The 44,198-nt window shown below is 58.2% G+C and carries 37 protein-coding genes and 1 pseudogene (1 of these 38 running past the window's edge); 32 read left to right on the top strand and 6 right to left on the bottom strand.

The window, feature by feature from the left end; genetic code table 11:
- Nucleotides 1-415 precede the first annotated feature (415 nt).
- The 4 genes from GOV88_RS17330 (at nt 416) to GOV88_RS20520 (ending at nt 4,099) form a co-directional block, all read left to right on the top strand.
- Nucleotides 416-916, top strand: a complete 501-nt coding sequence (locus tag GOV88_RS17330; protein ID WP_254449258.1) for a hypothetical protein — start codon at nt 416-418, stop codon at nt 914-916.
- A gap of 21 nt (nt 917-937) precedes the next feature.
- Complete coding sequence (locus tag GOV88_RS17325; RefSeq protein WP_371808260.1) at nt 938-1,759, top strand: metallophosphoesterase family protein; 822 nt, start codon at nt 938-940, stop codon at nt 1,757-1,759.
- 232 nt (nt 1,760-1,991) lie between these two features.
- Nucleotides 1,992-3,440 (top strand): mannose-1-phosphate guanylyltransferase/mannose-6-phosphate isomerase, encoded by a 1,449-nt coding sequence (locus GOV88_RS17320; protein WP_171241191.1) that lies wholly within the window; start codon nt 1,992-1,994, stop codon nt 3,438-3,440.
- Between the two features lie 5 nt (nt 3,441-3,445).
- Nucleotides 3,446-4,099 (top strand): glycosyltransferase, encoded by a 654-nt coding sequence (locus tag GOV88_RS20520; RefSeq protein ID WP_371808259.1) that lies wholly within the window; start codon nt 3,446-3,448, stop codon nt 4,097-4,099.
- A gap of 60 nt (nt 4,100-4,159) precedes the next feature.
- Here GOV88_RS20520 and GOV88_RS17315 read toward each other — a convergent pair.
- Nucleotides 4,160-4,615 (bottom strand): annotated as a pseudogene (locus GOV88_RS17315) (sugar transferase); the annotation flags it as partial.
- Here GOV88_RS17315 and GOV88_RS20780 point away from each other — a divergent pair.
- From GOV88_RS20780 to GOV88_RS17220, 20 genes are all read left to right on the top strand, one after another.
- Nucleotides 4,559-4,783 carry a hypothetical protein gene (locus GOV88_RS20780; RefSeq protein ID WP_371808262.1) on the top strand — a complete coding sequence of 75 codons (225 nt, stop codon included), beginning with the start codon at nt 4,559-4,561 and terminating at the stop codon, nt 4,781-4,783. The pseudogene GOV88_RS17315 and the gene GOV88_RS20780 sit on opposite strands and share 57 nt — an antisense overlap.
- Before the next feature lie 483 nt (nt 4,784-5,266).
- Nucleotides 5,267-6,838, top strand: a complete 1,572-nt coding sequence (locus GOV88_RS17310) for an acyl CoA:acetate/3-ketoacid CoA transferase (protein ID WP_171241189.1) — start codon at nt 5,267-5,269, stop codon at nt 6,836-6,838.
- On the top strand, nt 6,835-7,602 hold the full coding sequence (locus GOV88_RS17305; protein WP_171241188.1) for an enoyl-CoA hydratase/isomerase family protein: 768 nt from the start codon (nt 6,835-6,837) through the stop codon (nt 7,600-7,602). The genes GOV88_RS17310 and GOV88_RS17305 overlap by 4 nt, the downstream gene beginning before the upstream one ends.
- A complete protein-coding gene (locus GOV88_RS17300) occupies nt 7,559-9,130 on the top strand; it encodes an aldehyde dehydrogenase family protein (protein WP_254449256.1) in 1,572 nt (523 codons plus the stop codon). The genes GOV88_RS17305 and GOV88_RS17300 overlap by 44 nt, the downstream gene beginning before the upstream one ends.
- A gap of 59 nt (nt 9,131-9,189) precedes the next feature.
- Nucleotides 9,190-10,440 carry an ABC transporter substrate-binding protein gene (locus tag GOV88_RS17295; RefSeq protein WP_171241187.1) on the top strand — a complete coding sequence of 417 codons (1,251 nt, stop codon included), beginning with the start codon at nt 9,190-9,192 and terminating at the stop codon, nt 10,438-10,440.
- Between the two features lie 91 nt (nt 10,441-10,531).
- Complete coding sequence (locus tag GOV88_RS17290; RefSeq protein ID WP_171125774.1) at nt 10,532-11,425, top strand: carbohydrate ABC transporter permease; 894 nt, start codon at nt 10,532-10,534, stop codon at nt 11,423-11,425.
- Nucleotides 11,425-12,306 carry a carbohydrate ABC transporter permease gene (locus tag GOV88_RS17285; RefSeq protein ID WP_171125776.1) on the top strand — a complete coding sequence of 294 codons (882 nt, stop codon included), beginning with the start codon at nt 11,425-11,427 and terminating at the stop codon, nt 12,304-12,306. Before GOV88_RS17290 ends, GOV88_RS17285 begins: the two co-directional genes overlap by 1 nt.
- A 6-nt stretch (nt 12,307-12,312) precedes the next feature.
- A complete protein-coding gene (locus GOV88_RS17280; RefSeq protein ID WP_171126616.1) occupies nt 12,313-13,425 on the top strand; it encodes an ABC transporter ATP-binding protein in 1,113 nt (370 codons plus the stop codon).
- Nucleotides 13,425-14,921 carry an FAD-dependent oxidoreductase gene (locus GOV88_RS17275; RefSeq protein ID WP_171241186.1) on the top strand — a complete coding sequence of 499 codons (1,497 nt, stop codon included), beginning with the start codon at nt 13,425-13,427 and terminating at the stop codon, nt 14,919-14,921. Before GOV88_RS17280 ends, GOV88_RS17275 begins: the two co-directional genes overlap by 1 nt.
- A complete protein-coding gene (locus GOV88_RS17270) occupies nt 14,909-16,510 on the top strand; it encodes a GMC family oxidoreductase (protein WP_254428851.1) in 1,602 nt (533 codons plus the stop codon). Before GOV88_RS17275 ends, GOV88_RS17270 begins: the two co-directional genes overlap by 13 nt.
- Complete coding sequence (locus GOV88_RS17265; protein WP_171241185.1) at nt 16,507-16,815, top strand: Dabb family protein; 309 nt, start codon at nt 16,507-16,509, stop codon at nt 16,813-16,815. Before GOV88_RS17270 ends, GOV88_RS17265 begins: the two co-directional genes overlap by 4 nt.
- A gap of 66 nt (nt 16,816-16,881) precedes the next feature.
- Complete coding sequence (locus GOV88_RS17260; RefSeq protein ID WP_371808258.1) at nt 16,882-17,859, top strand: LacI family DNA-binding transcriptional regulator; 978 nt, start codon at nt 16,882-16,884, stop codon at nt 17,857-17,859.
- A 35-nt stretch (nt 17,860-17,894) separates the two neighbouring features.
- Nucleotides 17,895-19,058 (top strand): Gfo/Idh/MocA family protein, encoded by a 1,164-nt coding sequence (locus tag GOV88_RS17255; protein WP_171241183.1) that lies wholly within the window; start codon nt 17,895-17,897, stop codon nt 19,056-19,058.
- 22 nt (nt 19,059-19,080) lie between these two features.
- Nucleotides 19,081-21,165: an FAD-binding protein gene (locus tag GOV88_RS17250; RefSeq protein WP_171241182.1), complete on the top strand. Its 2,085-nt coding sequence runs from the start codon at nt 19,081-19,083 to the stop codon at nt 21,163-21,165.
- Nucleotides 21,159-22,091 (top strand): sugar kinase, encoded by a 933-nt coding sequence (locus tag GOV88_RS17245; RefSeq protein WP_171241181.1) that lies wholly within the window; start codon nt 21,159-21,161, stop codon nt 22,089-22,091. The genes GOV88_RS17250 and GOV88_RS17245 overlap by 7 nt, the downstream gene beginning before the upstream one ends.
- 191 nt (nt 22,092-22,282) lie before the next feature.
- On the top strand, nt 22,283-23,272 hold the full coding sequence (locus GOV88_RS17240; protein WP_171241180.1) for a BMP family protein: 990 nt from the start codon (nt 22,283-22,285) through the stop codon (nt 23,270-23,272).
- Nucleotides 23,273-23,311: 39 nt separating this feature from the next.
- On the top strand, nt 23,312-24,829 hold the full coding sequence (locus GOV88_RS17235) for an ABC transporter ATP-binding protein (RefSeq protein WP_171241179.1): 1,518 nt from the start codon (nt 23,312-23,314) through the stop codon (nt 24,827-24,829).
- Nucleotides 24,829-25,899, top strand: coding sequence for an ABC transporter permease (locus tag GOV88_RS17230; protein ID WP_371808261.1), 1,071 nt, complete (start codon nt 24,829-24,831; stop codon nt 25,897-25,899). The genes GOV88_RS17235 and GOV88_RS17230 overlap by 1 nt, the downstream gene beginning before the upstream one ends.
- Nucleotides 25,899-26,840 carry an ABC transporter permease gene (locus GOV88_RS17225; RefSeq protein WP_171241195.1) on the top strand — a complete coding sequence of 314 codons (942 nt, stop codon included), beginning with the start codon at nt 25,899-25,901 and terminating at the stop codon, nt 26,838-26,840. The genes GOV88_RS17230 and GOV88_RS17225 overlap by 1 nt, the downstream gene beginning before the upstream one ends.
- Before the next feature lies 1 nt (nt 26,841).
- Nucleotides 26,842-28,128, top strand: a complete 1,287-nt coding sequence (locus GOV88_RS17220; RefSeq protein ID WP_171241177.1) for an amidohydrolase family protein — start codon at nt 26,842-26,844, stop codon at nt 28,126-28,128.
- A gap of 3 nt (nt 28,129-28,131) precedes the next feature.
- Here GOV88_RS17220 and GOV88_RS17215 read toward each other — a convergent pair whose 3' ends face one another.
- The 5 genes from GOV88_RS17215 to GOV88_RS17195 are packed head-to-tail and all read right to left on the bottom strand — an operon-like array spanning nt 28,132 to nt 32,338.
- The gene (locus GOV88_RS17215) at nt 28,132-28,422 is read right to left on the bottom strand and encodes a hypothetical protein (protein WP_171241176.1); all 291 of its coding nucleotides are present in this window, start codon (nt 28,420-28,422) and stop codon (nt 28,132-28,134) included.
- Nucleotides 28,412-29,458, bottom strand: coding sequence for a hypothetical protein (locus tag GOV88_RS17210; RefSeq protein ID WP_171241175.1), 1,047 nt, complete (start codon nt 29,456-29,458; stop codon nt 28,412-28,414). Before GOV88_RS17210 ends, GOV88_RS17215 begins: the two co-directional genes overlap by 11 nt.
- Nucleotides 29,455-29,865 (bottom strand): DUF4383 domain-containing protein, encoded by a 411-nt coding sequence (locus tag GOV88_RS17205; RefSeq protein WP_170567454.1) that lies wholly within the window; start codon nt 29,863-29,865, stop codon nt 29,455-29,457. Before GOV88_RS17205 ends, GOV88_RS17210 begins: the two co-directional genes overlap by 4 nt.
- Nucleotides 29,862-31,349, bottom strand: a complete 1,488-nt coding sequence (locus tag GOV88_RS17200) for an FAD-binding oxidoreductase (protein ID WP_171241174.1) — start codon at nt 31,347-31,349, stop codon at nt 29,862-29,864. Before GOV88_RS17200 ends, GOV88_RS17205 begins: the two co-directional genes overlap by 4 nt.
- On the bottom strand, nt 31,346-32,338 hold the full coding sequence (locus tag GOV88_RS17195) for an alpha/beta fold hydrolase (protein ID WP_171241173.1): 993 nt from the start codon (nt 32,336-32,338) through the stop codon (nt 31,346-31,348). The genes GOV88_RS17200 and GOV88_RS17195 overlap by 4 nt, the downstream gene beginning before the upstream one ends.
- Before the next feature lie 353 nt (nt 32,339-32,691).
- Between GOV88_RS17195 and GOV88_RS17190 the strand changes: the two genes are divergently transcribed.
- The 8 genes from GOV88_RS17190 to GOV88_RS17155 all read left to right on the top strand — a co-directional run.
- Nucleotides 32,692-34,272: an ABC transporter substrate-binding protein gene (locus GOV88_RS17190; RefSeq protein ID WP_171126629.1), complete on the top strand. Its 1,581-nt coding sequence runs from the start codon at nt 32,692-32,694 to the stop codon at nt 34,270-34,272.
- A gap of 128 nt (nt 34,273-34,400) precedes the next feature.
- Nucleotides 34,401-35,966 carry an ABC transporter substrate-binding protein gene (locus GOV88_RS17185; RefSeq protein ID WP_171241172.1) on the top strand — a complete coding sequence of 522 codons (1,566 nt, stop codon included), beginning with the start codon at nt 34,401-34,403 and terminating at the stop codon, nt 35,964-35,966.
- A gap of 4 nt (nt 35,967-35,970) precedes the next feature.
- Nucleotides 35,971-36,918 (top strand): glutathione S-transferase family protein, encoded by a 948-nt coding sequence (locus GOV88_RS17180; RefSeq protein WP_171241171.1) that lies wholly within the window; start codon nt 35,971-35,973, stop codon nt 36,916-36,918.
- Between the two features lie 48 nt (nt 36,919-36,966).
- Nucleotides 36,967-37,947 (top strand): ABC transporter permease, encoded by a 981-nt coding sequence (locus tag GOV88_RS17175; protein WP_171125816.1) that lies wholly within the window; start codon nt 36,967-36,969, stop codon nt 37,945-37,947.
- Nucleotides 37,944-38,894 (top strand): ABC transporter permease, encoded by a 951-nt coding sequence (locus GOV88_RS17170; protein WP_171125819.1) that lies wholly within the window; start codon nt 37,944-37,946, stop codon nt 38,892-38,894. Before GOV88_RS17175 ends, GOV88_RS17170 begins: the two co-directional genes overlap by 4 nt.
- Nucleotides 38,895-38,898: 4 nt before the next feature.
- On the top strand, nt 38,899-40,608 hold the full coding sequence (locus GOV88_RS17165; protein ID WP_171126632.1) for an ABC transporter ATP-binding protein: 1,710 nt from the start codon (nt 38,899-38,901) through the stop codon (nt 40,606-40,608).
- Nucleotides 40,609-40,731: 123 nt separating this feature from the next.
- On the top strand, nt 40,732-44,001 hold the full coding sequence (locus GOV88_RS17160; protein ID WP_171241170.1) for an adenylate/guanylate cyclase domain-containing protein: 3,270 nt from the start codon (nt 40,732-40,734) through the stop codon (nt 43,999-44,001).
- Nucleotides 44,002-44,011: 10 nt separating this feature from the next.
- On the top strand, nt 44,012-44,198 hold the start of the coding sequence (locus GOV88_RS17155) for a hypothetical protein (protein WP_171241169.1). 977 nt of this gene lie beyond the right edge of the window; only the first 187 of its 1,164 coding nucleotides appear in the window; it begins with the start codon at nt 44,012-44,014; its stop codon lies off the right edge, out of view.

Below are 44,198 nucleotides of genomic sequence, written 5' to 3'. Positions count from 1 at the left end.
TGGGTCCAACAGAGTCTCGAACAAGCCGCCGCAAGGTGGCTTTTGTCGTTCTGGAACTATCCCGCTGTAAGCACTTTGGAATCACCCCGCGTGGGAAATCCTGCACTGACCGCCACAATTGCAAAGTATTTCACCAGAACCAATACCCGATCAAATCGCCAAAACGAATATCTATCCAACGGATTGTCTCAAAGCCGATCGTAAAAGCGATTTCTGATGTTCTTGCTATACGCCGTCGCGCTCGTGGCAACGGTTTATGACGCATTTGTCGTTGCCGAAAAATTTACCCAATGTTTAGGTAAAAACGAATTAACTTTTTGATTTAAAGCACAAAAAAGACACGCCGAGCCCACGTACTCCGCAACCCTTCTTTCTAGTTTCAACCCAGACCGCAACTGGAATTGGAGATGTCGTTATGTCGGGATTGGGTATTTCGCCGCGCTTAAGTCTACGAGGGTTTCGTGCAAGGATATTGGTGGTTTTTCTGGTCTTTGGTGCCTTGTTTTCTGGCACGGCTTTTCAGGCCGCTGCCAATACCCAAAATTTGTATATCGTCGGCAACGATCGGGGTGGATACTTGCACGACCGGTTGATCGAATTGAAGAACTTACAGCGGAACCGGGTCTTGGTTGAAATACGTGGCCGGGTCTGTTTTTCAACATGTACGATGTTTCTTGGGTTGCCGGGCGCCTGTGTCGATCCCGATACTATGTTTGGCTTTCACGGACCATCGCGAAGTGGTCGCAAACTTCCAAAGGAAGATTTCGAATATTTTAGCCGCGTCATGGCGGGCTATTATCCCGAACCGTTGAAGTCATGGTTCATGAACAAGGCCCGAAACCGCATCAGTGGTGTGTATAAAGTCAAAGGGGCTGAGCTTATTCGAATGGGGATATCCCCTTGTAGAGAGGCTTGAACGGTCCTTGCTTGCCCATTGGTGTGCGGGCGGCTATCACTCACAAGCCGGAGCGACTATCGGCCAAGCTCGCAAGTCTGTGCACTAAAGGTTAAAGGGAATGCTGCAATAGTGCTGTCTTCGTTGCTCAAACGATTTAATCAACCAGCGGCCTTTTCGACGCCTGATCCGGATGCCCCGATTTGCATAATCGGGGACGTCCACGGGTGCATTGCCCAGTTGGAAAAAATGCTCTCCCAAGTTCCGCAGGACCACCGCGTCATACTTGTAGGGGACTATGTAGACAGGGGAGAGCACAGCGCCGAGGTGCTGCGTCTAGTCAGTGAGCGTTCGGAATTTACCTGTCTCATGGGAAATCACGAGCAGATGTTGCTGAAATTTCTGAGCGATCCCACCTGTCATGGACCACGGTGGTTGCGGTATGGAGGATTACAAACACTGTCCTCTTTCGGCGTTCGCGGCGTGAGATCAGAAATGAACGATGCCGAGTTACAGGACTGCCGCGATAGGTTGGAAGACGTCATGTGCCAAGACATGCGCCGCTGGCTTGAACAACTCCCGACATCGGACTTTTCGGGCAACGTTTTTGTGACTCATGCCGGTGCGGACCCGAATGTTCCGGTCGATCAGCAAAAAGAGGAAATTCTGATCTGGGGGCACCCGTCTTTTCAGAAGTCGGATCGCAGCGATGGGGTCTGGGTCGTGCATGGCCATACAATAGTTGATGAGCCGAGCGCCGAACGTGGTCGCATTGCTGTTGATACCGGAGCATTTGCAACTGGCTCCCTGAGCGCCGTATGCCTTGACGGAAGCGAACCCAGGTTTGTTTCCGTAGGTCATTGATGACAGGAGCAATTGGCGCGATTAACCGATAGTTTCCTGACTAACTTCAGCGATAGATAGACCTACCGCATTGTAAAACTGCACTGAAGACGCAGCGCAGGCTCAAAGATTGGGCGGTGCTTATTGTTTCATCCTGATTGCGCGTGAATTTAACCTCCTTCAATTGATACACTTGTCAGCGCCAGCGTCATTTATTAGGACCACCCCAAGTAAATCAAATTTCGAGCTTTTTATGTTGATAACACCTGTCCTTCTCTGCGGTGGTTCCGGTACTCGGTTGTGGCCTCTGTCCCGGAAAAGCTATCCAAAACAATTTGTTCCGCTTGTTGGCGAGGAAACTTTGTTTCAAGCGTCGGCGCGACGTCTGTCCGGGAAAAACGCAGATTTGCAATTTGGGGCACCAGTCGTTCTTACCAATTCGGACTTTCGATTCATCGTTGCCGAGCAACTGCAATCAATTGGTATTGATCCAGGCAAAATTCTGATCGAGCCGGAAGGGCGCAATACTGCACCAGCAGTTTTGGCCGCTGCGATTCAGACATTCAACGAAGACGAGAATGCGGTTCTTTTGGTCGCCCCGTCCGATCATGTGGTGCCAGACTCCGATGCATTTCAGGCCGCAGTCGCCCGTGGATTGGATGCGGTTGCAAGGGGTCAGCTGGTGACGTTTGGCATTACTCCGACGCACGCGGAAACAGCCTATGGGTATCTGGAACTTGCCTCGGCGCCGGACAGTGATGGATCACCGGTCCCGCTGAAACAGTTTGTCGAAAAACCGGATTTGGCCCGCGCGACCGAGATGCTGGCCGCTGGGAATTTCAAATGGAACGCTGGTATTTTCTTGTTCCGCTCTGCTGACATTATAGCGGCATTCCGGCAGTACGCCCTAGAGCTGATAGAACCCGTTCAGGCATCTGTTGAAACCGCAACGCCCGATCTGGGCTTTTTGCGTTTGAACCCGGAGCATTGGCAAAAGGCCAAAGATATTTCCATCGACTATGCCGTGATGGAAAAAGCTGACAACCTATCCGTGGTCCCTTTTGACTCGGCGTGGTCTGATTTGGGTGGCTGGGACGCGGTCTGGCGCGAAAGTGGCCCCGACGAACAGGGTGTTGTCACAAGTGACGGCGCCACAGCGATTGACTGTCACAACACGCTGTTGCGGTCGGATAGTGAACAGCTTGAAGTCGTTGGTATTGGCCTGGAAAATATCATCGCGGTTGCGATGAATGATGCGGTTTTGGTGGCGGATTCTTCGCGGGCTCAGGACGTAAAACAGGCGGTGTCTGCGCTGAAGAAGAAAAACGTTCCTCAGGCCACCGCATTTCCAAAAGACCACCGTCCCTGGGGATGGTTCGAAAGCCTTGTTGTTGGCGATCGTTTTCAGGTGAAACGCATTTGTGTGCATCCGGGCGCGTCCCTTAGCCTGCAAAGCCATTTTCATCGGTCCGAACACTGGATCGTGGTTGAGGGCACGGCTCGTGTCATCATCGACGACACTGATCAATTGGTGACTGAAAATCAGTCAGTCTATATTCCGCTGGGTGCTGTCCACCGTATGGAAAACCCGGGCAAGGTACCGATGGTCCTGATCGAGGTGCAAACGGGCGTGTATGTCGGCGAGGACGACATCGTCCGGTACGAGGACAAATACGCGCGCGGCCAGGGCGCTAAGGGCTGACCCTCGTGAAAGTCGCGATTGTTCATTATTGGCTTGTCGGTATGCGCGGCGGCGAAAAGGTGCTTGAGGCGTTCTTGGACATGTATCCGGACGCCGTCATCATCACCCATGTCTACGACCCCGAAAAAGTCAGTGCAAAGGTACGGCAGCACGAAGTTCGCGAGACATTCATCGGCCGATTGCCGGGGGCGAAGAAGCACTATCAAAAGTACCTTCCGTTCATGCCTATGGCGCTGGAACTGATGGACATGCAGGAGTTTGATCTGATCCTGTCCAGTGAGTCTGGGCCTGCGAAGGGGATTATCCCGCGCCCGGATGCGACGCATATTAGCTACTGCCATTCACCGATGCGATATATCTGGGATCATTACCATGTGTACCGCGCGCAGGCTGGCCGTGTCGCGCGGTTGGCAATGCCTATCATGGCCCATAAGCTGCGTGTCTGGGACGTGTCGACTGCCGCGCGGGTCGATCAGTTCATCGCCAACTCGTCCTTTATCCGTCAGCGTATCGGCAAATACTACAGGCGGGATGCGGACGTTATCTTCCCCCCGGTCGATACTGAAGAATTCCAGATCTCGAATGAGGTCGGTGAGCATTATTTGCTGGCCGGGGAAATGGTGTCGTACAAACGGGCTGATCTTGCGGCCTGTTCTTAGAAAAACCGCAGAAGCCGTAAGCGAGATGATTATAATGTCCTTCAGAAAGCTTCTTGCGGCCAAATATGTTACGTCCATTTCAACCCGCTCGCGATAGCTGATGTCGTTCCGACCCGAAACCTGCCACAACCCAGTGATGCCGGGTTTTTGCGCAAGATAGGCTGATGCCGAGCTGCCGTATTTGATCAGTTCGACAGCAACTACGGGGCGTGGGCCGACAAAGCTCATCTCACCCTTCAGGACGTTCCAGATCTGAGGAAGCTCATCCAAACTGGTCTTGCGCAGAATGTCACCCAACCGGTTAATTCGGGGATCGTTAATCAGTTTGTGATCCTGCTCCCACTCGGCCGCCGCATCGGGATTTGCCTCCAGATAGGTCTGAAGCTTGTCTTCTGCGTTCACGACCATGCTGCGGATTTTCCAGCATTTAAAGGGTTTACCCCCTTTTCCGATACGCGTATGACCAAAAAAACCCGGCCCACCGTCGCGGCGGACCAGACACCAAAGAATAAAGATTACGGGTGCAAGGGCCGGCAGAAGCAGAAGGGCAAGGGAAACGTCAAAAACACGTTTGCCAATGTCCGCGTAAAACCCGTTTGGGGGTGTTTGCGTCGAGGGTTCTTGGGTTTTGCTGCCTTGGAAACGGGACGGGTGAGAAAAATCAAGCATAAAAACAAACCCTGAAACTTAGTCAGCGCTAGTGAATGCAGCGCTAAGAGGAGTGACTGGGTCTTCTGTTAAACTTAGAAGGTCAAAACTTTAAGATTAAAAATGATATTTTTGTGAATTTTTTAACCCCCTGTTTATTTGTTGAGCGAGGGATATGAAATAGTCGCAAAATGAGAAGGTTACCCGACGTTATTTTACACGTATAAGGAGAGCATTGCCGTTCCCCTTCATACCACGCCGTCAGGGGAGAGCCAACACGCTTCATTGCGTTCAGTGTGTCGACCTGACGTAAAGCGACTGGGTGACTTGAGGCGCCCACGTAGGCAACCTCGTGGTTTCGCGCTGCGCGAAATTGCAGTGCAGTTCCCCTTGTTGAAGATGGTGTTGGACTTGGTGCAAGCGTTGGGTTGGTTTTTCCTGTTGCAAGTTTTGGATCGTTCCAGTAACGATTGGATCGTTCCAGTAAATCCGTGAATCGCTGGAATCGGGGAGGTCGTCATGAAGAAACTGGTATCAGCCCGGCAAGCTGCCGAAGTGGTCCCTGATGGGGCTGTTGTCTCGGTTTCGTCGTCGTCGGCCTTGGGTTGTCCTGATGCTGTTCTAAAAGCCATCGGCGACCGGTTTCAGCAGGACGGCCATCCGCGCGACATCACTTCGCTTCACCCTATCGCGGCTGGCGATATGTATGGTGTTAAGGGGATGGAGTATCTGGCGCAGGACGGGTTGCTGACGCGGGTATTGGCGGGGTCTTATCCTTCGGGGCCATCCAGCCTTGAGATGCCGGAAATCTGGAAAATGATCGTCGAAGATCGCGTCGCGGCTTATAACGTGCCGTCCGGTATCATGTTCGACATGCAGCGTGAGGCGGCGGCGCATCGACCCGGCGTGCTGACGCAGGTGGGTCTGGATACTTTTGTCGACCCGATCCGAGAAGGTTGCGCGATGAACGCACGCGGGGCTACGGACCCGATTGTCGAGCGCGTCGAGTTTGGTGGCCAGACATGGCTGCACTTTCCAAACATCATACCCAATGTCTGTATTCTGCGAGCCACCACAGCAGATGAATTCGGCAACCTGACCTATGAGCATGAGGGCGCTTATCTGGGTGGGTTGGAGCAGGCGATTTGCGTGCGAAATCACGGAGGGATCGTGATTGCTCAGGTTCAGCGGGTAACAGCGGAAGGCAGCCTGCGTCCCCACGATGTCCGCGTACCGGGGCATCTGGTGGACCTGATCGTCGAAGATCCGGACCAGAAGCAGACCACCGAAACACCCTATGATCCCGCGATTTCGGGTCAGGTCATGCGGCCCTGGGACAGCTTCTCGCTTGCCGAGCACGGTGTGGAAAAGGTCATCGCACGCCGCGCGGCCATGGAGTTGCGCTCGGGCATGAGCGCAAATCTTGGGTTCGGTATCAGCGCCATGGTCCCCCGGATATTGTTGGAGGAAGGACACCCCAAAGCCGTGACCTGGGCGATTGAGCAGGGCGCGGTTGGCGGCGTTCCCTTGACCGGGTTCGCCTTTGGCTGTGCCTCGAACGCTCATGCCTTTGTGCCGTCGCCGCAGCAGTTCATCTATTTTCAAGGGGGTGGGTTCGACATGTCATTCCTCTCGTTCCTTGAGGTCGATGTGGACGGCAATGTGAACGTGTCGAAACTTGGGAAAAAGCCCTATCTGACCGCAGGGTGCGGCGGTTTTGTGGATATTACAGCGCGGGCCAAACGGATCGTGTTCTCGGGCTGGTTTGAGGCTGGGGCGAAGATTGATCTGGGAAGCGACGGCATCCGGGTTACCGCGCCGGGCAAGTTCACCAAGATGGTGGACAAGGTTGAACATGTCACCTTCTCGGGTCGTCGTGCACGGGAAACCGGGCAAGAGGTGATCTATGTGACGGAACGCTGCGTGATTCGCTTGACGGATGAGGGGTTGGTTGCGACTGAAATCATGCCGGGGATCGACGCGCAGCGCGATATTATTGTCGCCTCGGGCGGGCGCGTGACAGTGGCAGAAAACGCAACGCTGATGCCGGCCTCTCTGTTCCTTGAAGGACCGATGGGACTGCAGTTGTGAGCAATATCGCCTTTGATATCCGGGGCCACGCGGCGATTGTCACTTTGGACAATGTCGCCAAGTTGAACGCCCTGACGATCCCAATGCTTGACGCGTTGGAGGCCCGCGTGCGCGAGGTTGAACGGGATGCAGCAATCCGCTGTCTGATCTTGACCGGAGCTGGCGAAAAGGCGTTCTGTTGCGGGGCCGATATCGGCGCGTGGGGTGGACTCAGCCCCGCCGAGTTCGCGCGTCATTGGGTGCGGGATGGACATCGTATCTTTGACCGGTTGGCGCGGTTGGGCAAACCCACCATCGCTGCCATGAACGGGCATGCCTTTGGCGGTGGGCTGGAACTGGCAAGCTGCTGTGATCTGCGCCTGCTGGCCCCACGTGCAACCCTCGCCCTTCCCGAAGCGCGGGTCGGTATTGTTCCCGGCTGGTCCGGCACGCAACGCCTGACCCGGCTCATCCCTGAAGGGGCCGTCAAGGAAATGGCCCTGTTTGGACGCAGGATCGGGGCAGACCGCGCGGTGTCGCTGGGTTTTGCGGCTGAAGTGGCCGAAGACGTATTGGGCCGCGCGCTGGAACTGGCTGCTGATCTGGCGGACCTGTCCCCCCGCGCCACTGAAATCGCCAAGAACATGATCCACGCGGCCGTAGGCGAAGACCGGGACGCGGCCGTCGAAGCGCTTGGAAGCGCGGCCATAGCCGCCTCCGCCGACCGTGACGAAGGTGTGAATGCCTTTTTGGAAAAACGTAACCCTCAATATTCGGGCCTGTGACGTAATGAAAGATATGACGATCAACCCAGCCATCCCGTTCGACCTGCCGCCGCTGTTCGAGGGTCGGCATATGATCAACGGGATCTGGCAGGACAGCGCATCGGGCGAGACGTTCGAGCGTCGCTCGCCCTCGCACGGGCATATCGTCAGCCGGTCCGCCTTGGGGGGCGAGGCCGAAGCTGAGGCGGCCATTCAAGCCGCCCGCACAGCGTTCGACAGTGGGGCTTGGAGCCGCGCGTCGGGCAAAGAGCGTGCCACGGTTCTTTTGAAGGTCGCTGACCTGATTGAACAGAACGTAGATCGGATCGCCGTCATCGAAACGCTGGAAAGCGGCAAGCCGATCAGTCAGTCCAGAGGTGAGGTCGGTGGAGCGGCCGACCTCTGGCGATATGCCGCGTCCTTGGCGCGCAGCACCCATGGCGACAGCCACAACACGCTGGGCGCCGACATGATGGGTGTGGTTCTGAAAGAGCCTATTGGTGTGGTGTCGATCATCACCCCTTGGAACTTCCCGTTCTGGATTCTAAGCCAGAAACTGCCCTTTGCATTGGCGGCGGGATGCACGGTTGTCGTGAAACCCTCGGAAATGACCCCCTCCACCACCCTGATGCTGGGCGAGTTGCTGATCGAGGCCGGGCTGCCGGCAGGCGTGTGCAACATTGTTCTGGGCCATGGCGTACCGGTCGGCAGCGTATTGTCCACGCATCAGGCGGTAGACATGGTGAGCTTCACCGGCTCGACCGCAGTCGGCAAGACAATCAGTGCGGTGGCCTCGGATACGCTCAAGAAAGTGGCGCTGGAACTGGGCGGCAAGAACCCGCAGGTGATCTTCCCGGACGCAGATCTGGAATCATCGGCGGATGCGGTCGTGTTTGGGGTCTATTTCAATGTCGGCCAATGCTGTAACTCGAGCAGTCGCATAATCGTGCATGAGGACATTGCCGAAGCCTTCACCAAGCGGGTGGTTGATTTGTCCCGTAAGGTGAAATTCGGTGATCCGATGGATCCGACTACACAGGTCGGTGCCATCGTCACGCCGGAACACAACGCCAATATCGACGCCTACGTCAAAGACGCGCAGACCGCCGGTGCCGAGATTGCCATGGGCGGTGACCGTCTGCAGGTCGAGGGGCTTGGCGATCAGTTCTACCAGCCTACCATCGTCACCAATGTCCAACCGGACATGCCGATTGCGCGGGATGAGGTGTTTGGCCCGGTTCTGACGGTCCTGACATTCAAAACACTGGACGAAGCCGTCGCGCTGACCAATGATAGCGTTTACGGTCTGTCGGCTGGGGTCTGGAGTACCAATGTCCACACCTGCCTTGAATTCGCCCGCCGCGCAGAAGCGGGAACGGTCTGGACCAATACCTGGATGGACGGATTCCCCGAGGTTGCGTTCGGTGGGGTCAAGCAATCCGGGCAGGGGCGGGAAATCGGACAATATGGGTTCGAGGAATTCTTCGAAGTGAAATCTGTGGTTATGCGCATCGGCGACAGCCGTGCGCCATGGGTGTCGCAAGACTGAACGGCGCATCAAACATCAATAGGCGCCAGAAAAAGATCGCATTTAGGGAGGAAACAACAATGCGTAAACTTTTGAAAACAAAATCGGTAATTGTGGCAGGGCTGCTGTGTACCACCAGCCTGGCGCACGCCGAAGAGGTTGAGGTTCTGCACTGGTGGACCTCGGGCGGTGAAGCCGCGGCGCTGAATGTTTTGAAAGACGACCTTTCGGGTCAGGGCGTTGGCTGGACGGACATGCCAGTTGCCGGCGGCGGCGGTGAGCAGGCAATGACTGTTCTGCGCGCGCGTGTCACTGCAGGCAACGCACCCACAGCCGTTCAGGGTCTGGGGTTCGATATTCAGGACTGGGCCGCGCAGGGTGCGCTGGCTGATCTGAACGACGTGGCGGCCAAGGAAGGCTGGGACGATGTGGTTCCGGACGCGCTCAAGGCATTTGCAAAGTTTGACGGCAAGTGGGTTTCGGCTCCGGTCAACGTGCATTCGACCAACTGGGTTTGGGCGAACAAGTCGGTGCTGGACGCAAACGGTATCGCCCAGCCGACCAACTGGGACGAGTTCGTGGCCGCTGTTGAGGCGCTGAAAGCGGCGGGTGTGACACCCATCGCGCATGGTGGTCAGGCATGGCAGGACGCGACCGTTTTCGACGCCGTGGCAATGTCCACGCTTGGCCCGGACGGGTACAAAGCCGCCTTTATTGATCTGGACGAAGGCACTTTGGGTGGGGACGCCATGAAAGAGGCGTTCGATCGCATGGCCTTTATCCGCGACAATGTTGACGAGAACTTCTCGGGTCGCGACTGGAACCTGGCGACGGCGATGGTCATCAATGGCGAAGCTGGTTTCCAGATGATGGGTGATTGGGCCAAGGGCGAGTTCCTGAACGCAGGTAAAGTGCCGGGTCAGGATTTCTTGTGCTTCCGCTTCCCCGGTACCGCAGATCAGGTGACCTTCAACGCCGACCAGTTCATGATGTTCGATCAGGGTGGATCGGTTTCGGCAGAGCAGGCGGCGCTTGCCAGCGCGATCCTGTCACCCTCGTTCCAGTCGGCGTTCAACGTGGTCAAAGGTTCGGTTCCGGCGCGGACCGATGTCAGCGACGCGGATTTCGACGACTGCGGCAAGCAGGGCATGAATGATCTGGCTGCGGCTGCGGCTTCGGGCAACCTGTTCGGCTCGATGGCGCATGGCCACGCGGCGCCCGCATCGGTCAAGAACGCCGTTTATGACGTCGTAACGGCGCATTTCAACGGCGAATATGACAGCGAAACCGCAGTGGCCGAACTGGTCGACGCGGTGTCGATTGCCAAGTGATCAGTGATCCTCGTGACGGGGCGGCGGTTTAGCCGCCCTGTCCAAAGAGGGCGCTCAACGCCTTAAAACACAACTCGCAGGAGGGCGCGCCATGGCTGCTTCAGCCGACGCGGATTTCAAGACTCGCCTTCAGAATTGGATACCCAAGCTGGTCCTGTCACCGTCGCTGGCGATGATGCTGGTCTTTGTGTACGGGTTCATCCTGTTCTCGGTCTACCTGTCGTTTACCGACAGCCGCATCCTGCCGACCTTTGGCTGGGTCGGATGGGAAAACTACGACAAGCTGTGGCGTTTGAGCCATTGGGAAACCTCGCTGATCAACATGGGGATTTTCGCAGGGCTCTATATCGTGATCTGCACCTGTATCGGGCTGGGACTGGCGATCTTCCTTGATCAGAAAATCCGCGGCGAAGGGCTGTTGCGCCCGATCTACCTGTACCCGATGGCGCTGAGTTTCATCGTTACCGGCACGGCATGGAAATGGTTTCTGGACCCGGGCATCGGGCTGGAAAACGTCATGCACACATGGGGGTGGACCAGTTTCGAATTCGACTGGATCAAGAACCGCGATTACGCGATCTACACGGTCGTCCTGGCTGCTGTCTGGCAAACCAGCGGGTTTGTCATGGCGATGTTTCTGGCGGGATTGCGCGGCATCGACAATGAAATCCTGCGCGCGGCGCAAATGGATGGGGCGTCGAACTGGAACCTCTATCGCCGGATCATCATCCCGCAACTGCGTCCGGCATTTCTGTCAGCCTTCGTTATCCTCAGCCACCTTGCGATCAAGACCTTTGACCTTGTGATCGCGCTGACTGGCGGCGGACCTGGACGGGCCACCGAACTGCCCGCAACCTTCATGTATTCCTATACGTTTACGCGGAACCAGATGGGGATCGGCGCGGCCTCGGCCACGATCATGCTGATGACCATCGCGGCGATCATGATCCCCTACCTATACGCTGAATTGCGGGAGAAACGCTGATGTCTCAGGCCTCGCAAGATACCGCGATCCGCACGGGCCGCGTTGCCCGCACGCTGATCTATCTGGTGCTGCTGCTGTTTGCGCTGTTCTACCTGCTGCCGCTTTACGTGATGCTGGTGAACTCGGTCAAACCGCTAGAGGAAATCACCGGTGGCGGCATGATGAACCTGCCGCAGGTGTTCACGCTTGAGCCGTGGTTCAAGGCGTGGTCCTCGGCCCAGATCGGGGTCGATCCTACGGGATTGAAGCCTTACTTTTGGAACTCGATCAAGATGGTGGTTCCGGCTGTTATCGTGTCGACCGTCCTTGGCGCGCTGAACGGTTATGTGCTGACCAAGTGGCGGTTTAAATACGACACCATCCTGTTCGGGCTGATGCTGTTTGCCTGTTTCATCCCGTTCCAGATCGTGCTGATCCCGATGGCGCGGATGCTGGGCATCATCGGACTGGCGGGCACGACTTGGGGTCTGGCGCTGGTGCATGTGGTCTATGGGATCGGGTTCACCACGCTGTATTTCCGCAACTACTATGCCGTGTTCCCGACCGAGCTGATCCGCGCGGCGCAGATCGACGGGGCGGGGTTCTTTCAGATTTTCTGGCGCATCCTGCTGCCCAGCTCGGGCCCGATTGCGGTGGTGTCGATCATCTGGCAGTTCACCAACATCTGGAATGACTTCCTGTTCGGCGCGTCTTTTGCCGATGCCAATAGCCAGCCGATGACTGTCGCACTCAACAATCTGGTGCAGTCATCGACGGGTGTTAAGGAATACAACGTACATTTTGCTGGCGCCATTCTGGCCGCCATGCCAACTCTGCTCGTCTATATCGTGGCCGGTCGTTACTTCGTCCGCGGCCTGATGGCGGGTTCCGTGAAAGGATAAGGCGTCATGGGCTTTCTCGATATCGACAACGCGACCAAGTCTTACGGCTCGGTTGAAGTGCTGCACAAGGTCGACATCTCGGTGCAGGAAGGAGAGTTTCTCGTTCTGGTCGGGCCCTCGGGCTGTGGCAAGTCCACCTTGCTGAACATGATTGCAGGGTTGGAAGAGATCACCAGCGGCGAGATCCGCATCAAGGATCAGGTGATGAACGGGGTGCACCCGTCGAACCGCAACATCGCCATGGTGTTCCAAAGCTACGCGCTGTACCCCAACATGACCGTGGGCCAGAACATCACCTTTGGACTTGAGATGCACGGTGTCCCCAAGCCCGAGCGTGAAAAGGCCATGGCCGAGGTCGCCAAGCTGTTGCAGATCGAACAGTTGCTGGACCGCAAGCCGGGGCAGCTTTCGGGCGGTCAGCGGCAGCGCGTGGCCATGGGGCGGGCCCTGGTGCGCGAGCCGGATGTGTTTCTGTTCGACGAACCCTTGTCCAACCTTGACGCCAAGCTGCGTGTCGACATGCGGACCGAGATCAAGAAGCTGCACCAGAACCTCGGCACCACCATCGTCTACGTGACCCACGACCAGATTGAGGCTATGACGCTGTCCAGCCGCATCGCCGTGATGAATGGCGGCTACGTGCAGCAACTGGGCACCCCGCAAGAGATCTATGACACCCCCGCCAATATCTTTGTGGCGACCTTCATGGGCTCGCCCGCGATGAACGTGCTGCCTGCAAAGGTGGTGATGTTGAACGGGCGGCCCCACGCCGAAGTCGCCTTGTTTGACGGGTCGATGGCACAACTGCCCTTCAGTCAGGACAACCTGTCCCATTGGGACGGGCGTGACATCCTGTTGGGCATTCGGCCCGAGACCATCACGGATATGGATGGCGCGGATCGAAAATCCTCGAACATTGCGACGATGACCAACCGGATCGTGGTGACCGAGCCCGCCGGGTCAGACACGTTTGTCTCAATGCAATTGGGCGGGCGCGATGTGATTGCGCGGATGCGCTCGGATGCCGAGGTCTCGCCGGGGCAGGATTTCACCTTTGCCGTGAACATGGAAAAGGCTGTGGCCTTCGATCCTGAGACCGAGAACCGCATTCAGGGGTAATGCAACCCGACATCCTCATAATCGGGTCGGGCATGGGCGGCGCTACCCTTGCGGCAGCGTTGGCCCCGTCCGGTCGTCGTATCCTGATCCTTGAGCGCGGCGTCAGGTTGGAACCGTCTGCGCAGGACCGGGATGCTAAAGCGATCTTTGGCGATGGTGTGTTTCGTCCTGATGAAACGTGGTTGGACGGACATGATCAGCCGTTCAATCCCGGAAACTATTACTTTGTCGGCGGCAATTCGAAATTCTACGGCGCGGCTCTGATCCGGTATCGGGCCGAAGATTTTGCCCCAATGCTGCACCGTGACGGCACAACACCGGGCTGGCCGGTCACGTATGATGATCTGGAACCCGATTATCAGGCCGCCGAAGACCTGTATTGCGTACGCGGCGATCCCAGCCAAGACCCGACCGAGCCACCGCATTCCGGTGCTTACCCGTTTGGTCCGGTGACGCATGAGCCGGACATGCAGGATCTGTTTGCACGGCTCCGGTCCGTTGGCATGTCGCCGTCAACCATCCCGCTTGGGCTGGATCTGGAAAGGTGGCTGGCCGCTGGCGATACCACGTGGGACGCTTTTCCCAACACCTGCGGCGGCAAGATGGATGCCGAAACCTGTGGACTGGCCGAGGCGCTGAAACATGAAAACGTGACACTCAAGACCAACGCGCGTGCGCAGCGGCTTGTTGCAGACGCGAATGGTCGGGTGAGCGGTGTTGAAGTTGAAGTGGACGGCCGTCAGGAGACACTGACCGCGCCGATTGTGGTGCTGGCAGCGGGCGCGGTTCAATCTGCGGCTTTGCTTCTGACTTCTGCGGATGCGGCGCGCCCTTCGGGTCTGGCCAATCGGTCGGATCAGGTGGGACGGAACTTCATGAACCACAACTGCTCGGCTGTGCTGGCGCTGCACCCACTACGCCGCAACAGGTCGGTCTATCAGAAAACCCTGATGGTGAACGATTTCTACCTGACAGACGGTCAGGGTGGGGCTCCGCTGGGTAATATCCAGATGTTGGGCAAGATCACCGGTCCGATCCTCGCGGCAACGACGCCAATGCCTAGTTGGGTTGCTTCGTTGATTGCAGACCGCAGTTTCGATTTCTACGCCATGTCCGAGGATCTGCCTAACCCCGACAGCCGCGTGACGCTGAAGGACGGGCAGATTAGGCTGGACTGGCAGCGTTCGAACTGGGACGCGCATTTGGAGCTGGTGCGCGTGCTGAAGCGCAAGCTTCGCAAGGCAGGTTTTCCCGTTGTTTTGTCCAGGTCCTTTGACCGCCGCACCCCGTCGCATCAATGCGGCACCGCACGGATGGGCGCGGACCCGACCGCAAGTGTGGTGGACACGTTCTGCCGCAGCCACGACCACCCGAACCTGTTCATTGTCGACGCCTCGGTCCTGCCGACCTCGGCGGCTGTAAACCCCGCATTGACCATCGCGGCGCTGGCCTTTCGCGCCGGACGCCACATCCAGGAAAGAGAATGGGCCGCATGACCGCTGGTTACGACTTTATTGTTATCGGAGGCGGTTCCGCCGGATCAGCCATCGCCGCCCGCCTGTCGGAAAACCCCGACGCGCGCGTTTTGCTGCTCGAGGCCGGTGGTGGCGACCGCAACCCCCTGTTCCACCTTCCCGCAGGGTTTGCCAAGATGACCAAAGGCATCGGGTCGTGGGGATGGAGCACGGTTCCGCAACGGTCGATGCAGGACAAGGTTTTCACCTACACGCAGGCCAAGGTGATCGGCGGCGGCTCGGCCATCAATGCGCAGATCTATACGCGGGGCGCGGTGCAGGATTATGATGAATGGCGTCAAATGGGTTGCGAAGGATGGGGGTATGACGACGTTCTGCCCTATTTCAAGAAGTCCGAAGACAACGATACCTATAGCGGGGAATTCCACGGTCAGGGCGGTCCGTTGGGCGTTTCCATGCCCGCCGCGCCGCTGCCGATCTGTGACGCGTTTATCGAGGCCGCGGGGCAGGTGGGCATTCCGAAAACCACCGATGTAAACGGGGAAAAGCAGGACGGTGCAGGCTATTATCAGCTCACCCAGCGCAACGCGCGGCGATCATCCTCGGCCATGGCGTTTCTTGCGCCCGCGCGGTCGCGGTCCAACCTGACGATCCAGACCAATGCACAGGTGCGCCGGATCACCGTCGAAGGTGGTCGGGCCACAGGGGTCGAGATGGCCGATGGCAGCAAGATTACCGCGGACCAAGAGGTGATCCTGTCCTCCGGCGCGATCGGTTCGCCGCGCCTGCTGCAACTGTCGGGGATTGGCCCGGCAGACGGGTTAAGGGCGCTGGGGATCGACGTCGTGTTCGACCAGCCCAATGTAGGCGCGAACCTTCAGGATCATCTGGACCTGTATGCGATTTGCGAAGTCACGGGCCCGCACACCTATGACCGTTATGCCAAGCTGCACCTATCGGCGCTTGCGGGTCTGCAATATCTGCTTACACGTAAAGGGCCTGTCGCCTCGAGCTTATTTGAGACTGGGGGGTTCTGGTACGCGGACGAAAATGCCCGTTCGCCCGATATTCAGATGCATCTGGGTCTCGGCACGGGGATCGAGGCCGGGGTCGAGGCGATGCCCAATGGAGGGGTGACGCTGAACGCGTGCCACCTGCGGCCACGGTCCCGAGGTTCGGTCCGGCTGCGCAGCGACAACCCGGCAGATATGCCCTTGATCGACCCCAATTACCTGTCGGACCCCTATGATCGTGAGATGTCCATTCGTGGCTTGAAACTGGTGCAGCAGATTTTGGCGCAGGACGCGCTGAAACCCTATGTTCTGGCCGAGCGTTTGCCGGGGCCGGATGTGCGCACCGACGAAGATTATTTCAACTTCATCTGCGTCCACTCCAAAACCTCGCATCACTGCGCCGGAACCTGCCGTATGGGGAGCGACGATCAGGCGGTCCTGGACCCGCGCCTGCGGTTCAACGGGATCGATCGGTTACGGGTCGCCGATGCCTCGGTGATGCCGACGGTGAACTCGTCCAACACAAACGCGCCGTCGATCATGATCGGCGAAAAAGCGGCAGACATGATCAAACAGGACAACGGATACGCGACATGATCCGACATATCGTACTGACCAAATTCAAACCCGACGTACCGGAAGACACTATCCAGAGAATTTATGCCGGGCTGGCCGCCGTGACCGAAAAATTGCCCGGTGCGCGGAGTTTCACAGGTGGCCGCTCGGAAAGCCCCGAGCAGATTGAGCGCGGCTATATGCACGGCTTTGTCATCGACTTTGACAACTGGGATGCGCTGCAAAATTACACCGACAATTCCGAGCATAAGGCATTGGGCCGTCAGCTTGTTAAAAATGCGGTCGGAGGGATTGACGGCATTCTGGTGCTGGATTTGAACGTGTAGGCAAATATTCGGGGTAAACAGAACAGGGCGACATAGAATATGGGCCAGAGACCAACGATCTTAGACGTGGCAAAGCACGCAGGCGTTTCAAAATCGACTGTCAGCCTTGTTTTGCAGGGAAGCGACTCGGTCAAGGCTGAAACGCGCGACGCGGTCCGCAAGGCGATGGCTGAGATCGGCTATGTGTACAACCGTTCTGCCGCAACGCTTCGGTCATCCTCATCCGGTTTGATCGGATTGGTGATCAATGATCTGCGCAACCCCTTTTTCACCGAGTTTGCGGCCCTGTTTCAGATGGAATTGGCGCGAAACGGCTTTGCCACGGTCATGGCCAACACGGATGAAGATCCAGAACTGCAAAAAAGCATGATCTCGACCCTGACCGAGCATGGGGTTTCAGGGTTCGTGATCTCTCCGGCGTATGGCGATGTCGAGGACACGCTGGCCCTGTTCGCCGCGTCCGGTACACCGACATTGCAAGTGTTCAGAACCCTTGATGCGCAGGCGCAAAGCCTGCCGTTTTTTGCGCCGGATTATCATCTTGGCAGTCGTATGGCGACCGAACATCTGTTGGAGAAAGGGTGCAAACGCGTCGCCTTTCTGGGTGGTTTGGAAGGGCGCCCTGTCACGCAGGAGCGCATGAGCGGCTATCTGGAAATTCTGAACGAAAAGGGTTTGCCGCCACTGGTTTTGACCGGCGAGGCCACACGCTCTTTCGGGAAGTCCATTGTGGGACAGTTGCGGCGCGACCATCCGGATGTGGATGCCGCGATCTGTTTCAACGATCTGGTGGCTTTGGGTGTTATGTCAGCGTCGCATCAGTTGGGGGTCGAGATTGGCACCGACCTGCGTGTGGTGGGGTTTGACGATATCGAAGACAGCAAGGACAGCCACCCGCCCTTGTCTTCGGTTTGCTGTGACATTCCCGACTTTGCCAAGTCTACGGCGGAACAGATCCTGAATTGGGTCAAGACCGGAACGAAACCCAGCAGCCTGAATCGCAGCCCGGTGCGCCTGATCGCGCGCGCCTCAAGCGATCTTTAGTCAGGCGAGACTTGCTGAAGAAAAAGGAGAAGATCATGTCTGAGGTAAGAGTTGCTGTTCTGGGTGCATCGGGCTGGATGGGCCGCGTTCACACGATGGCGTTCCAGACCTTTCCGCATTTTTTTGGCAACAGCTTTGGTACTGCGCGGGTCACGGCGCTGGTTTCCTCGAATCCCAACGCCGAGCAAGAGCTTGCGTTTCGCGCCCCTGGCGCCAAGATTCTGAAGACTTGGCAAGAGGCTGTGGCCGACCCTGAGATCGACCTGATCGACATCTGCCTGCCTGACAATCTACATTACGAGGTGGCCAAGGCTGCGCTTTTGGCGGGCAAGCACGTGTTTTGTGAAAAGCCCCTTGCCGACACCGCGGCCGAAGCGCTGGAGCTGGCCCAGATCGCGCGGGAAAAGGGCGTGATCACCCGCGTTGGCCACGCCTTTCCCCGCAACCCGGTGCATGACCGCGCGAAAGAGATTATCGAGGCGGGTGAGATTGGTGAGATTACCTTGTTCAAGGGCTGTCAGCATGTCGACATGTACGGGAATCCGCAGACGCCCTATATGTGGCGCGCCGACGGGGATCTTGCCCCCACCGGCATTGTTGGGGACACGGGATCACATGTCTTCAGCTTCATGGATTTTCTGGTCGGGCCGGTAACATCCTTGATCGCGGACACTTATGTCGTGACCGACAAACGCCCGGTGGTGGAAGGTCTCGGCCTTGGTGAGGTTCCCGAACTGACCGGGAATGAAGAATGGAAGCCCATCACCAACCCGGACGGCGCGAATGTCCTGTGCCATTTCGCCAACGGAGCCCGCGGGATGGTCGATTTTAGCCGCACCGCAACGGGCCGAAAATTCATGCAAAGCTATGAGGTTTACGGCACCAAGGGCAGTCTGGCGTACAATTACGACGAGTTGAGCCGTCTGAGATTTTACACCAATGATGATCCGACCGGTCGGCGCGGCTATCGTGAGATTGATGTTGGTCCCGAGCACGACACCTATGGCGCGTTTCTGCCGCTGCCCAATTTTGGGCTGGGCTATAACGAAAGCAAAATCATCGAAGCCGCCGAAGTCATTAAATCCATCACCACAGGCGAACCGATGTGGCCCACTTTCGATGCGGGCCATCGCATTTGCCAGATCGTCGACGCCTGCATGTCATCATCGCGCCTGAAGCGCTGGGTCGATATCGACTGATACGCCATAAGGACCGATCTTCATGAGCACCACTGTCCCTCAGGATATTCTCGATGCACTGACCGATGTGGCCATGCCGCGCCTGCGACCGGAACCGGAATTGTCGAGAACCGTCCGGATCGGCGGGTATGACATTCCGGTCCATGCCTGCGGAGGTCTTGTGATCGGCAGCGGAGCCGCCGGGTTGCGCGCAGCCGTCGAGATGAAAAGGCGCGACGTGGACGTGACCATCATCAGCCAGAGCGCGTGGGGCGGGACCTCGGCCTGTTCCGGTTCGGACAAACAGACTCTGCACACGGCAAATACGAAAGATCATGGCGATGACTTTCAGGACATGGCAGCGGCAATTGGGGCAGGCGGCGCAATGGACGAGGACACGGCATATATCGAGGCGGTCGGCTCGATCCGCGCGATGGCATCCCTGCAATATCTGGGGCTGCCCTTGCCGCAGGATGCGCTGGGCGGCACATTGCGTTACCAGACGGATCATGACGAGGTCGGGCGTGCTACAAGCTGCGGTCCCCGCACCTCGCGATTGATGGTGCAGGTGCTGGCGCAAGAGGCGATCCGGCTGGACATCCCCTTCTTTAACCATACGACGGCTGTAAACGTTCTGACCGAAGATGACCGCGTGGTTGGCCTGTTGGCAATCCGCCCCAAGGCCAGTTCGGATGCAAACCCCTATGGGCTGACGCTGTTCACCTGCAATGCACTGGTCTTCGCGGCCGGAGGGCCCGGAGAGCTGTACCGCGACAGCGTGTTCCCCAATGGCTGTTTCGGCACGTTGGGGCTTGCGCTTGAGGCCGGTCTAGAATTGGTCAATATCACCGAAAGTCAGTTTGGCATCGGCACGCGGCGCGAGGGGTTTCCGTGGAACCTGTCGGGCACTTATGTGCAAGTGATCCCGCATATTTATTCGGTGGATGACAGCGGGGCCGAGCATCACTTTCTGGCTGACTATTATCGCAGCACGCAAGAGATGGCCTCGAACATCTTTCGCAAGGGCTATCAATGGCCGTTCCATGCCACACGGATGCTGGACTTTCAGTCCAGCCTTGTCGATCTGGCAATCGTGCGGGAAAACCAAAAAGGTCGGCGGGTGTTCATGGATTTCAACCGCAACCTTCTGCCTGTGCCGGGTGATCAGCCGTTCAGTCTGGACCGTTTGGATGACGATGTGCGCAGCTATCTGCGACATGCCGGGGCCGTTCACGATCTGCCAATCGACCGGCTGCGCCATATGAACCCGCTCTCGATTGAGCTGTATAAGCGCTACAAGGTGGACATCACTATCGACCCGTTGGAATTCGCGGTGAATAACCAGCATATGAATGGCGGTATTGCCGTGGATATCTGGGGCCGCACCAACGTCGCCGGGATCTATGCAGTTGGAGAAGCCGCGGGCACCCATGGCGTCACGCGACCCGGTGGATCGGCTTTGAACGCCGGACAGGTTTTTGGCACCCGCGTCGCGGAACATATCGCGGCAAGCCGGATGGCGCATGAGGCGTCGAAACTGGAAATCACCTCCTTGGCAGAACACGCGTTGACCCGGATTGAGGCAACTCTGAATACCAACAGCTCCCGCGACGCTGCCGATATTCGTTCCGAAGTCCAGGCCCGCATGAGCGATCACGCCGGCATCCTGTGCACGCCCAAGGACGTATCGGCCGCGCATAAGGCGGCCAGCGACCTGAACGCGCAAATCCGGCGCAACGGGATCTCGTTTAAGCGCAGCGGCGAGGTCGGGCGCGTATTGCAATGGCAGCAGATGTCGCTGGCCTCCGAAGCTGTATTGGCGGCGTTGGATCATTATATCGCCAAGGGCGGCGGCAGCCGCGGGGCCCGCGCAATTTGCGATCCCAACGGGGATGCTCTGCCCCAAGCGGCGCATGGACCGATACCGGAGGTTAGGTTTCGATCCGAACGAGAAGCAGACATGCGCGAACAACTTCTCGTTCATATGGACGGCGAGGATATGGTTGTGTCGCACCGAAAAATCCGCAGGTTTGATCAAGATGCCCGTACCTTTTTCGAACGTGACTGGCCCGCGTGGTTAACCGGGGCCATCTACGATCAAAACGATGGGGATACGGTGCCTTGCTGAGTTTCACGTCAAACAAGGCCGTCGCGATTGGTGAAGCCATGATCGAAATGGCCGATTTGGGCGACGGTTCGTACAAGCGCGGCTTTGCCGGGGATACGTTCAACACCGCCTGGCATATGGCGCAGATCCTTGGCGAAAAGGCGTCGATTGGTTTTGTCACGAAGGTCGGGACCGACAAGGTCTCGTCCGCGTTTCTTAAGCAGTTGGACGAGGACGGTCTGGTAACGGATGGGATAGGCCGGGTCACCGGTCGTACCATGGGCTTGTACATGATCGAACTGGATGGCGTCGAACGCAGTTTTCAATACTGGCGCGAGGCTTCGGCGGCGCGTCTGCTTGCGGAGGATCGCGATTGGTTGCAGCAGGTGGTCGAAGGTGCGGGTCTGATCCACCTGTCCGGGATTACGCTGGCCATTCTGTCGGCCCAAGCCCGCGCGGTTTTGTGGGATGTGCTGGCCGAAGCGCGCTCGGCCAACGCCTTGGTTTCTTTCGATCCGAATATACGCCCCCGGCTTTGGTCGTCTGCCGAAGAAACGCGTGAGACGATCGCCAGATTCAACCAGATCACCGACATCGCATTCCCCAGCTTTGATGATGAACAAGGTCTATGGGGCGATGCGTCCCCGGCGCATACGGTTGAACGGCTTGGGGCAGCGGGCATTTCGGAAGTTGTCGTCAAGAACGGTCCAGCCCCTATGACAGCGTTGGCGGAAGGTCAGACAACGACGACTGAGACCCCCAAGGTCGAAGGAATTCGTGACACTTCCGGGGCTGGCGATGCGTTCAATGCGGGTTATCTGTCGGCACGCTTGAGCGGGCAGCCTCAGGCGGCGGCAATCGCGTGGGGTCAAAAGCTGTCGGGTGAAGTTATTCGGCACTATGGCGCGCGCATTCCCAAACCCGCCGTGCCTCGTTTTGAGAACTGACCAATGTATTGGATCGGGCCACCCGAACAGCCTCGATCAGGTCCGGGACGCGCTGGTTTTGCGCGGAACAAACGCCCCGATTTCAGTGCCTAAAAATTGCTCATCCTGCTGTTTCATACACCGCTGTTGACCGGAAAAAATTTGACTGAACAGTAAAAAAATGCTGCCATCCCTGAAAACAGGAGAGTGTAATGGCAAAAAATAACATGACAAGAAGACTGTTGCTTGCCGCTGTTGCGGCGGCGTCAACGATATACTCTGTCGGTGTGGCTGCGGCCGAAACGGTCAAGGTTGCAGCGATCTATACGCTGCCCGTGGAACAGCAATGGATCAGCCGTATCCACAAGGCGCTTAACGCGGCGGCTGAGAGGGGCGACATCGAATACGTCTTTTCCGAGAATGTGGCCAACACCGACTATGAGCGCGTGATGCGTGAATATGCCGAACAGGGCTCGCAACTGATCGTGGGCGAGGTGTTCGGGCTGGAGCGCGCCGCGCGCAAGGTGGCCAAGGATTACCCGGACACGGCCTTCCTGATGGGATCGTCCTTTGGGCCTGTCGGTCCGAACTTCTCGGTCTTTGACAACTGGATTCACGAGCCGTCCTACCTGACCGGCATGGTTGCTGGTGCGGCCACGGAATCGAATGTCATTGGTATGGTCGGTGGATATGCCATCCCCGAGGTGAACCGCCTGATGAACGCCTTCATGGATGGCGCGCGCGAGGTGAACCCGGATGTCAAATTCCTCGTGACCTTCATCGACAGCTGGTATGACCCGCCCAAGGCCAAGGAAAGTGCGATTGCGATGATGGATGCTGGCGCGGACATCATGTATGCCGAGCGTTTTGGTGTGTCGGATGCGGCGGTAGAGCGTGGCGTCAAAGCCGTTGGAAACGTGATCGACACGTCGGGTGACTATCCCGGTACGATCATGGCGTCGGCCCTATGGCACATGGAGCCCACCATCGACAAGGCTATTGCCAATGTAGCCAGCGGCTCGTTTGAGGCTGCGGATTACGGCCAGTACAGCTTTATGGGATATGGCGGCGGTTCCATGGTTCTGGATGAGGAACTGGTGCCCTCCGATGTGGTCGAAGCGGTCAACGCGCGACAGGCCGAGATTATGGACGGGCTGTTCCGCGTCAACGTCAACGACGACCGACCCGTTTCCGACAACTGATCTTGTTCGGGCCGGTCCACAAACCGGCCCGTTTTTCCAATGACAGATTCCACAGTTCTGAAACTCAACGGGTTGAGCAAGCATTTCGGCCCGGTCATCGCCAATGACAATGTCAGCCTGACCCTGAACAAAGGCGAGGTTCTGGCGCTGCTGGGCGAAAACGGCGCGGGCAAGACCACGCTGATGAATATGCTGTTCGGGCATTACCTGCCCGATGCCGGCTCAATCGAGGTTGCGGATGAAGACGGGGTGTTGCGCCCTCTGCCGCTGGGCCACCCGCAGGTGGCGCTGGCCTCGGGCGTAGGGATGGTGCACCAGCATTTCACATTGGCCGAGAACATTTCGGCCCTCGACAATATAACCTTGGGATCGGAACCCCTGATTTCCCTGCGCCGCAACCGACGTGCAGCGCGGCGCAGGATCGAAGGCATCATGGCGCAAAGCGGTCTGTCCGCGCCTCTTGATACGCCGGTTGGCCGACTGTCGGTAGGCGAGAGGCAAAGGGTGGAAATCCTCAAGGCCCTGTACCGCAATGCCCGCATACTAGTGCTAGACGAACCAACCGCCGTTCTGACCCCGCAAGAAGCGGATACATTGTTCGAAAACATCCGTCTGATGACCGATGAAGGTCTGTCGGTGATCTTCATCAGTCACAAGCTGCGCGAAGTCCTGGCCTTTTCGGATCGCATTGCCGTTCTTAGGCATGGTCGGAAAGTTGGAGAGATGGCCACATCCGACGCGGACGAAAAGTCGATCGCGCAGATGATGGTTGGCGCTGAGACACCCGAGCTTGCCGGCTCTTACCTGACGCCCGGTGATCCGGTCCTGACCATATCGGGCGTATCGGTCGCAGGGCGGTCCAAACGCGACACGCTGACGGCGGTCGACCTGACGGTACACGCGCATGAAATTCTGGGGATCGCCGGGGTTTCTGGTAACGGTCAGAGTGGGTTGGCCAATGTCATCGCAGGTCTTGTGCGCCCAGAACAGGGTCTAATCAAGGTTGATGGAGTCGAGGTTACCTCACCCACCCCGGCCAAGATGGTGCGTGCGGGGGTTGGACGCATCCCTGAAGATCGCCACCATGAAGGCATCGTCGGTGCCATGACCGTGGCGGAAAACATGGTTATCGAACGGTTGAACGATCCCGAGGTTCAATCATACGGGTTGTTGCGCCGCGAAGACATCCAGGACAATGCCGAGCGTTTGTCCAAAGCCTATGACGTGCGCGGGCCGGGCGTGGATGCGCCTGCGCGTCTGTTGTCCGGGGGCAATATCCAGAAACTTATTCTGGCACGTGTCTTCGATCTTTCGCCCCGCCTCATCCTTGCGAACCAGCCGACACGCGGTCTGGACATGGGTGCCGCGGCCGAGGTGAGCAAGCGCCTGCTGAATGCAAGGGCGCGTGGGGCGTGTGTGGTACTGATTTCCGAGGACCTCGACGAATTGCTGAGCCTCGCCGACCGCATCGTGGTGATCCGCGACGGAGAACTGCACGAGGCACCGGGGCGCGACCGTGAACAGATCGGGTTGATGATGGCAGGAGAACCGGCATGATCCGTATTGAACCACGTCAGACCCAATCGCGGGCTTTCACGTTGGGCGTTCCCATCCTATCGGCCGTGATCGCACTGGGCTTTGCCGCGATCCCGCTGTTGGCGGCCGGTGCAAACCCGATCGTCGCCTATGCCGAGATGTTTCGCGGCGTCTTCGGTTCGGTCTTTGCGTTCTCCGAGGTGTTGACACGCGCCACGCCACTAATATTCACCGGGCTGGCCGCCGCTTTGGCCTTTCGCGCAAAGCTTTGGAATATCGGGGCCGAGGGACAGTTGTATCTGGGCGCGATGGCTGCGGTGGCCATCGGGTCGGGGGTGCTGAATATCTCAGGCATCTTGCTGTTGCCGCTGATTGTCCTGATGGGTGCTGCTGCAGGGGCGGCGGGGATGGTCGCCCCAACCTATCTGAAAACCCGCTTTGGCGCGGATGAGGTGGTGACGACGCTACTGTTGAACTTCATCATCCTGATCTTTGTGCAGATGATGTTGGAAGGGCCGCTGCAGGACCCGATGGGGCTGGGCTGGCCACAATCAGCACCGGTTCTGGATCAAGGAATGCTGCCGCCACTGATGGAACGGATGCGGGTGCATTCGGGACTTGTTTTGGCTCTAATACTGGCGGGATTGGCCCAATTCATGCTGGCGCGTTCCGTCTGGGGCTTCAAGCTACGCGCTGTGGGTGAGAACCCCGCCGCCGCGCGCCATGCGGGGATCAACGTCAACCGCTCGCTGTTCGGCGTGGCCATCCTGTCGGGTGGTCTGGCCGGGCTTGCGGGCGTGAGCGAGGTCGCGGGCCTGAAGGGATACCTGACCGCCGACTTGTCGCCCGGCTTTGGCTATACCGGCATTGTCGTGGCGATGCTGGCGGGGTTGTCGCCGGTGGGCGTGGTGATCGCCGCGCTGTTCATCGCCTCGGTCTTTGTGGGGGCTGACAGCATGAGCCGCGCGATGGGCGTGTCGTCTTTCCTGGCGGATCTGGTGGTCTCGGTTTCGCTGCTTTGCGTTCTGGTCGGCGGGTTTGTCGCCCGATATCGCATTGTCCGAGCCAGCACCGCGAGGGCTGCATCATGATGGATATTCTTAATATTCTGCTCTCTGAAAGCTTCTGGGCGGCCTCTCTGCGCATCGCGACACCGTTGATCTTTGGCGTGCTGGGCGCGCTGATCTGCGAACGTGCAGGCGTGCTGAATCTTGGGATCGAGGGCATCTTTGTCGTCGGCGCCATGTGCGGCTGGATGGCCGTCTGGCTGGGCGCGGGTCTGTGGGGTGGCGTGCTGGTCGCGGCAACGGCAGGGGCGTTCTTTGGCTTGCTTCATGCGTTCCTCACAGTGCCTTTGGGATTGTCACAACACGTTTCGGGGTTGGGGATCACGTTGTTTGCAACCTCGGTCAGTTATTACACCTATCGCACGGCGCTGCCGAATGTGTCGTCACCGCCTCGGATCGAGCCATTTCAGCCGCTGGACCTGCCGGTTCTGTCAGATTTTCCCTTTTTAGGATCTGTTTTGTTTCAGCAAACGGCGCTGACTTGGCTGGCGCTGCTGCTGGTGGCGGTGGTCTGGTACGTGCTGAACCGCACAGCGCTGGGCGTGGCGATCAAGGCTGTTGGGGACAACCCTGACAGCGTTGATGCGCAGGGTCTGTCGGTTTACGGCCTGCGGATCGGGGCTATCGTGGTCGGGTCGGCGCTTATGGCGCTGGGGGGCGCTTTCCTGACCATGAGCGCCTTTGACGCTTTTTTCTTCGGTATGGTCAATGGGCGCGGCTGGGTCTGTATCGCGTTGGTCATTTTCGCCAGTTGGCGTCCGGGCAAGGCGTTGCTGGGCGCGCTGTTGTTTGGCGCGTTCGATGCGCTTCAGGTACGATTACAGACCGAGGTCGGCGCGCTGGTCCCCGGTCAGGTCTTCTTGATGGTGCCCTATGTTCTGTCGATCATCGCCCTTGTGATCGCAGCGCGCTCGGCCGATTATCCGCGTGCATTGCTTACCCCTTGGTTCAAAGGTCAACGCTGAAATGGTCGATCTGCTTATCAAAAACGCCACCCTGACGGACGGTCAGACCGGAGTGGACATCGCCTGCGCCGACGGCAGGATCACAGCGGTCGAGGCCGGGATCACCGCAGACGCCGCCGAGGTCATAGATGCCGAAGGTCAGTTAGTTTCACCCCCCTTCGTCGACCCGCATTTCCACATGGATGCGACCCTATCACTGGGCAATCCGCGCATGAATGTCTCAGGCACTTTGCTTGAGGGCATCGCGCTGTGGGGCGAGTTGAAGCCGTTGCAATCCGTTGATGACATCGTCGCCCGCGCGTTGCGCTATTGCGAGTTGGCGGTGGCCAAGGGGATCGGTGCGATCCGCAGCCATGTGGATACCTGCGATGATGAACTGAAAGGCGTGCAGGCGCTGTTGCAGGTGCGTGAACAGGTGAAGGATTACCTTGACCTGCAACTGGTGGCCTTCCCGCAGGACGGTGTGCTGCGTGACCCGACCGCGATGCAAAACACTATCCGTGCGCTGGATATGGGCGTGGACGTGGTGGGCGGCATCCCGCATTTCGAACGGACCATGGCGGACGGGGCGGAATCCGTGCGTCTGCTGTGCGAAATCGCGGCCGAGCGCGGCTTGATGGTCGATATGCATTGCGACGAAAGCGACGATCCCCACAGCCGTCATATCGAAACGCTGGCCTTTGAAACCCAGCGTTTGGGTCTAAATGGGCGGGTTGCGGGATCACATCTGACCTCGATGCATTCGATGGACAATTACTATGTCTCGAAACTGATTCCGCTGATGGTCGAGGCAGGGGTTCATGCGATCCCGAACCCATTGATCAACATCATGCTGCAAGGCCGCCACGACACCTATCCAAAGCGCCGGGGTCAAACCCGTGTGCGCGAGCTGCGCGATGCGGGCATCACGGTGGGCTTTGGGTCCGATTGTGTGATGGACCCGTGGTATTCGTTGGGCAAGGCCGACATGCTGGATGTGGCCTTCATGGGGTTGCATGTGGGGCAATTGTCCAGCCGTGCCGATATGACATGGTGCTTTGACGCGGTGACGCAGAATTCTGCCCGGATCATGGGGCTTGAGGGCTATGGCGTCGCCAAGGGATGTGAAGCGAATTTCGTGCTGTTGCAGGCCGCCGGCCCGATCGAGGCGATCCGCCTGCGTGCCCATCGTCTGGCCGTGGTGCGCAAGGGGCGGGTGATCTCGCGGTCAGCCCCGGTGACACATGCGCTGAACCTGCCATCTGCCCAGCGAACTTTGGACGAGGCGCGCGTGCCGTTCGAAGGGTAAGCCTCATACCTTTGGCAAGGGCAGGCATCCCGGCAGGCCCGCAGGCAGAACCAACCGCGCACCGCTGGAATAGAGTGCCTTGGCAAAGCCCGGCGCGTCTGACGCCACCGTCACGCTAAACCGCGACGCGGCCAGAACTGCCGTGCCACCCGGCAACCTATCCAGCAACCGGTCTTGCGGCAGCACGACCACATAGGCTGGCGCTTCGTCCGTTAGCAAAGCCACGACCACCAATGTCGATAGCCAGCCCAGCACCAAAAGGGGCAGGGCGATCAGAACGGACCTAATAGTCATGGATGTGTTCCAGCGTCAGGCCAGAGCCCTCCAACTGACGCAGCCGTTCGGCAAGCTGCGGGACCTTGACCACGATCAGGTGCCGATAATCACCAAACCCCTGGCGCGGCGCACTGAAAACCGCACCCTCTTCGGTTGGCTGATCGGACAGGGCCGTAAACATGATGTCATCATTCCCCGCGATTTCGACCAGATCAACGCCATCACGCGCCATTTCGACCAGAAGGTTTGTCAATACGCGATACCGGGGCGTTTCAATCTCAATCCCTTCGGGTCTGGAGCCGATGACCTGCACATCCGGGTAAGTCGGAAGCGTTTCGGGCCCTGTGACGATCATACGTAGGGTAAGCTCATCCGCGCCCACCCGAGCGACTGCCTGTTCGATAAGGCCGGCGTAACCGTCTTTGACCGTGTTTTCGAACCCCAAGGCGATTGCGCGTTCGCTGTCACGCAATGACCCGCTGGATTGGCTCAACAGGTCATGCGCATTCTCTGCGAAGGGCCATTTGTACCAAGGCACCTGTTGCAGAAACTGGGCGTATTCTGCGGCCTGCTGCGCCGACAGGTCATCCAGCGGCGCACGTTGCGGCCCACGCAGAGCTGTGAACAAGCGCCCCAGTGTCTCTTCATAGGCGGCCTTCAGAGCAAGCTCGGCCGTGAAGCTGGTGCCGATGACATAGACCATCTGCTTGGTCGCAGCATCGACCTCGCCATGGGCCGATGCGCTTTGCGACAGGGCGCAGAGCGAGCTCCAGAACCCGGTGATTCCCTGCCAGAAACCATAGTCATGCGGATCGCCCTGCCGCAGAACCTCGGCGTAATCCTCATAGGCGTGCACGATGTGCCATTCCGGATAGGTCATCAGCGTCCGGGTCTCAGGCCGGTGGTGTTCGGGAGGCAGCAGGGCGTCATAGGGTTGAAACTGCGCCGTTCCCTTGCAGCTTGTCTCGACATAGACGATCGGGGCAACAAGGCAGATCGCGCCGACCACAATCAGCAGAACCAGTCGGCGCATCCAGCGCAGTAGAAATCTCATGCCGTTCTCCTGATATCACGCAGACCCGCCCAAGCCGCGATACCGCCCAAGGCCAGATGTGGAAGGTTTGCAAAAATACGTCCCATCGACAGGTCAATTCCTGCGGACGCGTTGGTGAAGATGCCAAGATCCAGATAGCCATAGCCTGTGAAGAACCCGAAAACGCCATCCCCCAGATAGGCAAGACCGAATAAGATCAGAAAAGTGCGAGCGGCCCTGTGTGACCACAGCCCGGCCACCAGCGCCCAGACTGCCGAGGCGACGTGTAGCGCGTCGTCGTAGATATCGAGTGCAAAGATCCCGAACGCCAGCCCGTTTTCATCCGTCAGGCCGGGGACATAGTTCAGCGATGCCGCGATCATCAGCGCGACGAAATATACAAGGCAGAGTTTTTGCAGATTGGTCATAGTTGCCCCAGATAGCTGTCCCAAAGGTTGTTCCGAAGCACAAGCCGGGGGTCCAGTTGGCGTTTGGCCTGCGCAAATTCCGGTGCCCGCGCATAGGCCGAGGTCAATTGGTCCAGCCGCGCATGCGGGCGATAAGGCAGGTAATATGCCCCCCCAATCTCGACGATCCGGTCTATCAGAGCCTGCGTCATCCGAGCCATGTCCGCCTCGGCGCGTTGGGTCATTTCCTGGCTGAATGACATTACGGCGGCGATCCGGGGCTCGGACGCGAAGGACAAAACCGCCTGATCATCCTGCGCGACATAGCGCAGGGTGACGTTTAGAAACTCCTGATACGAGGCGGGGATCACCTCGCGGCAGGCGGTCAGGAAATCGTCGAACGCATCGAAACCCACGAAGTATTCGTGCAGGATATCGGTGCGGTCCGGGTTGCGGTCGTCCAGTGTGACGGCCGGTTCGTTGATCAGGGAATTGCGGGTTGCGTCGCCGCCGCCCAGAGCCGGCCCAAGCGTTGTTTCGTTCCACCAGCGGAAGCTTTTGAATGCTTCGCTTCCCAGTTGCGCCCGATACAGGCGGCTGGCCGCGTGCGATATCCACCCTGATCCTGCGGCTCGCGGTAATTCGGTCTGGTCATCTGTCTCGCGATAGGTGATCAGCAGCGCTTTTTCGAAAAACGTGTCGCGTTCCACGTTGAGCCGCCCATAAGCCATCGTGACCGCAGGGTCGTCGATCGCGGATTGAAAGGCCGCCGCAAAGCCCTGTGCCTCCATCACCTCGAAAGATGGAGACAGGCGGGTGTTTGGGACCATTTCCACGTCCATATCGACGATGATCCCAATCAGGCCGTACCCACCCATGCCAAGATTGAACAGGTCGGTGTTCTCGGTGGGTGAGCATGTCAACAGCTCTCCGGTTGGTAGAAGCATCCGCAGCGACCGAACCGTCGAGCCCATCGGTCCAAACGGCACGGGCCAACCATGGGCGTTGACCGAATAAGTGGCCGCAACGCCGAAATCATGGTTCGATTGCATTACCTTGGGCGACCACCCCGCCGGGTCCAGCGCGGCAATCACCTGTGACCAGCGCGCACCCGCATGCGCGCGATAGGTTTGGGCTGCGCTGTCGATCTGCAATGCGCCATTGTCAAAGGTTATTGCCGCCCCGTTGCGCGGAATGGCCTGCCCGCCCATTGAATGACGCGCTGCGCCCACATTGACAGGGCGGCCTTCAGTGCTGGCTTCGGCTAGTTCGTTGCGAAGCGCTGTGATCAGCCTGTCCCCTGCGTCTTCGGTCAGAACCAGATGCTTGTTGATCGGTGTCGGGGACAGCCCGCTGGCGTCATTCATGATGGTATCGGACGTCGGGGCAAAGGTTCGGTCGGTCCCGTCATAGACCGGCAGATCCGAGCCTAACCAACGCGAAAGCCCCCATCCTGCAACGCCCCCTGCGGCAAACAGGGCGGCCCGTCTGGTGAAATTCGTCATGACTCGGCCTCATGTCCCTGCGAGTTGGCAATATTTGTCAGCATTTTGATCAATGTATCCTGAAATTCCAAAGGGCTTTCGATTTGCGGAATGTGCCCGACCCTCACGAGGGCATCATATTGGGCGTCTGGAATCAAAGCACGTAAGTCTGCGGCTTGATCCAGCGGTGTTACTGTATCCTCGACACCCCAAATGATCCCAACAGGCAGATCGAGCGCCCGCCGGTTATCTGGCCGGGTGCTGAGTGCATCCTGAGGCGGAACCAAAAGATGTGGCAACCACTGCGCCACGGCTGCGGTATAGCCTTCACGCTGCATTGGGGCTTGCAACAGGGCCACGCGTTCGGGCGTTGCCGCGGACTTGTTGTGGATAAACCCGCGGAGGAATGTCCGGGTCAGCATAGGGTTGGATATGGTTGCGGCGACAATGTGCCTATTTAGGGTCTGATTCATCAGAAACACGGGTGTTTCCGTTGCGGATTCATGAGTGCCCAGACCAATGGCCGCGTTCACGATGATCATTCCCGAAGCAAGGTCGGGCCGGCGCATGACGGCCTCGGACACCGGACCTGCGCCGATCGAGTGGGCAACGACAATAGGCGGCTGATCCAACGCCTTAAACAGGGCGACGACGCGCTCTGACTGTTTTACACGGCCATATTCGGGGGGGTGCGGATATTCCGACCAACCGAACGGCGGCATGTCAAAGGCGATTGCGCGAAACCCGGCCTCAGATACCGCGTCGAGAGTTGGCTGCCACAAGCCTGACCAGGCGGCTGTACCATGCGCAAAAACAACAGGAATATTCTGGGGCTGTCCGCGTTCCAGCACGAAAATAGCGCCCTCGGACGTATCAATCAGCCGCCCACCATCTGGTAAGTCGTGACCGGCTGCGATGGTTTCGCGAACGTCCGCTGCCAGACGGAAACAGATCAGAACCACGGCAACAAGCAATAAGCCTGAAACAAAAAACCTGGTAAATTTCTTCATTGGGACGATAGTTGTGCGCCTGCGGAAATAAAACAACCGCTGGAAAACCCTACTGCGCAATAGTGCGGCGCTTGGGCCATACTGGGTGAGCCTGCTGGTGTTCTTAGCTGTTTCACCTTGATTAGAGCCTATGTTAGTATCAAATCTTTCCTCGACCGTACCTGTAGCAACACCCTAGACGTCGGGGTGAGGACTTGTTCTTTGGGAAAACGGAGGTTCAAACGACTTCAATTCGGTTTGGTCACAATCAGGTGTTGCAACTGTCAAAATGATCTGGATGATCATGGCCACCAGGACCGAAAAAACGGTCGGCCGTTGAAAGGCGGCATTAACGAAAACCCGGGGAGACTAAAATGATCCTAAGAAACCTGATGATTGCTGCCAGTGCGACTGCATTGATGGCGGCAGGCGCATCGGCTGAAACCTTGCGCTGGGCACGTGCTGGCGATGCGCTGACGCTTGACCCGCACTCGCAAAACGAAGGTCCGTCACACACCATTCGCCACCAGATGTACGAGCCGCTGATCATCCGGGATGTGACCGGTGCGTTTGAACCCGCGCTTGCGACCGAGTGGGGGCCCAAGGCAGATGACCCGAATGTCTGGGTCTTCAAGCTGCGCGAGGGTGTGAAATTCCATGACGGCGCTGACTTCAACGCCGAAGACGTGGTGTTCAGCTTTGAGCGCGCCAAGCAGCCGAACTCGGACATGAAAGAGCTGATCGGCTCGATCACCGAAGTGCGCGCGGTTGATGACTATACCGTCGAGATTGTCACCGATGGCCCGAACCCGATCCTGCCGTCGAACCTGACCAACCTGTTCATTTTGGACAAGGGTTGGGCCGAAGCGAACAACACCGTCAATGTGCAGGATTTCGAAGGTGGCGAGATCACTTATGCGACCACCAACGCCAACGGCACGGGACCTTATAAACTGCAAAGCCGCGAGCCTGACGTCAAAACCGTGATGGTGCGCAACGACGACTATTGGGGCATCGACCAGTTCCCGATGGAAGTGACCGAGATCGTTTATACCCCCATCCAGAACGCTGCGACCCGTGTGGCGGCGATGCTGTCGGGCGAGGTGAACTTCCTGCAGGACATGCCGGTGCAGGATATTGAGCGCGTAAACGGCGCCGATGGCCTGATGGTCAAGCAAGCCCCGCAGAACCGCGTCATTTTCTTTGGTATGAACCAGGGTTCGGACGACATCGAAGCGGATAACGTCGATGGCAAGAATCCTCTGGCCGATGTGCGGGTGCGTCAGGCGATGTCGATGGCGATCAACCGCGATGCGATCAAGCAGGTCGTGATGCGCGGTCAGTCGCAGCCTGCGGGTATGATCGCACCGCCATTCGTCAACGGCTGGACCGCCGAAATGGACGGTGAATCCTCAACCGATCTGGAAAAAGCCAAGGCACTTATGGCCGAGGCGGGCTATCCTGACGGTTTCTCGCTGCGGCTGGACTGCCCGAATGACCGCTACATCAACGATGAGGCGATCTGTCAGGCGGCCGTTGGGATGCTGGGTCAGATTGGCGTGACCGTCAACTTGGACGCCAAGCCCAAGGCGCAGCACTTCCCGCTGATCACCGACAGCAAGACCGACTTCTACATGCTGGGTTGGGGTGTTCCGACATATGACTCGGAATACATCTTCAACTTCCTGGTCCATGGCCGCGAAGACGATATCGGCACGTGGAATGGTACCGGCTATCAGGACGATGCGCTGGACGCGAAGATCAAGTCGCTGGCGTCCAACACTGATCTTGACGCACGGAATGCCGACATCGCCGACATCTGGCGCGTGGTTCAGGATGAAGCACTTTACATCCCCATTCACCACCAGGTCCTGAACTGGGGTATGGCCGACGGTGTAGGCATCGAAGTGGATGCCGAAGACCAGCCCAAGGTCAAATACTTTACCATGAACTAAATCGGTTCCAACAAGTATCAGGCAGGGCGCTAGTTTCGCGCCCTGTTTTTTTGTGTCGGCCTGAGAATTCCTTGCGTGCGCACAAGAAACCAAGAACACTCGGCAGCAGAAAACAGGGAGACATCACAATGATCCTCAGAAACAGCGCCATTGGCCTGGCCCTTTTAGCTGCGACCAGTGTTCAGGCGGCCGAGTTTAAATGGGCCTCGACCACTGATCCGCAGACCATGGATCCGCACGCCGTCAACTCGGCCCCGGTCCTGGGCTTTCTCAACAATGTCTACGAAGGGCTGGTGCGTCGCGGCAAAGACATGACGGTCGAACCCGCACTGGCCGTAAGCTGGGAGCCCATCGGAGAGGGCGACGGCTGGCGATTCAAGCTGCGTGAGGGCGTGACCTTTCATGATGGCAGCAGTTTTGATGCGCAGGACGTTCTGTTCAGCTATCAGCGCGCCTCGGGTGAGGCCGCCGATACCCGCAGTTGGTTCGCCCCGGTCAGTGAGGTGATTGTGGTAGACGATTACACCGTCGACATCATGACCACAGCACCCAACCCGCTGTTCCCGTCCTCGATCGCCAACTGGATGATCATGGATCAGGGATGGACCGAAGCCAATGATGCCGCTGTGCCCGACAAGGAATCTGGCAACTACGCCACGATCAACGCAAATGGCACCGGGGCCTTCAAGGTGACAGAGCGAGAACCGGGGTTAAAGACTGTGTTAGAGCCGCATGGCGACTGGTGGGGTGAGGTCGAGCACAACATTACCCGCGCCGAGTTCAACCCGATCCAAAACCCGGCGACCGCTGTGGCGGCGCTGCTGTCGGGCGATGTGGACATGATCAACCCTGTCCCCATTCAGGACGTTGCGCGCCTGAAGGAAAATGGCGATGTCGACGTCATTCAGGGGATCGAGGCGCGCGTGATCATGCTGGGCTTTGACCACGAAGCCGAAGCGTTGAAATACACCGATGACGCAGGCAATCCGAACCCGTTCCGTGACGTGCGGGTCCGTCAGGCCATCGCGAACGCGGTGAATGTCGATGCCATTCTCGCCACGACCATGCGTGGCAATGCCGAGGCCGCCTCGCAATTGGTCAGCCCAGCCATGAGTGGTTATTCCGAGGCCAATGCCGAACGCCCCGCCTTTGATGTCGAAGGGGCCAAGGCGCTGTTGGCCGAGGCCGGATATGCCGATGGGTTCTCGTTCGGTCTGAAATGCCCGAATGACCGCTACCTGAATGACGAAGCGGTCTGTCAGGCGATTGTCAGCATGTTGGCTCAGATCGGAGTGACGGCGGAACTGGATGCCATGCCTGTCCGCAACTATTGGCCGGAACTGCGTGAAGACAATTACGACATGTATCTGCTGGGCTGGAGCCCCGGAACCTTTGATGCCGAACATCCCGTGCGCTTCCTTGTCGCCACGCCGAACGAGGAAAAGAAACTGGGCAGTTGGAATTTCGGCGGCTACTCGAACGAGCGGGTAGATGAGCTTTTGCCGATGATTCAGTCGGAGCTGGACGCCGAAAAACGTCAGGCCATGCTGGATGAGGTGACGGCAATTTATCAGGACGACCATGTGTACGTGCCGATGTACGTGCAGCCCCTAGTCTGGGGGACCGGCAGCAATATCGACCTGACACAACGCCCGGACAATTTCTTCATCCTACGCTGGGTGACGGTGAACTGACCGCATGGGTGTAATGATCGCCGGGGTCTACCATTTGGAAGACCCCGCCCCGGACTCAAAGCTTGACGGCGCATACCGCCGTCAGGCGTCGACCATCCGCAACGCTTTGCCGGGTGATCCTGTTGAAGCGGGTCGGTTCCACCTTTACGCCGCGTGGAACTGCCCTTGGGCGCATCGGGTTTTGCTGACCCGCGCGGTCAAGGGTCTGGAAGACGTGATCACGGTCGCTTATGCCCGCCCGCGTCGAACGTCCGATGGTTGGGTCTATGACCTCGAGGGTGAGTATTCCGATTCCCTGTTCAACGTCACCGCGCTGCATCAGGTCTATGCAAGGGTTGATCCCGCCTATACCGGGCGTATCACGGTTCCCTTGCTGTGGGATCGTGTCGAAAACTGCGCTGTGTCCAATGAATCCGCCGATCTGGTGCGGATGCTGGGTACGCTTGAAGGATATGGCCCGAACCTTGCCCCGCCGGATAAGCTGGAGCAGATCGACTACTGGAACGCAAAGATTTACCCGCGCCTGAACAATGGCGTCTATCGCGCCGGGTTTGCCCGCACGCAAGAGGCGTATGAAGCCGGGTTTCAGGACGTCTTCGCCATGCTGGACGAAATCGAATCGCATCTGGACACCAACCGCTATCTTTGCGGTGACGTCCTGACCGAAGCTGATCTGCGCCTGTTTCCGACGCTTGCGCGCTTTGATGTGGCGTATCACTACGCATTCCGCTGCAATTTGCGGCGACTGGTTGACTACCCGAACCTGTGGGGATATGCGCGCGATCTCTATGCACGACCCGAGATCGGGCGGACAGTCAAACCAGACATCTATAAGGCAGGGTATTTCTCACCATCCGAGCTGAGAAATCCTCTGGGTATTGTCCCGTTGGGGCCAGAGGTCGACTGGACGGCTCCGCAGGATAGACGGTCGCTGTCACCCGCGACATCTTGACCATTCGGTCAGGGCGTGCGTAGACACGAAGATCAATGGGGAAAGTGAATGTTCGCATATATCGTCCGAAGGATGTTCCAATCCGTGATCGTGTTGCTGGTCGTGGGTCTGGTCGCGTTTTCAATGTTCCGGTTTGTTGGCGATCCGATCGACAACATGCTGGGGCAAGAGCGCACTCAGGCTGACATCGACCGCCTTCGCACCGAGCTTGGTTTGGATCAACCGTTTCCAGTTCAATACTTCAAGTTCTTGCAAGGTGCCGTGCAGGGCAATTTCGGCGTTTCATACCGCCAAGGCCGCCCGGTGTCGACGATCATAGCCGAGCGCGCGCCTGCGACTTTGGAGCTTGCCTTTGTGTCCGGTTTCCTTGCGATCACGCTGGGCATCGCTCTGGGCGTATTTACGGCGATACGACGACAAGGGCTCGCTGCGAACGTGATCATGACTGTCAGTCTGATCGGGGTTTCGTTGCCCACGTTTCTAATCGGTATATTGCTGATCTATATCTTCTCGGTTGAACTTGACCTTCTGCCCAGCTTCGGGAGGGGCGAGACCGTTATGATTGGAGACTGGTGGTCCACAGGTTTTCTGACGACCTCGGGGCTCAAGGCGCTGATCCTCCCGGCGATCACGCTGGGCCTCTATCAGATGACACTGATCATGCGGTTGGTGCGGTCTGAAATGCTTGAGGTGATGCGCGCTGACTATGTCCGCTTTGCCCGTGCCCGTGGATTGTCGGACCGGGTGATCAACTTCCGCCATGCGCTGAAGAACACTCTGGTGCCGGTGATTACCATCACCGGATTGCAGCTTGGATCGATCATCGCTTTCGCCATCATCACCGAGACTGTGTTCCAGTGGCCGGGTGTCGGCCTGTTGTTCATAAACGCGATCCAGTTCGTCGATATTCCCGTCATGGCCGCCTATCTGATGCTGATTTCGGTCATGTTCGTGACGATCAACCTGATTGTCGATCTTCTTTACTATGCCATTGACCCGCGCCTGCGTGTCGACGCGAGGGCCACATGACCGATACTCTCGATACCCCCAAAGCCCCGGAAAAGACGCGGTTTGCCAAGTTCTGGGACAGCGATTTCGCCTGGTCCTTCCGGCATTCGCCTGTGGCGATTATTGCCACGCTGGTTGTCGTTGTTCTGGTGCTGTCGGCGATCTTTGCGCCGCTGATTGCACCGTATAACCCGTTCGATCCTTCGTCGCTGAACCTGATGAACGGGTTTACGCCGCCTGGCACACCCAACGCGTTCACACAGGAGACATTTCTGCTGGGCACCGACGATCAGGGGCGGGACGTGTTCTCGACCATCCTGTACGGGATGCGGATTTCCCTGTTCGTGGGGGCCTCAGCGGTGCTTCTGGCTTTGATTATCGGCGTTGTTCTGGGTCTGGTCGCGGCCTATTTCGGTGGCTGGATCGAGACTCTGATCATGCGGATTGCCGACGTACAGCTAACCTTCCCGGCCATTCTGGTCGCCATGCTGATCTTTGGTATCGCAAAGGGTGTTACCCCACCGGAATACAGGGATGAGATGGCGATCTATGTTCTGATCGTCGCGATTGCCTTGTCCGACTGGGTGCAATTCGCGCGCGTGGTGCGCGGCGCGGCGCTGGTTGAGAAAAACAAGGAATACGTTCAGGCCGCGCGCCTGATCGGTCGTGGATCCTTCCCGATCATGTTCCGCCATATCTTGCCCAACGTCCTCAGCCCGGTTCTGGTGATTGCCACGATCTCATTGGCGCTGGCGATCATTGCCGAGGCGACGCTGAGTTTCCTTGGTGTTGGCGCGCCTCCGACTCAGCCGTCGCTGGGCACGCTGATCCGCATTGGGCAGGGTTTCCTGTTCTCGGGTGAGTGGTGGATTCTGTTCTTCCCGGCCTGCACCCTTCTGGCGCTGGCCTTGTCCGTAAACCTGCTGGGCGACTGGCTGCGCGACGCGCTGAACCCCAAGCTGCGGTGATTTCATGAGCCTTTTGACAATCAATGACCTGACGGTCGAATTCCCGACCCGCCGCCAATTGTTTACCGCCGTGGATCATGTGGATCTGTCGGTTGAACCGGGTGAAATCCATGGGCTTGTGGGCGAATCCGGTGCCGGTAAATCCACTATCGGGGCCGCCATCATGGGGCTGCTGGACCGCCCCGGTCGTATCGCAAGCGGTACGATCAAGCTGAGCGGCGACCAGATCAGCGGTATCGACGCCGAGGCGATGCGTGGGCTGCGCGGCAAGAAGATCTCGATGATCTTTCAGGATCCGCTGACTTCGCTCAACCCGCTGTTCACCGTGCGCGAGCAACTGGTCGAGACTATTCAGGCGCATCTGGGTGGCTCGGATGCCGAGGCCAACAAACGGGCCCGCGATCTGATTGACCGGGTGGGTATCCCTGACCCTGATACGCGGCTGGATCAATACCCGCACCAGTTCTCGGGCGGGATGCGGCAGCGTGTTGTGATCGCTCTGGCGCTTTGCACAGAACCCGACGTGATCATTGCGGATGAGCCGACGACCGCGCTGGATGTGTCTGTTCAGGCGCAGATTCTGGACTTGATCAAGGAACTCGCGACCGAACGGCAGGTGGGCGTCATTCTGATCACGCACGACATGGGTGTGATTGCAGACACCACCGACAAGGTGACGGTGATGTATGCGGGTAAGGTCGTCGAAAGTGGCCCGACATCGCAAGTCATGGGCCAGCCGACCCACGAATATACCAAATCCCTGATCGCCGCCGTGCCGCGCCCGACGCTGAAACTGCATCGCTTTCCCCAGATCAGCTATGGCGGGCGCGAAACCCGCTTTGCGATCGAGGATATGGCCCGCCACTGGCCCAAGGTCGACAATGACACCAGCAAGCCTGTGTTCGAAATTCGCAACTTGACCAAGAAGTTCCTGCAAAAGCGTGGGCTTTTGCCATGGGACCGCACCTATTTCACCGCAGTTGACGATGTCAGCTTTGATATTCGCGCGGGCGAGGTGTTTGGCGTGGTGGGCGAGTCCGGCTCGGGCAAGTCCACGGTCGCGCGGATGATCGCAGGGCTGTATCCGGTTGACGGCGGGTCGATCACTTTTGAAGGCAAGGTGGTCAGCGACCTGACCGACAAAGCCGCGCTGGATGCCTATCGCAAGAACATCCAGATGATCTTTCAGGACCCGTATTCCTCGTTGAACCCACGGATGCGCGTGGATGAGATCGTGGCCGAACCGATCCGTCATCACAGGTTGATGGACGGAACCGACATCAAGCGCCGCGTGGATGAGCTGTTGGATCAGGTGGGGCTGGGTCACGAGGCCGGGTTGAAATACCCGCATGAATTCTCGGGCGGTCAGCGTCAGCGGATTTCGATTGCGCGCGCCCTTGCCACGCAGCCGCGTTTCCTGATCTGTGACGAACCGACCAGTGCGCTGGACGTGTCGATTCAGGCTCAAATCCTGAACATCCTGAAGGATTTGCAGGAACATCTGGGTCTGACCTTGCTGTTCATCAGCCATGACCTTCCGGTGGTGCGCCAGATGTGCGACCGGGTTGCGGTTATGAAACAGGGCAAGGTGGTCGAACTGCAAGAGACCAACGATCTGTTTGCCAACCCGCAAACTGAATACGCAAGCGAATTGCTGCGCCTGATGCCCAAACTCGACGATCTGTCGACCGAGGGATTAGAAGCTGAAACTTGAACCCAACGCCCGATTTTCGGGCTTTGGGCTATACCAAAAAATTAAATTAGTTAACGATTGCAGACTCGGACGGGTCTGCTGTGCTACGCCTATGTCTGAAGTTGGGGGCTTCAGAGGGGCGATATGTCTCAGGACCTTAGGGACTGGCTAAGCGCACTTGGTTTGTCTGACTATGCGCAGGCCTTTTTGGATAACAAAATTGATTTCGCAATTTTGCCCGATCTGACGGGCGAAGACCTGATCGAAATCGGAGTGACCGCCGTCGGTGACCGCCGGCGTCTTTTGCGTGCGATTTCCGAACTTGAACCGGTCGACCTTGTTCAACCTTATGAACCGCAAACCCCGCTTGAGCCCGCAAAGCGACAAGTCACGGTCATGTTCGCGGACCTCACAGGGTTTACCCGGCTGTCCAGCGAGTTGGACGCCGAGGACATGCACGCGCTGCTGAACGAGTTCTTTCACAAGGTGGATCACGTCGTCGAAAAATTCGGCGGACGGATCGACAAGCATATCGGCGACGCGGTGATGGCTGTATTCGGCGCGCCGATTTCACACACCAACGATACCGAACGCGCAGCGCGGGCTGCGTTGGAGATTCATGCGGCTCTGCCCACCCTGACACGGCCCCTTTCCTGCCATATCGGAATCGCATCGGGGCAGGTCATCGCCAGCACGACAGGCAGCGAAGCCCATACCGAATACACCGTCACCGGCGACGGGGTGAACCTTGCCTCGCGGGTGACAGACATGGCTGCGCCGGGTGAAACGCTTGTGTCACATGACATTCAGCGCGCGTTGGGGCCGCTTTTCGTGGGCGAGTCCATGGGGGCCAAGGCCATCAAGGGCCTGAACGAACCCATCGAGCTTTGGCGGCTGGATCGGATGGCGCGGAACATCCGTTCGCGCCGTCACCGTTTTGTGGGTCGCGAGCGCGAGATGTCGTTGTTCTCGGCCACGTTCGACCGATGCCAGCGGCACGGCAAGGGCGAGGTTCATATAGTTCTGGGTGAGCCGGGCATCGGCAAGACGCACCTGTCCGAACAGGTTGCCGAACTTGCCGACAGCTTGTCTTACGCCGTGCATACCGGCGTCGTCATGGATTTCGGTGCGCGCGAGGGGCATTCAGCCATTCAATCCGTAGCGCGCAGCATGTTGGGGCTTGAGGCAACCGATAACGCCGAAACCTGCGCTGAGGTGGCCAAAAGCGCAATCGGCAAGGGTTGGGTGTCGCCGTCCAATGCCACGCATTTGAACGCGCTGCTTGAACTTGAACAGGACCCCGGACTGGCCGAAGTCTATGCAGTCATGGACAATGCCACCCGCCTGCGCGGGCGGCGTCAGGTGATTGACGAGTTGATTGCCGCCTGCAGTCAGGACAGCCCGCTCTTGATCCAGATCGAGGATATCCACTGGGCGACGCCCGACATCCTGACGGCTTGCGCCCATATCGCGGCCGCTACGCGTGACCTGCCTTGTGTGTTGCTGATGACCAGCCGTGTCGAAGGCGACCCGATTGATCGCGATTGGCAGCTTGGCACCGAGGGCGCGCTGGTTTCGAAACTGGAACTGGCACCTATGGGGGATGATCAGGCCCGGCAACTGGTCGAAGAGTTCACCGGCATAGACCCCGAACTTCTGGACGCCTGTGTGCGTCGGGCAGGTGGCAACCCGCTGTTTCTTGAGCAGTTGCTGCGCAATATCGACGTGCTCAAGCGAGACTCGGTTCCCGGAAGTATCCAAGGCATTGTTCAGTCACGGCTGGATGCATTGGATCCGTCCAGCCGATCCGCGATTCAGGCGGCCTCGGTTCTGGGGCAACGTTTCTGGCCTGAGGTTTTGAACTTTATTCTGGGAAAAGGGCATCTGGATACCTCGACACTGATCCGCTCGGCCCTGATCCGCGAGGCAGGGACAGATCTGATGTTTGCGCACGCCCTGATCCGGGACGGGTCCTATGCCACGCTGGTAAAGTCCGAGCGTACACGGCTGCACCGCGAGGCTGCCAAATGGTTTGAAGAGCGAGACGCGACCCTGCGCGCACAGCATTTGGATCGCGCCGGGGCCAGCAACGCGGCGCAAGCCTATCTTGAAGCCGCCGAGAACCTGATTCTGGGCTTCCAATATGATGAAGCCAGCCCCCTGATCGAGCGCGCTTTGGAATTACCGGCCCCGGATGGTGTTCGGTTCGATCTGTTGTGCGCACGCGGGGAAACGCACCGGTTGCAGGGATATTCAGATGACGCGCTGCGCGAGTTCAAAGAGGCAGCCAGTCTTGCCGAGACCGATGAGCAGACCTGCCGCGCCTATATTGGGTTGGCGCAAACCGACCGGCAGGCAAGCCTGTACCAAGAGGCGCTGGATAGCCTTGAAATCGCCGAGGCCGCCGCTGAACGCTGCGGATCGGAAAGAGACATCGCGCAGATCAACTATGTGCGCGGCAATATCTATTTCCCGCTGGGTCAGGTCGAAAAGGCACTGGCCAGCAATGAAAAAGCGCTGACTTTGGCGCGCAAGTTACAATCGGCGCGGTTGGAGGTGGGCGCTCTTAGCGGCTTTGGTGACGCCAATTTCATGAATGCCACCATGCGGTCGGCGACCGGGTTTTACACGCAGGCCGTCGAGCGCGCGCGCGAAGAAGGATTGGTGCGGGATATGGCTGCGAACCTTCACAATCTCAGCGTTGCGCGCAGCTATTCCGGCGACGTGGCGCAAGGCAAGGTGGACGCGCAGGAAGCCATAGAGATTTCGCAGAAGTACTTTGCCTTTGTGCCGGAATGTGTGGCCCAAACATGTCTTGGTGTGGCGCAGACCTTTTTGGGTGAAATGGACGGCGCGCTGGAGTCCTTTACCCTCTCTGCCGAAATTGCCGCCCGAGTTGGGGCCAAGCGGCTGGAGGCGCAGGCGCTGGAGCATCTGGCACGTACACAGGTCTATGCCGGGCAGAAGGATCAGGCGCGCGAAACAGGTCGGCGGGCCGTGGACATTGCGTTGGAACATGGGCGCAACTTTGTGGGGCCAAAGGCGCTGTCAGCGCTGGCCTTGGCTGAAACAGACCCTGACAAACAGGATCAACACTTGAAACTGGGCGCACAGATCATTGCCGAGGGCTGCGTCGGGCACAGCCATTTGCATTTCTACCCCGATGCAAGCGCCGTCATGCTGGCGCGGCAGGAATGGGACAAGGCCACCGGATATGCCGACGCATTGGCCCGTTTTACCGCCGATGAGCCTTTGCCAATGGTCGATCTTTCGATCCAGCACACCAAGGTTCTGGCCGCGTGCGGTGGTTGGGGCATCCCGTTAAGCGCACATGAAGAGTTTGAGGCGCTGGGCGCGGGTTTCTCTGAGATGGGCATCACACAGTCCCTGGTCGGACGTCTGGACCAAGTTTGAAAGGGACTGAATGAGTATCGAAAAGAAGGTTTGGTTGATTTCCGGTGCCCTGACACTTGGGCTGCTAGTCTTGTTGTTCAAACTGTTGGTCGAGCTGAATCACTTCGAGGGCGATCCGACGCAACTGCCTGATCAGGCATCGGTGGATGGCTACCTGCAAGACTTGGAAAACGTGCCGGAGTATCAGGTCAGGACCG

This window comes from Ruegeria sp. HKCCA5491, assembly GCF_013034565.1.
Lineage (GTDB): Bacteria > Pseudomonadota > Alphaproteobacteria > Rhodobacterales > Rhodobacteraceae > Ruegeria.
Note: the sequence above shows the minus strand (reverse complement) of the source record. Positions and strands in the feature narration are given on the sequence as shown.

What these genes read in the sequence shown, in the direction of transcription:
- GOV88_RS17190 (WP_171126629.1), top strand. Translation starts at nt 32,692, where the DNA reads ATGATCCTAAGAAACCTGATGATTGCTGCCAGTGCGACTGCATTGATG.
- GOV88_RS17185 (WP_171241172.1), top strand. Translation starts at nt 34,401, where the DNA reads ATGATCCTCAGAAACAGCGCCATTGGCCTGGCCCTTTTAGCTGCGACC.
- GOV88_RS17320 (WP_171241191.1), top strand. Translation starts at nt 1,992, where the DNA reads ATGTTGATAACACCTGTCCTTCTCTGCGGTGGTTCCGGTACTCGGTTG.
- GOV88_RS17330 (WP_254449258.1), top strand. Translation starts at nt 416, where the DNA reads ATGTCGGGATTGGGTATTTCGCCGCGCTTAAGTCTACGAGGGTTTCGT.
- GOV88_RS17255 (WP_171241183.1), top strand. Translation starts at nt 17,895, where the DNA reads ATGTCTGAGGTAAGAGTTGCTGTTCTGGGTGCATCGGGCTGGATGGGC.
- GOV88_RS17310 (WP_171241189.1), top strand. Translation starts at nt 5,267, where the DNA reads ATGAAGAAACTGGTATCAGCCCGGCAAGCTGCCGAAGTGGTCCCTGAT.
- GOV88_RS17295 (WP_171241187.1), top strand. Translation starts at nt 9,190, where the DNA reads ATGCGTAAACTTTTGAAAACAAAATCGGTAATTGTGGCAGGGCTGCTG.
- GOV88_RS17290 (WP_171125774.1), top strand. Translation starts at nt 10,532, where the DNA reads ATGGCTGCTTCAGCCGACGCGGATTTCAAGACTCGCCTTCAGAATTGG.
- GOV88_RS17275 (WP_171241186.1), top strand. Translation starts at nt 13,425, where the DNA reads ATGCAACCCGACATCCTCATAATCGGGTCGGGCATGGGCGGCGCTACC.
- GOV88_RS17280 (WP_171126616.1), top strand. Translation starts at nt 12,313, where the DNA reads ATGGGCTTTCTCGATATCGACAACGCGACCAAGTCTTACGGCTCGGTT.
- GOV88_RS17265 (WP_171241185.1), top strand. Translation starts at nt 16,507, where the DNA reads ATGATCCGACATATCGTACTGACCAAATTCAAACCCGACGTACCGGAA.
- GOV88_RS17225 (WP_171241195.1), top strand. Translation starts at nt 25,899, where the DNA reads ATGGATATTCTTAATATTCTGCTCTCTGAAAGCTTCTGGGCGGCCTCT.
- GOV88_RS17220 (WP_171241177.1), top strand. Translation starts at nt 26,842, where the DNA reads ATGGTCGATCTGCTTATCAAAAACGCCACCCTGACGGACGGTCAGACC.
- GOV88_RS17250 (WP_171241182.1), top strand. Translation starts at nt 19,081, where the DNA reads ATGAGCACCACTGTCCCTCAGGATATTCTCGATGCACTGACCGATGTG.
- GOV88_RS17300 (WP_254449256.1), top strand. Translation starts at nt 7,559, where the DNA reads ATGCCTTTTTGGAAAAACGTAACCCTCAATATTCGGGCCTGTGACGTA.
- GOV88_RS17235 (WP_171241179.1), top strand. Translation starts at nt 23,312, where the DNA reads ATGACAGATTCCACAGTTCTGAAACTCAACGGGTTGAGCAAGCATTTC.
- GOV88_RS17160 (WP_171241170.1), top strand. Translation starts at nt 40,732, where the DNA reads ATGTCTCAGGACCTTAGGGACTGGCTAAGCGCACTTGGTTTGTCTGAC.
- GOV88_RS17195 (WP_171241173.1), bottom strand. Translation starts at nt 32,338, where the DNA reads ATGAAGAAATTTACCAGGTTTTTTGTTTCAGGCTTATTGCTTGTTGCC.
- GOV88_RS17165 (WP_171126632.1), top strand. Translation starts at nt 38,899, where the DNA reads ATGAGCCTTTTGACAATCAATGACCTGACGGTCGAATTCCCGACCCGC.
- GOV88_RS17200 (WP_171241174.1), bottom strand. Translation starts at nt 31,349, where the DNA reads ATGACGAATTTCACCAGACGGGCCGCCCTGTTTGCCGCAGGGGGCGTT.
- GOV88_RS17240 (WP_171241180.1), top strand. Translation starts at nt 22,283, where the DNA reads ATGGCAAAAAATAACATGACAAGAAGACTGTTGCTTGCCGCTGTTGCG.
- GOV88_RS17270 (WP_254428851.1), top strand. Translation starts at nt 14,909, where the DNA reads ATGGGCCGCATGACCGCTGGTTACGACTTTATTGTTATCGGAGGCGGT.
- GOV88_RS20780 (WP_371808262.1), top strand. Translation starts at nt 4,559, where the DNA reads ATGACCAAAAAAACCCGGCCCACCGTCGCGGCGGACCAGACACCAAAG.
- GOV88_RS17180 (WP_171241171.1), top strand. Translation starts at nt 35,971, where the DNA reads ATGGGTGTAATGATCGCCGGGGTCTACCATTTGGAAGACCCCGCCCCG.
- GOV88_RS17205 (WP_170567454.1), bottom strand. Translation starts at nt 29,865, where the DNA reads ATGACCAATCTGCAAAAACTCTGCCTTGTATATTTCGTCGCGCTGATG.
- GOV88_RS17175 (WP_171125816.1), top strand. Translation starts at nt 36,967, where the DNA reads ATGTTCGCATATATCGTCCGAAGGATGTTCCAATCCGTGATCGTGTTG.
- GOV88_RS17210 (WP_171241175.1), bottom strand. Translation starts at nt 29,458, where the DNA reads ATGAGATTTCTACTGCGCTGGATGCGCCGACTGGTTCTGCTGATTGTG.
- GOV88_RS17285 (WP_171125776.1), top strand. Translation starts at nt 11,425, where the DNA reads ATGTCTCAGGCCTCGCAAGATACCGCGATCCGCACGGGCCGCGTTGCC.
- GOV88_RS17215 (WP_171241176.1), bottom strand. Translation starts at nt 28,422, where the DNA reads ATGACTATTAGGTCCGTTCTGATCGCCCTGCCCCTTTTGGTGCTGGGC.
- GOV88_RS17170 (WP_171125819.1), top strand. Translation starts at nt 37,944, where the DNA reads ATGACCGATACTCTCGATACCCCCAAAGCCCCGGAAAAGACGCGGTTT.